General features: G+C 70.3%; 50 protein-coding genes and 1 riboswitch (2 of these 51 only partly in view). Of the genes, 18 read left to right on the forward strand and 32 right to left on the reverse strand.

Features of this window, described 5'->3' with window-relative positions:
* From VF584_05675 to VF584_05695, 5 genes are all read left to right on the forward strand, one after another.
* Positions 1 to 778, forward strand: the 3' end of a protein-coding gene (locus tag VF584_05675; GenBank protein ID HEX8209656.1) for an efflux RND transporter permease subunit. The gene continues 2,582 nt to the left of window position 1, outside the view; the window shows 778 of its 3,360 coding nt (coding positions 2,583-3,360); its start codon lies beyond the left edge, outside the window; its stop codon occupies positions 776 to 778.
* A 339-nt stretch (positions 779 to 1,117) separates the two neighbouring features.
* Entirely contained in the window at positions 1,118 to 1,972 is an 855-nt protein-coding gene (locus VF584_05680; GenBank protein HEX8209657.1) for an ABC transporter permease, read from the forward strand.
* 11 nt (positions 1,973 to 1,983) lie between these two features.
* A complete protein-coding gene (locus tag VF584_05685) occupies positions 1,984 to 2,760 on the forward strand; it encodes an ATP-binding cassette domain-containing protein (protein ID HEX8209658.1) in 777 nt (258 codons plus the stop codon).
* Between the two features lie 71 nt (positions 2,761 to 2,831).
* Positions 2,832 to 3,755 (forward strand): MlaD family protein, encoded by a 924-nt coding sequence (locus tag VF584_05690; GenBank protein HEX8209659.1) that lies wholly within the window; start codon positions 2,832 to 2,834, stop codon positions 3,753 to 3,755.
* 2,343 nt (positions 3,756 to 6,098) lie between these two features.
* A complete protein-coding gene (locus VF584_05695) occupies positions 6,099 to 7,682 on the forward strand; it encodes a S8 family serine peptidase (GenBank protein ID HEX8209660.1) in 1,584 nt (527 codons plus the stop codon).
* A 702-nt stretch (positions 7,683 to 8,384) separates the two neighbouring features.
* Here the strand turns inward: VF584_05695 and VF584_05700 are convergent.
* From VF584_05700 to VF584_05710, 3 genes are all read right to left on the reverse strand, one after another.
* Positions 8,385 to 8,945: a hypothetical protein gene (locus tag VF584_05700; protein ID HEX8209661.1), complete on the reverse strand. Its 561-nt coding sequence runs from the start codon at positions 8,943 to 8,945 to the stop codon at positions 8,385 to 8,387.
* A 110-nt stretch (positions 8,946 to 9,055) separates the two neighbouring features.
* Positions 9,056 to 9,880 (reverse strand): menaquinone biosynthesis protein, encoded by an 825-nt coding sequence (locus tag VF584_05705; GenBank protein ID HEX8209662.1) that lies wholly within the window; start codon positions 9,878 to 9,880, stop codon positions 9,056 to 9,058.
* Between the two features lie 72 nt (positions 9,881 to 9,952).
* Positions 9,953 to 10,597: a cytidylate kinase-like family protein gene (locus tag VF584_05710; protein HEX8209663.1), complete on the reverse strand. Its 645-nt coding sequence runs from the start codon at positions 10,595 to 10,597 to the stop codon at positions 9,953 to 9,955.
* Positions 10,598 to 10,738: 141 nt separating this feature from the next.
* Here VF584_05710 and VF584_05715 point away from each other — a divergent pair, with 141 nt between their 5' ends.
* The 3 genes from VF584_05715 (at position 10,739) to VF584_05725 (ending at position 14,065) form a co-directional block, all read left to right on the forward strand.
* The gene (locus VF584_05715) at positions 10,739 to 11,089 is read left to right on the forward strand and encodes a DUF485 domain-containing protein (protein ID HEX8209664.1); all 351 of its coding nucleotides are present in this window, start codon (positions 10,739 to 10,741) and stop codon (positions 11,087 to 11,089) included.
* On the forward strand, positions 11,086 to 12,717 hold the full coding sequence (locus VF584_05720) for a cation acetate symporter (GenBank protein HEX8209665.1): 1,632 nt from the start codon (positions 11,086 to 11,088) through the stop codon (positions 12,715 to 12,717). The genes VF584_05715 and VF584_05720 overlap by 4 nt, the downstream gene beginning before the upstream one ends.
* Positions 12,718 to 13,168: 451 nt before the next feature.
* Positions 13,169 to 14,065 (forward strand): PRC and DUF2382 domain-containing protein, encoded by an 897-nt coding sequence (locus VF584_05725; protein ID HEX8209666.1) that lies wholly within the window; start codon positions 13,169 to 13,171, stop codon positions 14,063 to 14,065.
* A gap of 61 nt (positions 14,066 to 14,126) precedes the next feature.
* Here VF584_05725 and VF584_05730 read toward each other — a convergent pair whose 3' ends face one another.
* The 15 genes from VF584_05730 to VF584_05800 form a co-directional block, all read right to left on the reverse strand.
* Positions 14,127 to 14,603 carry a nuclear transport factor 2 family protein gene (locus VF584_05730; protein HEX8209667.1) on the reverse strand — a complete coding sequence of 159 codons (477 nt, stop codon included), beginning with the start codon at positions 14,601 to 14,603 and terminating at the stop codon, positions 14,127 to 14,129.
* Positions 14,604 to 14,634: 31 nt separating this feature from the next.
* A complete protein-coding gene (gene xth, locus VF584_05735; GenBank protein ID HEX8209668.1) occupies positions 14,635 to 15,411 on the reverse strand; it encodes an exodeoxyribonuclease III in 777 nt (258 codons plus the stop codon).
* A gap of 163 nt (positions 15,412 to 15,574) precedes the next feature.
* The gene (locus VF584_05740; GenBank protein HEX8209669.1) at positions 15,575 to 16,609 is read right to left on the reverse strand and encodes a hypothetical protein; all 1,035 of its coding nucleotides are present in this window, start codon (positions 16,607 to 16,609) and stop codon (positions 15,575 to 15,577) included.
* 11 nt (positions 16,610 to 16,620) lie between these two features.
* Positions 16,621 to 16,980, reverse strand: a complete 360-nt coding sequence (locus VF584_05745) for a hypothetical protein (protein HEX8209670.1) — start codon at positions 16,978 to 16,980, stop codon at positions 16,621 to 16,623.
* Positions 16,973 to 17,224: a hypothetical protein gene (locus VF584_05750; GenBank protein HEX8209671.1), complete on the reverse strand. Its 252-nt coding sequence runs from the start codon at positions 17,222 to 17,224 to the stop codon at positions 16,973 to 16,975. Before VF584_05750 ends, VF584_05745 begins: the two co-directional genes overlap by 8 nt.
* Positions 17,225 to 17,397: 173 nt before the next feature.
* Positions 17,398 to 19,407: an acetate--CoA ligase gene (acs, locus tag VF584_05755; protein ID HEX8209672.1), complete on the reverse strand. Its 2,010-nt coding sequence runs from the start codon at positions 19,405 to 19,407 to the stop codon at positions 17,398 to 17,400.
* Positions 19,408 to 19,774: 367 nt separating this feature from the next.
* Positions 19,775 to 20,092 carry a hypothetical protein gene (locus tag VF584_05760; protein HEX8209673.1) on the reverse strand — a complete coding sequence of 106 codons (318 nt, stop codon included), beginning with the start codon at positions 20,090 to 20,092 and terminating at the stop codon, positions 19,775 to 19,777.
* The gene (locus tag VF584_05765; GenBank protein HEX8209674.1) at positions 20,092 to 21,876 is read right to left on the reverse strand and encodes a protein kinase; all 1,785 of its coding nucleotides are present in this window, start codon (positions 21,874 to 21,876) and stop codon (positions 20,092 to 20,094) included. Before VF584_05765 ends, VF584_05760 begins: the two co-directional genes overlap by 1 nt.
* Before the next feature lie 117 nt (positions 21,877 to 21,993).
* A complete protein-coding gene (locus VF584_05770; protein ID HEX8209675.1) occupies positions 21,994 to 23,067 on the reverse strand; it encodes an FHA domain-containing protein in 1,074 nt (357 codons plus the stop codon).
* On the reverse strand, positions 23,064 to 24,179 hold the full coding sequence (locus tag VF584_05775; GenBank protein ID HEX8209676.1) for a protein phosphatase 2C domain-containing protein: 1,116 nt from the start codon (positions 24,177 to 24,179) through the stop codon (positions 23,064 to 23,066). The genes VF584_05770 and VF584_05775 overlap by 4 nt, the downstream gene beginning before the upstream one ends.
* 26 nt (positions 24,180 to 24,205) lie before the next feature.
* The gene (locus tag VF584_05780) at positions 24,206 to 25,861 is read right to left on the reverse strand and encodes an FtsW/RodA/SpoVE family cell cycle protein (GenBank protein HEX8209677.1); all 1,656 of its coding nucleotides are present in this window, start codon (positions 25,859 to 25,861) and stop codon (positions 24,206 to 24,208) included.
* Complete coding sequence (locus VF584_05785; GenBank protein ID HEX8209678.1) at positions 25,861 to 27,435, reverse strand: penicillin-binding transpeptidase domain-containing protein; 1,575 nt, start codon at positions 27,433 to 27,435, stop codon at positions 25,861 to 25,863. Before VF584_05785 ends, VF584_05780 begins: the two co-directional genes overlap by 1 nt.
* Before the next feature lie 3 nt (positions 27,436 to 27,438).
* The gene (locus VF584_05790; protein ID HEX8209679.1) at positions 27,439 to 28,173 is read right to left on the reverse strand and encodes an FHA domain-containing protein; all 735 of its coding nucleotides are present in this window, start codon (positions 28,171 to 28,173) and stop codon (positions 27,439 to 27,441) included.
* 199 nt (positions 28,174 to 28,372) lie between these two features.
* The gene (locus VF584_05795) at positions 28,373 to 29,104 is read right to left on the reverse strand and encodes a D-Ala-D-Ala carboxypeptidase family metallohydrolase (GenBank protein ID HEX8209680.1); all 732 of its coding nucleotides are present in this window, start codon (positions 29,102 to 29,104) and stop codon (positions 28,373 to 28,375) included.
* Between the two features lie 201 nt (positions 29,105 to 29,305).
* Positions 29,306 to 30,346 carry a glycosyl hydrolase gene (locus VF584_05800; protein HEX8209681.1) on the reverse strand — a complete coding sequence of 347 codons (1,041 nt, stop codon included), beginning with the start codon at positions 30,344 to 30,346 and terminating at the stop codon, positions 29,306 to 29,308.
* Positions 30,347 to 30,361: 15 nt separating this feature from the next.
* Positions 30,362 to 30,453: riboswitch (cyclic di-GMP riboswitch) on the reverse strand.
* 305 nt (positions 30,454 to 30,758) lie between these two features.
* On the opposite strand from VF584_05800, the gene VF584_05805 reads away from it, so the two are divergent.
* From VF584_05805 to VF584_05820, 4 genes are all read left to right on the forward strand, one after another.
* On the forward strand, positions 30,759 to 31,394 hold the full coding sequence (locus VF584_05805) for a glycogen-binding domain-containing protein (protein HEX8209682.1): 636 nt from the start codon (positions 30,759 to 30,761) through the stop codon (positions 31,392 to 31,394).
* Positions 31,391 to 32,488, forward strand: a complete 1,098-nt coding sequence (locus VF584_05810; protein HEX8209683.1) for a glycogen-binding domain-containing protein — start codon at positions 31,391 to 31,393, stop codon at positions 32,486 to 32,488. The genes VF584_05805 and VF584_05810 overlap by 4 nt, the downstream gene beginning before the upstream one ends.
* An 89-nt stretch (positions 32,489 to 32,577) precedes the next feature.
* The gene (locus tag VF584_05815; GenBank protein HEX8209684.1) at positions 32,578 to 33,222 is read left to right on the forward strand and encodes a hypothetical protein; all 645 of its coding nucleotides are present in this window, start codon (positions 32,578 to 32,580) and stop codon (positions 33,220 to 33,222) included.
* 262 nt (positions 33,223 to 33,484) lie between these two features.
* Positions 33,485 to 34,090 (forward strand): NifU family protein, encoded by a 606-nt coding sequence (locus VF584_05820; GenBank protein HEX8209685.1) that lies wholly within the window; start codon positions 33,485 to 33,487, stop codon positions 34,088 to 34,090.
* A 300-nt stretch (positions 34,091 to 34,390) separates the two neighbouring features.
* Here the strand turns inward: VF584_05820 and VF584_05825 are convergent, their stop codons facing one another.
* Both VF584_05825 and VF584_05830 read right to left on the reverse strand, forming a co-directional pair.
* Positions 34,391 to 35,161: a DUF5715 family protein gene (locus VF584_05825; GenBank protein ID HEX8209686.1), complete on the reverse strand. Its 771-nt coding sequence runs from the start codon at positions 35,159 to 35,161 to the stop codon at positions 34,391 to 34,393.
* Positions 35,162 to 35,379: 218 nt separating this feature from the next.
* On the reverse strand, positions 35,380 to 37,824 hold the full coding sequence (locus VF584_05830; protein HEX8209687.1) for a transglycosylase SLT domain-containing protein: 2,445 nt from the start codon (positions 37,822 to 37,824) through the stop codon (positions 35,380 to 35,382).
* A 276-nt stretch (positions 37,825 to 38,100) separates the two neighbouring features.
* Here VF584_05830 and VF584_05835 point away from each other — a divergent pair, with 276 nt between their 5' ends.
* Both VF584_05835 and VF584_05840 read left to right on the forward strand, forming a co-directional pair.
* Complete coding sequence (locus tag VF584_05835; protein ID HEX8209688.1) at positions 38,101 to 38,421, forward strand: helix-turn-helix transcriptional regulator; 321 nt, start codon at positions 38,101 to 38,103, stop codon at positions 38,419 to 38,421.
* Positions 38,408 to 38,779, forward strand: a complete 372-nt coding sequence (locus tag VF584_05840) for a HipA N-terminal domain-containing protein (GenBank protein HEX8209689.1) — start codon at positions 38,408 to 38,410, stop codon at positions 38,777 to 38,779. The genes VF584_05835 and VF584_05840 overlap by 14 nt, the downstream gene beginning before the upstream one ends.
* A 315-nt stretch (positions 38,780 to 39,094) precedes the next feature.
* On the opposite strand, the gene VF584_05845 is transcribed toward VF584_05840, so the two are convergent.
* The 5 genes from VF584_05845 to VF584_05865 form a co-directional block, all read right to left on the reverse strand.
* A complete protein-coding gene (locus VF584_05845; protein HEX8209690.1) occupies positions 39,095 to 39,355 on the reverse strand; it encodes a hypothetical protein in 261 nt (86 codons plus the stop codon).
* 66 nt (positions 39,356 to 39,421) lie between these two features.
* Positions 39,422 to 40,603 (reverse strand): hypothetical protein, encoded by a 1,182-nt coding sequence (locus tag VF584_05850; protein HEX8209691.1) that lies wholly within the window; start codon positions 40,601 to 40,603, stop codon positions 39,422 to 39,424.
* A 73-nt stretch (positions 40,604 to 40,676) separates the two neighbouring features.
* Positions 40,677 to 41,210, reverse strand: coding sequence for a manganese efflux pump (locus VF584_05855; protein HEX8209692.1), 534 nt, complete (start codon positions 41,208 to 41,210; stop codon positions 40,677 to 40,679).
* A complete protein-coding gene (locus tag VF584_05860) occupies positions 41,210 to 43,030 on the reverse strand; it encodes a PQQ-binding-like beta-propeller repeat protein (protein ID HEX8209693.1) in 1,821 nt (606 codons plus the stop codon). The genes VF584_05855 and VF584_05860 overlap by 1 nt, the downstream gene beginning before the upstream one ends.
* A 38-nt stretch (positions 43,031 to 43,068) precedes the next feature.
* On the reverse strand, positions 43,069 to 44,487 hold the full coding sequence (locus VF584_05865) for a hypothetical protein (protein HEX8209694.1): 1,419 nt from the start codon (positions 44,485 to 44,487) through the stop codon (positions 43,069 to 43,071).
* A 187-nt stretch (positions 44,488 to 44,674) separates the two neighbouring features.
* On the opposite strand from VF584_05865, the gene VF584_05870 reads away from it, so the two are divergent.
* Positions 44,675 to 45,331 (forward strand): VTT domain-containing protein, encoded by a 657-nt coding sequence (locus VF584_05870; GenBank protein ID HEX8209695.1) that lies wholly within the window; start codon positions 44,675 to 44,677, stop codon positions 45,329 to 45,331.
* 36 nt (positions 45,332 to 45,367) lie between these two features.
* Here the strand turns inward: VF584_05870 and VF584_05875 are convergent, their stop codons facing one another.
* From VF584_05875 to VF584_05885, 3 genes are read right to left on the reverse strand one after another with little or no spacing between them, the layout of a single operon-like run.
* Positions 45,368 to 47,938, reverse strand: a complete 2,571-nt coding sequence (locus tag VF584_05875) for a polynucleotide kinase-phosphatase (GenBank protein HEX8209696.1) — start codon at positions 47,936 to 47,938, stop codon at positions 45,368 to 45,370.
* Positions 47,935 to 49,572: a HEAT repeat domain-containing protein gene (locus VF584_05880; protein ID HEX8209697.1), complete on the reverse strand. Its 1,638-nt coding sequence runs from the start codon at positions 49,570 to 49,572 to the stop codon at positions 47,935 to 47,937. The genes VF584_05875 and VF584_05880 overlap by 4 nt, the downstream gene beginning before the upstream one ends.
* Positions 49,573 to 49,590: 18 nt before the next feature.
* The gene (locus tag VF584_05885; GenBank protein HEX8209698.1) at positions 49,591 to 50,973 is read right to left on the reverse strand and encodes a 3' terminal RNA ribose 2'-O-methyltransferase Hen1; all 1,383 of its coding nucleotides are present in this window, start codon (positions 50,971 to 50,973) and stop codon (positions 49,591 to 49,593) included.
* A 521-nt stretch (positions 50,974 to 51,494) separates the two neighbouring features.
* Here VF584_05885 and VF584_05890 point away from each other — a divergent pair.
* Positions 51,495 to 51,917 carry a type II toxin-antitoxin system RelE/ParE family toxin gene (locus VF584_05890; GenBank protein HEX8209699.1) on the forward strand — a complete coding sequence of 141 codons (423 nt, stop codon included), beginning with the start codon at positions 51,495 to 51,497 and terminating at the stop codon, positions 51,915 to 51,917.
* Positions 51,918 to 51,940: 23 nt separating this feature from the next.
* Positions 51,941 to 52,270 (forward strand): helix-turn-helix transcriptional regulator, encoded by a 330-nt coding sequence (locus VF584_05895; GenBank protein HEX8209700.1) that lies wholly within the window; start codon positions 51,941 to 51,943, stop codon positions 52,268 to 52,270.
* A gap of 215 nt (positions 52,271 to 52,485) precedes the next feature.
* On the opposite strand, the gene VF584_05900 is transcribed toward VF584_05895, so the two are convergent.
* Genes VF584_05900 through VF584_05915 form a run of 4 tightly spaced genes read right to left on the reverse strand, consistent with a single transcriptional unit; the run spans position 52,486 to position 55,982 of the window.
* Positions 52,486 to 52,947 (reverse strand): T6SS immunity protein Tdi1 domain-containing protein, encoded by a 462-nt coding sequence (locus VF584_05900; protein ID HEX8209701.1) that lies wholly within the window; start codon positions 52,945 to 52,947, stop codon positions 52,486 to 52,488.
* A gap of 35 nt (positions 52,948 to 52,982) precedes the next feature.
* Positions 52,983 to 53,240, reverse strand: a complete 258-nt coding sequence (locus VF584_05905) for a hypothetical protein (protein HEX8209702.1) — start codon at positions 53,238 to 53,240, stop codon at positions 52,983 to 52,985.
* A 34-nt stretch (positions 53,241 to 53,274) separates the two neighbouring features.
* Positions 53,275 to 54,627: a M14 family zinc carboxypeptidase gene (locus tag VF584_05910; protein HEX8209703.1), complete on the reverse strand. Its 1,353-nt coding sequence runs from the start codon at positions 54,625 to 54,627 to the stop codon at positions 53,275 to 53,277.
* 14 nt (positions 54,628 to 54,641) lie between these two features.
* A complete protein-coding gene (locus tag VF584_05915) occupies positions 54,642 to 55,982 on the reverse strand; it encodes an amidohydrolase (protein ID HEX8209704.1) in 1,341 nt (446 codons plus the stop codon).
* Positions 55,983 to 56,184: 202 nt separating this feature from the next.
* On the opposite strand from VF584_05915, the gene VF584_05920 reads away from it, so the two are divergent.
* Positions 56,185 to 56,512 carry the 5' portion of a helix-turn-helix domain-containing protein gene (locus VF584_05920; protein HEX8209705.1) on the forward strand. Its footprint extends 11 nt past the window's final position, so the window shows 328 of its 339 coding nt (coding positions 1-328); its start codon is at positions 56,185 to 56,187; its stop codon lies off the right edge, out of view.

Here is a 56,512-nt window from a genome sequence, read left to right on the forward strand (position 1 = left end):
CCACCTAGACCGCGAGCGCGTCATCAACGTGGAAGCCAACACGGAGGGCGTCCCGCTCACCGACGTGGTCGCCGGGATCACCGAGCGGCTGGAGAAGGTGAACGTCCCCGTGGGCTACCAGGTGTCGCAGGGTGGGGAGACGGAGGACCAGAACGAGGTGTTCGGGCGCATCTTCTTCGCGCTGGGCGTGGCGGTGATGCTGATGTACCTGATCCTGGTCGTCCAGTTCGGCTCCTTTCTGGACCCGCTCCCCATCATGTTCTCCCTGCCGCTCTCGCTGGTGGGGGTGATGCTGGGGCTGCGCATCACGGGGAACACGCTCAACATCATGAGCATGATCGGCGTGATCCTGCTGATGGGGATCGTGGCCAAGAACGCCATCCTGCTGATCGACTTCGCCATCTGGTCGCAGGAGAAGGGGCTGCCGCGGCGCGAGGCGCTGATCGAGGCCGGCGCCATCCGGCTGCGCCCCATCCTTATGACGACCTTCGCGCTGATCGCGGGGATGATCCCGGTGGCGCTGGGGACGGGCGAGGGCGCGCAGTTCCGCTCGCCGCTGGGGGTGGCCGTCATCGGCGGCACCATCACCTCCACCCTGCTCACCCTGATCGCCATCCCGACGTTCTACGAGATCCTGGACGAGCTGCGCGAGAACACGATGGCGTTCTTTGGGCGCAAGTCCACGCACGCCGCCGGAGCGCACGGCGGCGGGCACGATGCCGGCGAGCGCCCGCGGCGGGTGACGGTGCTGGAGCCGGAGGCGGTGCCGGGGGACTGAGGGGCCCTCACCCCCCGGCCCCCTCTCCCGAAAACAGGAGAGGGTGCCCTCTCGTTCTCGGGAGAGGGGGAGCACAACGCGCCGGCGGCGGGCGGCGGTTCGGGGGATGGCACGGGCAGCCACGTGGGGCGGCCCCACCGGGATCGGTGCGAGGCAAACAGGCAGCGAGGAACGAGCGGGGGTGAGGGCGAGCTAAACGGTTGTTCCCGTTGCGTTTAGGTGTAATCTGTTGTAAATTCGGGGCTTAGCTTCGGCGGGCGTGGAGGGGGGCGGGGCTGGACGGGAAGTGACGATAGCGGCTGGCCTTTTGCGGGCCAGATCCTTATACGGGGAAAGGCGATGCAGGCGGAGAGAGAGGCCACGGAGCACGCCACGCTCCCCGAGGCACGGCAGCGCGCCAGGGTGCGCCCGCTGCGGCCGGTGGAGAAGGGGCTCGGCGGGCTGGGGCGCGGGGCAGAGAACCTGCTCGCCAACCTGGGGAGCATCGGCTCGCTGGTGTGGCAGACGGTCGTGTACCTGTTCACCGGGCGCATCCCGCTGCGCGAGGTGGTGCGGCAGATGTACTGGATGGGCGTGTCGTCGGTGCCCATCGTGCTGGTGACGGGGATGCTGGCCGGCGTGGTGACCTCGCAGCAGGGCGGCTACCAGTTCACCGGCTCCGTGCCGCTGTACGTGCTGGGAAGCATCGTGACCTCGTCGGTGGTGCTGGAGCTGGGGCCCATCATGACGGCCGTGGTGCTCATCGGCCGCGTGGGCGCGCGCATCACCGCCGAGCTGGGGACGATGCAGGTGTCCGAGCAGATCGACGCGCTCCACTCGCTGGGGCGCGACCCGGTGCGCACGCTGGTGTCGCCGCGCATCATCGCGGGCGTCATCGTGGTGCCCTGCCTGGTAGGGCTCGCCAACACTGCCGGCATTCTGAGCGGGATGTTCTCCGCGCAGGCCACCATCGGGCTCAGCCCGGACGCGTTCCTGTACGGCGCGCAGCTCTGGTGGCACAGCTGGGACCTCTTCTACTCGCTCAGCAAGGGCGTGGTCTTCGGCTTCGTGATCCCGCTGATCGCCAGCCACATGGGGCTCACCACCCGCGGCGGCGCCGAGGGCGTGGGGAAGGCCACGACGAGCGCGGTGGTGCTGATGACGCTCGCCGTCCTCTTCCTGGACGCGCTCTTCCCGCCCCTCCTGCTCAATTGATGGAGGGCGCGATGGACGACTCGCCGATGGTGGAGTACCGCGACCTGCACAAGCGCTTCGACCGGCCCATCCTGGCCGGGGTGAACCTGCGGGTGGGGCGCGGGGAGACGATCGCGGTGGTGGGGCACTCCGGCACGGGCAAGAGCGTGCTGCTGAAGACCACCATCGGGCTGATCCACCCCGAGCACGGCGACGTGGTGATCGACGGCGATTCGGTCGTCGGCGCACCCAAGCGCACGCTGGACAAGATCCGCCGCAAGGTGGGGTACGTATTCCAGAACGCCGCCCTGTTCGACTCGATGACGGTGTTCGAGAACGTGTCGCAGGGGCTCAGCGACCGGGAGCAGCGCGAGGCGGGGGAGGAGGAGGTGCTGCGCCGCGTGGTGGACGCGCTGGAGCACGTGAACCTGGACCCCAACGCGGTGCTGGGGAAGATCCCGTCCGAGCTCTCGGGGGGGATGAGGAAGCGGGTGGGGATCGCGCGGGCCATCGTGTCGCGCCCGCAGATCCTGCTGTACGACGAGCCGGTCACGGGGCTCGACCCGGTCAACGCAACGGTGGTCCACCGGCTGATCGCCCGCCTGGCGGGGGAGCTGGGGGTGACCTCCATCATCGTGACGCACGACATCGAGGGGGCGCTCCCCATCTCCGACCGGGTGGCCATGCTGGACCACGGGGAGATTCGCTTCGTGGGCACGCCGGACGAGTTCCGGGCGAGCCGCGATCCGCTGGTGAGGGCGTTCCTGGAGCGCGACGTTCCCGACGCAGACCTGCTTGAGGCAGTATAATGATACAGCGTGCAGATGGCGGGGCCCCGGCGGCCCCGCGCAACCGAATCCCTAGCGAGGACCTCGCCACCGTGAGCGTCGCACGCACTCCCCGCCGCGAAGTGCAGGTTGGCATCTTCGTGCTGGTGGGCATCCTTTCCGTGCTCTTCGCCCTCTTCCTGCTCACCGACCCGGGCACCTTCCGCGGCCGGTACTACGTCTCCACGCTGGTGGAGACGGCGGGCGGGATCCGAAAGGGCGACCCGGTGCAGCTCCGGGGCGTGAACGTCGGGCGCATCCGCTCCTTCGAGATTCAGGACAACGGCGTCCGGGTGCGGATGGAGCTGGAGGGCGAGTACCCCGTGCCGTCCGACTCGCGCGTGTACCTGAGCAGCAACGGGCTGCTGGGCGGCGTCGTCGCCACCATCCTCCCGGGCCGCTCGCCGCAGAAGCTGGCCGACGGCGGCATCCTGCCCTCCACCGACGCGTCCGGCGCCGGCGCCAGCGACATCATGGCGACCGCGACCGCCGTCGGCACGCGGGCGGACACCGTCCTGGGCCGGGCGCAGGCCCTTCTGAGCCAGCAGACGATCGGCGCGGTGCAGACGAGCGCCGTCGAGCTGCAGGCGATGCTGGCGGAGCTCAGCGCGCTTGCCACCGAGCAGCGCCGGGAGCTGCAGGGCGTCTCCGGCTCGCTGCGCCGCTCGGCGGCCGGCGTCGAGGGCGCCGCCACGCGCCCCGAGCTGGCGCGCGCCATCGCCCGCACCGACTCCATCTCGCTGCGGATGGACGCGGCGGCCCGCTCGTTCAACGCCGCGGGCGAGTCGATGGCGAGCATCGCCGGCCGCATTGACCGCGGCGAGGGGACGCTGGGGAAGCTGAGCCGCGACGAGTCGCTCTACAACAACCTCAACGCCGCCGCGCAGAACATCAACACCACCGCCACGCGCTACGGCACCCTGGCGGAGGACATCCAGGCGAACCCGAAGAAGTACATCAACCTGCGGGTGTTTTAACCGCCCCCTCCCCCCGGCCCCCTCCCCCGCCTGCGGGGGCGCAGGGCGGGCGAGGGAGAGAACTCCGCGCGTCTCGCCGGCTTGCGGGCCCTCTCCCCGCTCGTTCCTCGCTGCCCCTCCCCCAAAACGCGGGGGAGGGGCGTTTGCGTGCACCCGTGCCGGTCCTCCGGTTTCGTCTGGCGCACCCATCTCGTGGGGGCTGCGATACATCGCGCCCGTGTCTCGGGCTGCTCCGCCGCCCGTCCCCCTGCACCGATCCGTAGGGGCGCGATTCATCGCGCCCGCCCTCCGCCTGCCTCGACCCCCGCGCCTCCGCAAGGGCAGACCTGCGTGTCTGCCCGCCCTCGCCCCCATCGCGACCACCGCTCTACGCGCGGACGCCGTAGAGGCCGCCCCGCGTGGCTGCGCGTGCCTTCCCCCGCGCCGTCCATGCACCTCCGACGAGAAGTACGCCCCCGCCAAGCCTTGGTGGAGGTGCCGCTGATTCCGGTCCGCGGCATCGGTCTCGCTGCCACGTTCCCGACACGTAAAGCGCGAGACGAAGGAAAGAAGGCCGAAGCCAATGCGAAACAATGCGGGCGGATACCTGCACTGAGTCGCTCACCTTGCGCCCACTTTGTAGCGCCGTTATCGTCCGTACCTCCAAACACGTCAAAATCGCTGCTCTTTCCTCGTTCAACCCTCCGGGACTGTTGGGAGAACGAGGCGCGAGTGCGCGACCGACCCTCAACCGGGGGGTGGGATCCACGAGTCAACAATCAGCTCGCATGATGCACATCTCTCCACTCCGGAAGCTCATTGTTGTGGCTATCACCGCATCTGGAATGCTCGGGTGCCGGAACCCCGCAGAACCCGGAACGGTGGATGAGCCCCTCGTTGCAATTTCGGCCGGGGGCCAGACGAGTTGTGCGGTCAGTGCTTCTGGCGTTGCACTCTGCTGGGGGCGCGGTACAGACGGGCAGCTGGGTAACGGTGCCAGCGTCAACAGTTCTATCCCCGTTCTGGTTCAAGGTGGACGGAAGTTCAAGTCAATTGAGGTGGGTTTTTATCATACATGCGCGCTGACAGCGGCGGGCGAGGCATACTGCTGGGGCGCGACCGGACCGCTCCAGAATTCTGGTCAATTAGGCATCGGAAGCACCACTCGTGGAGCCGACCACCCCGTCCGCGTTGAGACCGGAGTTCGGTTCATATCGCTCGCTGCAGGTCAGGTGCACACGTGCGGCTTGACCATGGAAGGTGCGGTGCACTGCTGGGGGGACAATCGGTGGGGGCAGCTTGGTGACGGCACCACCTCCAGTCGCACGACTCCGGTGCGCACCACTGGCAATCACCGGTTCATAGATCTTGCGGCCGGGGATGCGCATACCTGCGGAGTCACCGATGAGGGACGCGTACTCTGCTGGGGTGACAATTTTTCCTACGCAGTGACTGGCGGCGCACACACCCCAGATGTTTGTGCGGACGGATACGATCTTCGCTGTACCCTGCTTCCCTCTTCCGTAGCAGTCCTGGAGCCTGTGCAGCATGTGCGCGCTGGCGGCGAGACGTGCGCTACGACTGCTTCCAGCGTCACCTATTGCTGGGGAGGCAATATCCAAACCGTGAGACCTGTCCGTCGAACGAGTACCGGTTTGTCCCAGGTAGCGGTCGGCACAGGGCACGGCTGCGGACTCGATTCAGACGCAAGGGTCAACTGTTGGGGCGCGCACAGACTGGGTCAACTCGGCAGCGGCTCCGCGCCGGACGACTACTCCGAGACGCCAGTCGTCGTCGCAAGCGCCTTGCGGTTCAGCGATGTGAGCCTCGGTATGTTCCACACCTGCGGCCTCACCGCGGACGGCGCAGCGTACTGCTGGGGGGCTAACCGTGAAGGCCAGCTCGGCATCGGAAACGACACTGGCCCGGCACTGTGCGGGCTTACTCATCCATGCAGCACCGTTCCGGTCCCGGTCCGGGCCCGAAAGGCTCAAGTCGGTTCATAGGTTCCTTTTGTATCAGGAGCCGGCCTGCGCTTGATTCCCTCATACCTACCGCACCCACACTAATTGCCCTTGCCGTCGCCTTGAACGTCGAGGCTTATCTCGGCCGGCTTCGGGGGAATGCGTGGGACCCTCCACACGCAGACAGTTGAAGAGACGCACCGGGCAGCCGAATCCCGACTGCCGCTATTTTCCCAAAATCCACCTCATTTTATGCTCCTCAGACGACTTGTCGCGGCAGCAGGACTCTTAGGCTCTGGCTGCGTGTGACGACCCGACCGGACTTAGCAAATCAACGAAACCCAAAGCCGGGATGAGCCCTGCGACCATCCAGGGTGTTCCGGTACGCGACAATCGCTGGATGACCATCAGCGATACTGACCTGTGGACGTACATCACCGAGCACGATACGACCGTGATGGTGGGTGTGAAAGCGCCCGGCACAGCGCGTGGAATGTACCGCGCTCAGCGGCTCGTTTCTGATGCGGTATGGCAGAGGGCGGTTCAGACCTTGACGACTGCCCACGGTGGAACTGTCCTCAACGTCGACGAGGTGATTCCAGCAGTCCTCATTCAGGTCTCAAGTGTTGAGCAGCTGCGCAAGCTACGCGCGCATCCATTCATCGACTACATAGAGCCCGCCGTTCTCAATTCGGCCGACCCGATCGCCGCGCCCGCTGCACCCGCCTTCCAACTCGGGCTCCGCCCGAGTGAAAAGCGGCTGAGCTCTAGCAGTAGCAGCAGTTCGGGGGGTGACCCGAACTACGGTGCATACTATCTTAATGGGGATAGTGTCCCGTGGATTTTCAACAAGATGGAGATCGATCAGGCGTGGAGACGGAGCACAGGTGCGGGTGTAGTTATCGGGCTGATCGACTCTGGGATCGACATTTGGCAATATGGGCACCAGCTGTCCAACTTTGCAGCCAAGAGGGTTAACCCTTCGGAGCCCCTCCAAGATACGTTTGGGCACGGCACCCACCAAGCCGGGGTTCTTGCGGCAAAGCGCGATGGGTATCACGTGGTAGGTGTGGCATACGGATCGAGCCCGTTGAGCATCAAGCACAGCGACTTCTACCTGGACGTTAGCACCTGGCGTGTCGCGGCCGCGCTTGATACCGCGGTGAAGTACAACGCGAAAGTGGTTCAGATGGCATTCCGCTGCGAAGACGAGAGTAACGCGGTGTCGGATCGGCTGAGCCTCTACTACTGGTCCCCCTCATATGACGTGCTGTTTACCGCCGCGGTGGGTAGCGCCGGATGGTGGGGTCAGCTTGTTGAAGGAGCGATGTTTCCGGCAGTCCACCCGGACGTGATCGCGGTTTCTGCGATTGACTTCTACACCGATACTCGGTACTCCGGGAGCCACCATAGCGACAAGGTGGAACTCTCTGCTTACCACGGGCAACCCACCGTCGGGGCCATCGGGCTGGGTGAGCCGGAATGGACGACGAGTGCAAACAGCTCGAACGCATCTACTATCGTGGCAGGCGTCGCGGCGCTCGTGAGGTCCAAGTACCCTTCGATGCGCAATTACGAGGTTCGTCAGCGGCTTATAAGTACTGCCCGTGATATCGGCCCCACCGGCCGGGACCCGGACTCGGGGTACGGCCTCGTGATGGCGATGCGCGCTGTCGGGGGGATGTGGAATGCTGAGATTCTCGGCAACACTGTGAGTGGGGGTGGCTACAACGAGCCGGAAACGATGGATCTAACCGCAAACCCGCTCGGTGGGGAGGGTCCGTACTCATACCGCTGGCTCGGGCTGTTCAACGGAGTCACTGCCCGGACGATCCGCGTTACGGTTAGCCAGGGCGATCCGACCCACCACTACTCTGTTGAGGTGACGGATCACTCAGACGGATCCACCAAGATCGCGAGCGTTGCCATCAACCCGCCTCCAGGTAATACAACGTGCAACGATCCAACGGTGCTCGTCTGCTGATAGCATTACTTCTTCGGACCGCGGCTCCGACTTTGGCGATCCTTGGAGCATCGACCTCCATGGCAGCGCAGTCCTCCGTTAGAGAAGTTTCGCTGGGAATGGGGAGCCGGGGCGTGTTCTCCCTCCCGGTGGAGAACGACACCGCGACACCGGTGTCCGTGGGAGCCGCATCGCTCGGGCTCCGGCGGCAAGCCTCGCTCAGCTCAACCCGCGCTCATTACTTACAGGAAGGGGAGCTCGCGAGAAAGGGCACACGCATTCGTGGCAGGACCGCGGGGGCGCTGATCGGAGCAGTTGTATTCGGGGCCGTAGGGCTCGCGGGCGGCTACGCGATCGATAATGCCGAGCGGAGTCAAGGAACGAGAATCGGATCTGCGACTCTCGGTGGTGCCGCAGGAGGAGTTCTCATTGGAGCAGTGCTCGGTGGCGCCGTAGGCTGGCTGTTGGAACGCTAGGGCGGGTCCGCAGCGGTGCGCCGGTGCAGGTGGGTTTCTTGTTCGGCGCTGCTCTTTCAGCTTCGAGGTCGGACGCCGGTTCTGCGAGTGAGCGTGATGGGAGCTTGGACCGCCCCATTCTGCGCACCCGCGGAGCCGGCGTCCGTCTTCTTCTACTTACCTCCGCTGTATCGACGCATCCCCCTCCCCCAGGCAGTTTTGGGGGAGGAGGATGCGTCGCGGAGCGAGGCTGGGGGTGAGGGCCCCCTCAGAACGCGAAGCCGATGTTCACCAGGCGGATGCTCGGGATCACCACCGGGAGGTCGGATTCGTTGTCCACGTCGCCGCCGAGCAGGCGGCGGGCGCCGATGCCGGTGCCGATGAAGAAGCGGCGGTCGCGACCCACCAGCCAGTTGTAGTTCAGCTCCACACCCACGATGAACGCGGACGAGGTCGGGCCGTCATCCTGCTGCGCCTGCGAGTCCACGATGAACTCGTCGAAATCCTCCTCGTCGGTCACCTGGCCGTAGCCCAGCGAGGCGCCGATGGAGAAGCCGGAGAGCGGGCGCGCCTGCGGATAGTAGCGGAACTTGGCCTCGATGGTCGCCAGCGCGTCGTTGTCCGCCGAGAAGTACGCCCCGGCCACACCCGCGGTGGAGGTGCTGCTGATCGCCCGCTCGTACTCGCCGTTGAAGTAGCCGAAGAGGAGGCCCAGCGGATTCGCGGAGATGACCTGCTGGTACGCGGGTACGGTGTCGGTCTGGGCGCGCGCCGGAGCAGCGGAGACCAGGGCGGCGGCTGCTACGGCTGCGATGAATCGTTTCTTCATGGATACGGACCGTGTGTGGAGGAGTGGCGCTGGGAGCGGAGCCGGGAGCGGCTCCGATCGTGTATCTGCAGGCGAATGCGCGAGCGCGGGCGGTTCTGACGGGGTCCTGCCTACACGGCCCAGCGCAGTTCCGGAATCCGCGGGATCTCGCCGATCTCGGCGGCAAGGGCATAGAACGCCCGAAGCCCCTCGATCATGGACGGATCCAGGTCGAACGAAAGATCGCCCCAGTAGCGATCGAGGAACGCGGGCTCGAATCCGAAGTGCGGCCCCCAGCGCGCCGCCAGCTCCGCCCGGTTGCGCGCGCCGTACTCGCGCGAGGCCAGCAGGGTGCGGTGCAGGCGGCGCAGCGCGTTCGGGCTGCCCCCCGCCACCTGCCACACGGCGAAGGCGAAGGGGAGCCCAGTCTGCTGCCACCAAACTTCGCCAAGGTCGAAGCGGAAGGGAAGGGCGGGGTGCAGTCCTCCGCGAAGCGCCACGTCGCCGATGAAGAGCGCCGCGTCCGCGCCGCCGGCGAAGGGGTCGTCGCGCGCCTGGTCGAACCAGTGGAAGGTGGGCTCCACGCCCCACCGGGTGCGCAGCAGCACCTTGAGCAGCACCACCGATGTGGCCGACGCGGTGGGGATCGCCACCCGCGCCCGCTCGAGCGACTCGGGTGGGCGGCGCGCCAGGAAGAGGATGCTCCTCACCGGCCCACGCGACCCGATCACCAGCTGTGGCATGATGCCGTACGCATCCGCGTGCCGCGCGAACTCGATGCTGGACGACGGCGCCACGTCGATCTCGCCGCGATCCAGCATTCCGTTCAGCTCCGAGGGCACCCCCTCCACCACCGAGAGCCCCGCCCCCAGCCCGCCATCCAGGATCCCCGCGTGCACCGGGAAGCAGTTGCTGTACGTGATGTGCCCCAGCCTGAGCCCCCTCTCCTCGTCCATCGTCCCTCCATCCGAAAGAAAAGCATCACACAGAGAGCACGGAGGGAACAGCGAAGGCACAGAGAACTACCTTCAGTTGTTCTTGTCGTCCCCTCTGTGGCTCTGTGTGAGGATGCGGTTGGTGGCCTCCCAGATCAGCTCCGCCGTCCCCTCTACCCCGAAGCGCGCCGTGTCGACGCTGAGGTGGTACAGGGCGGGATCGAGCCAGTCCTGTCCGAAGTGCTCGCGGACGTACGCGCGCCGGTCCGCGTCCGAGCGGCGCACGCGCTCGGTGGCGACGCGCTCGTCGAGGGCGAAGTGCTCCCTCACCCGCGCCACTCGTGCCGCGAACTGGGCGTGGAGGAGCACGTGAAAGGTGTCCGCGTGGCCACGCAGGATGCACTGCGCCCCGTGCCCCACGATGACCGCCGGCTCCTCTGCCGCGGCCTGGGCGACGATGCGCCGCGCCGCCTTCGCCGTCGCCTCGGGCGAGAGCGCGGCGGGGAGGCCGGCGAGCGATTCGGGGAAGCTCTCCGACAGGTAGAGCCCCAGCCGCTCCACGAAGCGCTCCACCCGCTCGGTGTTGGCCTCCACCTGCTCCGGCGCCACCTCCAGCTCCGCGGCGATCCGCTCCACCAGCGCGCGGTCCAGCAGGCGCCAGCCCAGCGCCTCGGCCAGCCGGTTGGCCACCGCCTCGCCGCGGGCGCCGAACTGCCTCGCAATCGTGACCACCGTCATCCCGCGACCCCTCCGCCGAAGGTGCGCGCTGAGAATGCCCCCCGCCGCGTCCCCTTGTCAACGCGCGCGCACCGGCCTAACGTCCCACGACCCATCCCGATTCGCGAAAGAGCCCGCCGTTCCCTACACCCGGGGTCCTCCATGTCCGGTCCGTCCACACCGCCGCCGCCCGACGTGCTCACCGCCGATGCGTGGGCGCGGCTGGAGAGCGACCCCGAGTTCCGCGCGCTGGTGGCCGCCAAGCGGCGCTTCATCCTCCCGGCCACGCTCTTCTTCGTGGTCTACTATTTCGCCCTCCCGGTGCTCGTGGGATACTTCCCCCGGGCGATGGGGCGCGACGTGGTGGGGAACGTGAACATCGCCTACCTCTTTGCGCTGTCGCAGTTCTTCATGGCGTGGATCCTCATGGTGATGTACGTGCGCCGAGCCCGCGCCTTCGACGCGCAGGCCGAGCGGATCGCGTCGCGCGCCCACGCGGGAGGTGCCCGGTGACCACTTCGCTCCTGATGTTCGTGGCCTTCGTGCTTCTGACGCTGGGGATCACCTTCTGGGCATCGCGCCGCACGCAGACCACGGCCGAGTTCTACAGCGCCGGGCGCAGCATCACCGGCTTCCAGAACGGATGGGCCGTGGCGGGCGACTACATGAGCGCCGCCTCGTTCCTGGGAATCGCGGGGCTGATCGCCTTCTACGGCTACGATGGCTTCATGTACTCGGTGGGTTGGCTGGTGGCGTACCTCACCGTGCTGCTGCTGGTGGCGGAGCCGCTCCGCAACACGGGCAAGTTCACCATGGCGGACGTGCTGGCCTTCCGCCTCAAGAGCCCCAAGGTGCGCACCGTCGCGGCGATCTCCACGCTCACCGTCTCGCTCTTCTACATGATCGCGCAGATGGTGGGCGCCGGCTCGCTGGTGAGCCTGCTGATCCCGCAGATCTCGTTCAACCTCGCCATCGTGATGGTGGGCGCGCTGATGCTTGTGTACGTGATCTTCGGTGGGATGCTGGCGACGACGTGGGTGCAGATCGTGAAGGCCGTGCTCCTGATGATGGGTACCATCCTGCTGTCGCTGCTGGTGATGTACCGCTTCAACTTCTCCTTCCTGCAGTTCTTCGACGCGGTCGCCGGGGTGACGGGACAGGTGTGCGCGGAAGGGGCGGTCAAGGACGGCGTCTGCCCCGGCGGCGGTGCGCCGATCACCAAGGACTTCACGCAGCCCGGCCTGTACTACCACGGCAAGTGGGGTCCGCTCTCGCTGATCTCGCTGGGCATCGCGCTGATCTTTGGAACGGCGGGGCTGCCGCACATCCTGGTGCGCTTCTACACGGTGCCCTCGGCCATCGCGGCGCGCACCTCGGTGGTGTGGGCGATGATCCTGATCGGCTCCTTCTACATCATGACCACCTTCCTCGGTTTCGGCGCGGCGACGCTGGTGGGGAAGGCGAACATCGGGCTGATGAAGGAAGGTAAGATCGTCCCCAACCAGAACCTCGCCGCGCCGCTGCTGGCGCAGGAGGTGGGGGGCGAGATCTTTTTGTCGTTCGTGGCGGCGATCGCCTTCGCCACGATCCTGGCCGTGGTGGCGGGGCTGACCATCGCGTCCTCGTCCGCATTCGCGCACGACATCTGGTTCAGCGTGGTGAAGCGCGGCGAGGGGCACGACGAAAAGGAGCAGGTGCGCGTGGCCCGCATCGCCGCCGCGCTGATCGGCGTCCTGTCGATCGGGATGGCGATCGCGCTGCGGTCGTTGAACGTGGCGTTCCTGGTGGGCCTGGCCTTCGCCGTGGCGGCCAGCGCCAACGTCCCCGCCATCCTGCTGACGCTGTACTGGCGGCGCTTCAACACCACGGGGATGGTGACGGGGATGCTGGTGGGGCTGATCTCGTCGGTGGTCCTGATCGTCCTGAGCCCCGCCGTCATGGGCGTGGACCCGCCGACCGCGGCGAGCCGCCACCTGATCCAGGCCGCCGCCATCTTTCCGCTGGACAACCCGGCAGTGGTCTCGGTGCCGCTGGGCTTCCTGGCCGCGATCCTGGGTTCGCTGCTGTCGCGCGATCCGGTATCGGAGGCAGCGTACAGCGAGCTGAACGTGCGGGCGAATACGGGGTTGGGGGCGGTGTAGGGGGCCCCCTCCCCCCCGACCCCCTCCCCCGCCCGCGGGGGCGCAGGGCGGGCGAGGGGGAGAATTCAATGTGCCGCTGCCGGCATCGCAGGCCCTCTCCCTGCTCGCGCTTGCGTGCATCCGTGCCGGTCCTCCGGTTCGCCCTGCCGCACCGATCCGTAGGGGCTGCGATTCATCGCGCCCGCCCTTTGCCTTCCTCGACCGACGCCCACCGCACCGTAACCGGTAGGGGCAGACCTGCGTGTCTGCCCACCCTCGCCCCCACCTCCACCACCGCCCATCTGGCCGACATCCGTAGGGGCGCCCCGCGTGGCTGCCCGTGCTCTCCCCCGCGCCTACCCCCGCCCCCGGGCCCGCATCCCGGAATGCCGCTTGCACTCCCCCGCCCGCACTCCGGGGGCGCGCTCCGCGCCGGCCGGACGGAACATGCCCTGGCTGGCGGGGAGGAACGATGGACGTATCGATGGATGACCTTGTGTCGCTGGGCGAGCTGGGGGCGGGCGCGGACCTGGGGCTGATCGGCCGCCCCGTCTTCGCGGGCGACGGCACCCTGCTGGGCAACGTGGCGGACGTGCTGGGCGACGCCCGCGGCGAGGGGCCGCGCTTCATCGCCGTCGCGCTGGAGGCTTCGGTTGCACGCATCCCGGGTGGGAAACGCGTGTTCGTGCCCTATGGCAGCGCCCGCGTGGACGATGGACGGCGTGTGCACCTGGACGGCGTCACGGGCGAGAGCGCCGCAACCCTCCCCACCACGCCCACGAACACCCCGCTCCCCTTCCGGGACCCCGATGCCACCGTGCTGGACCACGCCCGGGCCGCCGACTCGCTCGCGAACTCCGGCATCGTGGCTCAAGCGGCGGCCCAGGTGCACGGCGGGATCGGTACGGGCACGAGCGGGCTCACCGGCACCGCGCCCGCGGGCACGGGGACGCACGGGCTGGCCGCGGGTGCGCCGGCGCGCGAGCTTGCGGGGAGCGAGGAGCGGGTCGTGCTCTCCGAGGAGGAGCTGGTGGTGGGGAAGCGCGAGGTGCCGGTCGGCGAGGTGGTGGTGCAGAAGCACATCGAGGAGCAGGTCATCCGCCAGACCATCCCCGTGACGCGCGAGAAGGTGGAGGTGGAGCGCCGCCCCCTGCCCCCTGGCGCCGGGCTGGAGCCGCGCACCGAGGGCGACATCATGTACATCCCTCTCGTAGAGGAGGAGCTGGTCGTCACCAAGCGCCTCGTCGCCCGCGAGGAGCTCGTGATCCGCAAGACGCGCGTGATCGAGGAGCAGGTGATCGAAGAGACCGTGCGCCGCGAGCGCGCGGAGGTAATCGGGCCGGACGGCACGCGCGACGTCATCTCCTAGCGCGCCGTATGCGGCACACCCGAAGCGGGGCGGCTCCTGGCCTGGAGCGCCCCGCTTCGCGTCAGGTCCCCGACGACTCGCGCATGTAGCGGGCGAGCTGACGGTTGGCGGTCGCGCGGACGCGGTTGCGCAGCAGCGGGCTCCAGCCCAGCAGCAGCCCCACGGGTCCGAGCGCCCTGCGCGACCAGCGCCAGAAGGAGAAGCTGTCTTCGTGGCGCACGATCAGCCCTTCGCGGAAGACGAAGCGCGCGTCGATCTGGTTGTAAACCCTGCGGCCGGTCTGCGTAAAGGTGTAGATCGCCGCCCACTGCGCGCTCCCCTCCACATCGTCCGCGCGCACGCTGGAGCACTGGATATCGAGATCCGCCGCGCGTGCACAGAGCATGCGCCACATGGCGGCGGCGCGGGCCACGTCCAGCTCGCCGAACGCGGGGTCGCTGAAGGTGGCCTCGGGATGGTAGCACGCCTGCATGCCGTCGGCGTCGCGCGCCTGGAAGCAGGTGTAGAACCGGTGGATCAGCGCTTCGTTGGGATGCATGGGCCACGGTCCGGGTGGAGGTGTGGGGCCGTCAATCGTCCGCGATCTCGATCCACGTCGGCACGTGGTCGCTGGACTTCTCCCACCCTCGAACCTCGCGGTCGATGCCCACCGCGGTCAGGCGCGGGGCCAGCGCGGGGCTCAGCAGCAGGTGGTCGATGCGCAGCCCCGCGTCGCGGCCGAACGCGTTGCGAAAGTAATCATAGAACGTGTAGATGCGCTGGTCAGGGTGCATCGTTCGGACGGCGTCGGTCCACCCCGCCTCGACCAGGCGCCGGAACGCATCCCGCACCTCCGGCTGAAAGAGCGCGTCCTCTACCCAGCGCTCGGGCTTGTAGGCATCCAGATCGGTCGGGATCACGTTGTAGTCCCCGGCGAGTACCACCGGGCCGCCTTCGTCGAGGAGCTCGGCGGCCCGCTTCGCCAGCCGGTCCAGCCAGCGCAGCTTGTAGTCGAACTTCGGCCCGGGGCGCGGGTTGCCGTTGGGCAGGTAGAGGCACCCGATGCGAATGCCCCGTACGGTCGCCTCGATGTAGCGGCTCTGCTCGTCCTCCGGCTCTCCGGCAAGGCCGCGGCGCACCTCCTCCGGCTCGCCGCCGCGCACCAGGATCGCCACCCCGTTCCACCCCTTCTGCCCGTGCCACGCCGCGCCGTAGCCAGCCGCCCGGATCGCCTCTTCCGGGATCTTCTCGGCAGGCGCCTTCAGCTCCTGCAGGCACGCCACATCCGGCTTCATCTCCTCCAGCCAGCGCAGCAGGATTGGCAGCCGCGCGTTGATGCCGTTGACGTTGTACGTGGCGATCTTCATCGGGACGGGTGTTGGGGACGCGCCAGGATCGCGCGGTGAGTACGCGGGGAACGTGCCCGCGTCCACATCGTGCCAAATGGAAAGGGGAGCGGGCAGGTAAAGCCGCTCCCCTTGGACACTCACGTCATCAGCGATAATCCCGTCCGCGCCGGAGCAGCCTCCTTCAGCGCAGGCTTGCGAAGCGTGACTTGCTCGTCATCCCCCAGCGCAGGTTGGCGATCACCACGGAGCGGGCGTCCTTCTCCAACTCGTGATAGCGTGTTCCCAAGCCGGTGGCGATCCACAGGTCTTCGCTGATCCGGAATTCGATGCCTCCGGACCAGAGCGCCGTCGTCTCCGAGGTGAGGGATGAGTGCTCCCCGACCAGTTCAGCGAAGCCATTGAAGGTGGCGCTCCCGCCTACCAGCCGCGCGCCGTACGTGATCCGCGTGGACGCCACCGTGTCGGTGCCGAAGGTGCGACGGCCGCCGGTCAGCTGCCCGATGATCTGCGCCCTGGTTCCGATAGGGTTTGCAGCCACGGCCCAGAACTGTGCGCCCAGTCCGTCCGTTTCCGACAGGCTCGACTGCTCAAGCCGAGTACCTCCCGCGACTCCGATCGCCACGCGGCGCGCGTTCCAGTGCGCCTTCGTCCAGGTGCCGTACGCTTCGCTCGTAACCGAGTCCGCGCAGGCAGCGATCGCCTTCTCGTTCTCATCGTCCGGCTTGTTTGGGTCGATGGCGGTGCACTTGCGCAGCTGCGCCCCCAGCTCCGTCGTGAACGTCTGATTCAGGAGCGGATCGCCCTGATCCAGCAGCGTCAGACGCAGTCCCACCGCAAGGTCGGTCGACGCGCTGTCCGCCGCCGCGCGCACGGTGCCGAGGGAGAGCTGCGCGTTCGCCGCGACGAAGTTTGGCCATTTGCGGTATTCGGGAAGCGTGAGGTTGAACCCGGGGACCACGCCGATGGGCGTCGCCTCCAGCGCAAACCCCTGCTGCACCTTCCCCTCGTCGTTGATGCCGTTGATCAGGCTCGCGCCGAAATCGCGCGTTGCACCCGGGCGCGTGACCTTGGTGGGGCTGGCGTTGAGGAAGATGAAGGCGGGGCTCTCCGGGACCGCCGTGATGAACTCGGGCGCGCTGGAAGGCTGTTGTGCCCGCGCGGGATAAAGGAGCGTGAGCGATGCCGCAACCGCGCCGAGAATGCCGCGCATTTTCATGTCCGCTCTCCTCAGGCCAGGACGAAGGTGAGTATCCGCGCGCCGCCACCACCGCCCAACGTCTGGCCCGTTACGGTGACGGCTCCGCCGACGACCATCTTTCCGCCCTGCGCAAAGGTTACGAGTACGCGGTAGTTCTTCATCTTCCCGCCCACGGCGAAGGCGGCTTTCACGAGCGTCCCCGATGGCACCGGCCCCAGCTGCACGTGATCGGGAACCGCGTCGCCGGTGTCGCCCTCCGCGAACTGCGTGAAGTCGGCTGCGCCCGGCTGCTTGTGCCACATGCGGTAGGCGAAGACGTGCGGCGTCTGGCCGACGATGTTGATGTCGAAGGGCTTGGTCGGGTCGTTGGAGATCTGGGCGTCAGCCATGGCGCGCTTTACGGGTGGAGGTGGCTTCGTCGGGATGCTGGGGAAGGGCGGCGTACAGTGCGGCGCGGTCTTCGGCGGCCCCGCCGGGAGAGCGCTTCGCGGTGGCGCGTGCTACGCCTCCGGCGTCGGGAAGCGCCTTCCGCAGCTCGGCGATGATGCCGCTATGCGGCTCACCGTCCGGGTGGGTGGGGAGGTGTTTGCGCGCGTCCCGCACGAGTTTTCTCCCCTCGGTGTTTTGTTGCATGAAGCTCGGGGTTGGGGTTCGAGGCGGGGTATGATGTAGCGGCTCTCTAGAATATGGATGGACACACCGGCTGGATTTCAGCCGGTGTGTCCAATATGACGGCGGCGCCTACATCACGTCCCCGAAGTGCGCTCTACAGCGCGTATGACGGGGGCACCGCTCCCCCGGAGTGTTCAACCCTCCTTCGCCTCGTACTCCCCCTTGAGCCGCTGCACCACGTTCGGATCGGCGAGCGTGGTCGTGTCCCCCAGCGCCCGCCCCTCGGCGATGTCCTTGAGAAGGCGGCGCATGATCTTGCCGGAGCGGGTCTTGGGGAGGTCGCCGGCGAAGAGGATGGCGTCGGGGCGGGCGATGGCGCCGATCTTACGGACGACGTGCTCGCTCAGTTCCTTCTTGAGCGCCTCGGTGGGCTCCTGGCCCTCCTTGAGGGTGACGAACGCCGCCACCGCCTGGCCCTTGAGCTCGTGCGCCTTGCCGACGACGGCGGCCTCGGCCACGGAGGGGTGGTCCACGAGCGCGGACTCCACCTCCATGGTGCCGATGCGGTGGCCGGCCACGTTCAGCACGTCATCGATGCGGCCGATCACCCAGAAGTAGCCGCGCTCGTCGCGCTTGGCCCCGTCGCCGGGGAAGTAGACGCCCTCGCCGGGCTGCGAGCCGTCGACGGTCTTGCCCGCCCACTTGCTCCAGTACGTCTCGCGGAAGCGCTCCGGGTCGCCCCAGATGCCGCGCAGCATGGAGGGCCACGGGTCGCGGATGGCCAGGAAGCCGCCCCCCGTGCCGATGCACTCGCCGTTCAGCGACAGGATGTCCGCGCGGATGCCGGGGAACGGGGTGGTGGCCGAGCCCGGCACCGTGTGCGTGACGCCGGGGAGCGGGGCGATCATGATGGCGCCCGTCTCCGTCTGCCACCACGTGTCCACGATGGGGCAGCGCTCCCCGCCGATGAACCTGTAGTACCAGATCCACGCCTCGGGGTTGATCGGCTCGCCCACGGTGCCCAGCAGCCGCAGCGAGGTGAGGTCGTGCTGCGCGGGGAAGTCCGTCCCCCACTTCATGAAGGCGCGGATCGCGGTGGGCGCCGTGTAGAGGATGGTGACGCGGTAGTCCTCCACGATCTTCCACATGCGCGCGCGGTCCGGCCAGTCGGGGGCGCCCTCGTACATGACGACGGTGGCCCCGGCGGCGAGCGGCCCGTAGACCACGTACGAGTGCCCCGTCACCCATCCCACGTCCGCGGTGCACCAGTAGACGTCGTCGTCCTTGAGGTCGAAGACCCACTTCGTGGTGGCGCACACCTGCGTCATGTAGCCGCCGGTGGTGTGCATGATCCCTTTGGGCTTCCCCGTGGTGCCCGAGGTGTACAGGATGTAGAGGAGGTCCTCCGCGTCCATCTCCTCGGCCGGGCATTCGGGCTCCGCCGCGTCCACCACATCGTGCCACCACACGTCGCGGCCATCCTTCATCGCCGCCTCGCCCACGGAGTCTCCACTCGCGCCGTGGCGGCGGACGACGAGGACGTGCTCGATGGTGGGGCACCCGCCCTCCTCCTCCACTGCCTGGTCCGCGGCGCGCTTGAGGGCCACCACCCCGCCGCGCCGGTAGCCGCCGTCGGCCGTGATCAGCACCTTCGCCTCGGCGTCGCGGATGCGGTCGCGCAGGCTCTCGGCCGAGAAGCCGCCGAAGACCACCGAGTGCGCCGCCCCGATCCGCGCGCACGCCAGCATGGCGATGGCCGCCTCGGGAATCATGGGGAGGTAGATGGCCACGCGGTCGCCGCGCTTCACCCCGAGCCCCTTGAGCGCGTTGGCGGCGCGGCCCACCTCGCGATGGAGCTCCTCGTACGTGTAGCCGCGGCGGTCGCCCGGCTCGCCCTCCCAGAGGAGCGCCTGCTTGGTGCGGTTGGGGCCATCGAGGTGACGGTCGAGGCAGTTGTACGACGCGTTCAGGGTGCCGCCCCCGAACCACCGTGCCTCGGGCGGATTCCACTCGAGCACCGTGTCCCAGCGGCGGAACCAGTGGAGCTGCTCGGCCCACCCGGCCCAGAACGCCTGCGGGTCCGCCGCGGCGCGCGCGTACACCTCGGCGTCCGAAACGAGCGCCTGGCGCGCGAACTCCGGCGGCGGCGGAAAGACGCGGTCTTCCTGGAGGAGGGAGTCGAGCTTGATCTCCGGCGTGGACATGCGGCGGATCTCCGGCGGTTGAATTGGGCGTGGATCGCTGGGCTGTTCCATCTCTGCGGATGCTATGCCAGCGCGCGCGGGGCCCGCAAGAGCAGGCCGGCGTTGGAGCATCCTGTATCGTGCGGAACGCGGCGGTCCAGGCGGCGCGGGGGAGGGCAGACACGCAGGTCTGCCCTACGGGTGTTGGTCCCGGACGCAGAGTTCCAGGTGGGGGAGAGGGCGGGCGCGATGAATCGCAGCCCCTACCGGACGCGTGCGACAGGCCGTACCGGAGAACCGGCACGGGTGCGTGCGGGCGCCCCCTCCCCCAGGTAGTTATTGGGGGAGGGGCAGCGAGGTGACGAGCGGGGGCGGGGGCCCGCGGCCCCTACGGCACCACCTCCCACGCCACGCCCGCGTAGCGCGTCCCGGCGAAGCGCGCGCGCAGGCCGCGCAGGGCGGCGGTGCGCGCCTCCGCCTCTGTGTCGGCGGCGTGCGTGACGGTGCCGCGCACGCGGTAGCGGACAGAGAACTCCTCTACGATGCGCGCGCGGTCGTCCGTGCGGGCGACCTCCAGTACGTCCGCCGCGCAGCCGGGCCAGGCCTCCTCCAGCTCCTTCTCCACCTGGTGCTCCGCGTCCGCCATGCCGTAGGCGGGGAGCGCCACCCGGCCGTCGCCGCGCACCGTCACCCGCCACTCCGCCATCAGCCCTGCATGCGGATGGTGTCGCGCGGGGCGGTGCTCGTGTCCGGCGGCGCCGGGGTGGGGGCCGGGACGGTGGTGCTGTCGAAGGTCTGCGGCGGCGGCGGGGTCGCCTGCAGCGCCTGCGTCAGTGCCTGGAGCCGCTGCTGCGCCTGAGTCTGCGCGGGGCGGTCGGGGGTGAGCTGGATGAAGCGCTCCAGCGACTGCACCGCGCCCGTCGTGTCGCCGCGCGCCAGGAGGGCGTCGGCCATGTGGCTGTGCAGCAGGTCGTACTGCGGGTTGATGCGGATCGCCTCCACCAGCACCCGCTCCGCCTCCTCGGCGCGCCCCAGGTTCAGCAGCGCAAAGGCGTACCCGTCGCGGTAGCCGGCGTTGTTGGGATCGGCCTCGGAGGCGCGGCGAAAGAAGTCGGCGGCGGCGCCGAAGTTCTGCGCCTGCAGCGCGCGGCGCCCCTCCATGCTCAGCGCCAGCGCGTCGGTGGAGTCCATCGAGTCCGTGCCCGCGCTGTCCGCCCGGGCGGAGTCCGAGAGGGTGGAGAGCGGGGGCTCGCCGGATTCGTCCCGGTTCATCTGCTGGTAGGCGAAGACGCCGCCGCCCAGCGCCACTACCACCGCGCCGACCGCGAACGCCTTCCCCGCTCCGCTCCGCTCCGGCTCCACCATGCGGCGCGGCGGGATCACCGGCTGCGGCGGGCGCATGGGCTGCGGCGCGTACGGCTGCGGCGGCGTGTAGGGCGGCGGCGGCCCGGCCGCGGGATGCATCGGCGGCGCGAGCACGGTGCGGTCCTCGTCTCCCGCACCGGCCAGGACGGTGCGGTCGTCGCCGTACACGCGGTCCGGCGCCGGCGGCGTGACCACCGCGCCGGCGGGGACGCGCGCGGCGGCGGTCTCTTCCGGCAGGCGGCGGATCACGGCGTCCAGGGCGTCGGCGAAGGCGCCCGCGTTCTCGAAGCGCGCCGCGGGCTCGTGCGCCAGGGCGCGCTGCACCAGCCCCTCCACCTCTCCGGGGACGGCCGGGTTGCGCGCGCGGAGCGAGGGGATCGGCACCTCCATCCCCACCGACATGCGGTTGCGGTCAGCGTCGCTGAAGGGCCGCTGGCCGGCGAGGAGCTGGAAGGCGAGCGCGCCCAGGCTGAACACGTCCGACGCCGGGGTCAGCCGCGCCTCGCCGCGAAGCTGCTCGGGCGAGGCGTACGCGGGGGAGAGCGGCGCCCGCCCGTCCTGCGTGAGGCCGCTGGAGGTGTCCTCCTCCTCGGTAACGGCCTTGGCGATGCCGAAGTCGAGCACCCTCACCTGCAGCTCGCGCGCGTCGTCGCCCTGCGCCAGGAAGACGTTGCCCGGCTTCACGTCGCGGTGGATGAGCCCCGCGCGGTGCCCCACCGCCACCCCGCGCGACGCCTCGCGCAGGATGCGCAGCGACACACCCATCGGGGGCGGACCCGTGCGGGCGAGCCGCGACGCGAGGTCCTCGCCGCGCAGCAGCTCCATCACGATGAAGTCCATACCCAGCGTGGGATCGGTGCCGTAGTCGTACACCGGCACCACGTTGGGGTGGTGCGGAAGGCGCGCGGCGGAGGCGGCCTCGTGGCGGAAGCGGGCGCGCATCCGCTCGCGGGCGGCCTCGTCGCTCCCCGCCGACGCGGTGATGACCTTGACGGCCACCGCGCGCCCCAGCCGCTCGTCGGTCGACCTGTACACGGCGCCCATCCCGCCGCGCCCGATCACGTCCTCGATCCGGTAGCGGTCGGCGAGGGTGCGGCCGCGGAGGAGTGCTTCTATGCCTGACATGTATGCCTGAGCTCGATGATAGGGATCAGGGAATAGGGAATAGGGAATAGTTTGAACGACGCTTTCGCCGCTGCCTCACCTATTCCCCATTCCCCAGTCCCCATTCCCCGCTGTTCCTCATCCGAACCGCGTCGCCTCCGGATCCTCCGGCCCGGCGTCGCCGTCGGGAGCGGCCACGGCCGCGGCGCGCACCCGCAGGATGGGGCCGTTCTCGCCGATCCGCATCCGCGCGTCGGCCGGCACCCAGCGCGTGTGGCGCTCCGGCACATCCTCCAGGCGGTACGGGCCCTTGAGGTTGGCGCCCGCGATCTCGGCGTCCTCCACGTGCAGTGCGTTCAGCCCAAGGTTGGCCACCTGGAACCCCGGTGCGCCGTCGCGCGGCGCCCAGCGCAGCACCAGGTGGCGGCGGCTCACCTGCGGCGCCCCGCTCAGCATCAGGTCGCTCTGGAGCTGCGGATTGTCCGTGTGGCGCCCCACCGTCACCTCGGCGGCGGTGACCGGGAAGCGCTCGGCGTCGGCGCCGTCCGCGTCCTCCACCACCAGCTCCCACTTCGTCGCGTCCCACCCCGGCGCGTCCCTGGCGGCGGGGGCGATCCCCTCCATCCGCGTGGCATCCGGGTCGTCGAACACGGGCGCGGGGGCCGGAGCCGGGGCCGGCGCGGGTTTCGGCGCGGGCGGCGGTGCGACGGTGCGCGGCGGGGGCACGGCGATCGTCTCGCCGCGCGCCTCGATGGGGGCCACGGGCGGGGCGAACGGCGCGGCGGCGACGGTGCCCAGCGAGGCGGCGGGTGGCGGCGTGGCGCCGCTCTCCGTGAGGCCCGGACGGTCCGCGGGGCCGCCGGGGGCCTCCTTGGAGATGCGGAAGAGCGGCGCGCCGGGGTCGCCTGCCTCGTGCAGCCGCACGCGGTACGGGCGGTCGTACAGCGAGCCATGGCGCATGCACGAGTCGGTCAGCTCCCCCTCCAGCTGCTCGGCCACGGGGCTCAGCGAGTGCGCGGCATCCGGGCGCAGCGTCACCACCAGCACCGTCTCCGGCAGCAGGCGGGCGTAGCGGTCCGGCAGGGAGCGCGCGTTGTCGCGGTCGATCAGGTCGCCCAGCGCCAGCTTGATCTCGGGCACCGCCTCGCGGAGGAGCTGGTCGAGGAGCGGCTCTTCGTGCGGAACCGGGGAGTGCGATGTGGCGTCGGTCATGGGCGGCTGTTGGCGGGCGCGGGCGGACCGGCCGGCGCCGGAGCTTGCACGTTCGGGGTCTGCACGGCCGGGGTCACGGGCGCCCCCGCTGAATCGGCGGCGCCGAGCGAGTCGGCCGGGACGGTGACCGGCGGCGCGGCGTTCTGCTGGCTGAGGGTCTGCACGCGCTGGATGCTGTCGTCGGCGGTCTTGCGGGCGCTCATCGCGGTCATCAGCGCGTAGGCGCCCAGGGCCAGCGCCACCAGCGCCAGCACCAGGGCGATCCCCGCCAGCGGCGAGTTGCGGGTTCGGGTCACGGAGTCCGGCGGGTTGAAGGGTCCGCGCGCGGTCGCCGCGGGGCGCGGGCTTTCCTGGGTCAGCGAGTCGTCCACCGCGCCGCCGTCCGGCAGCACGCGCACGGCGACGGCGGTGTAGTTGTCGTCCGGGCCGCGCTCCTCCACCTTGCGCGCGATCGCCTCGCACGCCGTGGAGGCGTCGCCCACCACCATCGCCTCGCCCAGCTCGTCCAGGCGCATCGCCTTGGTGATGCCGTCGGAGACGAGGAGGTACGTCCACCCCGCCCGCACGGGAACCCAGGTGGCGTCCGCCTCGGCGCCGCGGCCCACGGCGCGCTGCAGCTTGTTGGCGCCCGGCGAGTCCGGGATCTCGTCCAGCGCGATCTCCCCCGCCTCCCAGCGCGCGTACGCGGGGGTGTGGTCGCGCGTCTCCAGCCGCACCGTGCCGTCCGGCGAGCGCGAGATCAGGCGCACGTCGCCCGCGTTGGCGCACACCCATCCCAGCCCGTGGCTGCGGTCGCGCGTGAGCGAGGCGATGGCGATGGCGCAACCCATTCCCGCGCGGTCGTCCGGCGCCTCCTGCGCGGCGCGGGCGACCGCTTCGTCGGCGGCGCGCACGGCGTAGCGGGCGGCGTCCAGCGAGTGGATGGGCCCGCGGCCGGTGATGGCCTGCAGCGCCGTGTCGGCCGCCATCCGCCCGGCGCGCTCGCCGCCCATCCCGTCCGCCACCGCCACCAGCCCGCTGCCGGCGAAGGCGTCCACGGAAAAGGCGTCCTGGTTCTCGGTGCGCGGGCCCTGCGCGCTGATGCCGGCCACGTCGAAGACGAGGCCGTGCATCTTCACGAGTCCTGTGGCGTGGGCGCTCATACGATGCGGACCCCCGTCGCGGCGGTCTCGCCGCTCTCCATGGGGGTGGCGAGTGCGTGCTCCAGGCGCTCCTCCTCGGTTCGGCGGTGGCTGAGACCCGCGATGATCCCCACGCTGATGGACGCCGCCAGCAGCTTGGAGCCGCCGTGCGCCGCAAAGGCCGCCACCACGCCGGTAAGCGGGATCACCCGCACCCCGCCCAGCGTGGCCAGCCAGAAGGGGATGCCGATGAGCAGCGCCAGCCCCGTGGCCAGCGTGCGCTCGAACGCCCCGGGCTCGCGGACGGCCACCCCCAGCATCTGCATGATGAAATACGTGTAGACGAGCACCAGCGCCACCGACCCCGCCAGCCCCCAGTGCGCCGCGATGGTGGTGATGTAGCCGTCGTCGGCCGCGTTGGGCGCCGTCTCAGGGTGGCCGCGACCGGCGCCCTCGCCCAGCAGGCCGCCTTCCAGGATGTTGGCGTCGAACAGCTTGATCTGGAAGTTGGCGCGCTCGCCCCACCGCTGCGCCTGCTGCGCGGGGAGCGACTCCAGGTCCTGGTACGGCTGGTACGCCAGGTTCAGGCGCTGGATGGAGCGCGGGTCCGTGCTGAACGCCGCGAACACCAGCAGCGCCCACACGCCCAGCATCAGCCCCGCCCACCACCCGCGCCGCGTGCCCACCAGCAGCATCGCCGCCATGCTCCCCGCCGTCACCACGGACAGGCCCAGCTCGTGGATCAGCAGGAAGGGGATGAGCGGGATGGCGCCGAACAGCAGCAGCCGCCCCACGCGCTGGGGCCGGAACGCCTGCCCGATCTGCCCCAGGTTGTACGCGTCGTCCGCCACCGTGGCCGCCCACACGCCTATGAAGAGCGGCAGCAGCAACTCCCACGGCGTGGTGCCGAACACCTTGCCCGTGCTGCGCGCGCCCGGCGCGAAGGCCAGCCCGAAGAAGAGGACCATCGCCGGAGCGAAGATCCACAATCGCCGGTCGCGGAACCAGCGCAGCAGCCACCCCCGCCGCGACATCAGGAACCCCGCCAGCAGCGCCAGCGGCGCCAGGAAGACGGGTGCGTACGTAAGGAGCCGCGGGATCAGCGCGCCGCGCGCCTGCCCCTTCATCGCCTGCGTGAACGGGTCGGGGAGCGGCGGCGCCGGGCCCTGGAAGACGGCCGCCTTGCGCTCTTCGCTGTACGCCCGCTCGATGGTGGAGAGGCGGCTGCGGGTGGCCTTGAGGTCGTTCGCCTCCGCCTTGCGCCCCGCCGGCGCCTGGTACGCCGGATCGGTGAAGGTCTGGAAGATGGAGGGGCGCACCATGCAGAAGATCAGCACGGGGAGCACCACCACCGGCCAGCTTCCCCGGTAGCCGATCCTGCGCAGCACGACGAGGAGGAGGAGCCACGCCACCAGCCCCACCATGTCGCGCACAAAGGTGGCCCCGGCCCCCACCGAGGTGCCGTGCGCAGGCCACACGTCCATGGCGATGGAGATGTGCGCCAGCACGTAGAACACCACGCCCACCACCAGCCCCCACCAGAGGAGCCCCGGAATCAGCCGCCCGCTCCGCTCGGCGGAGGGGATGTTGTGCGACTTGAGCTGTACCGCCACGCCGATGGGCCCGCGCGGCTGCGGGCTGGAGGAGCGGCGGAAGAGATCCCTGAGCGCCATCAGTCCCTCCCGCGCGCGGCCATGCGCGGCTGCCGGATGGCTCCCTGGCCGTCCTCGCGCGTCGCCATCCAGCTCGTCATGGCGGCGGCGACCCCGGCCGGCGCGCGCCCGCCCTGCCCGGCCTGCTGCAGGTACACGACGATGGTGTATCGCGCTCGCCCGTCAGGCCCGTGCATCAGCCCGGCGAACCACCCGTCCGGCCGCTGTCCGCGGCGGATGTCCACCGTCCCCGTCTTCCCCCCCAGGTCCCAGGTGAGGCGGTCCATGGCCGCCTTCACGCTCACCGCGGTGCCGCTGTCCACCACCTGGAGCATCGCGCGCTGCAGCTTCATGGAGGTGGCGGGCTTCATCACCGCCGCGCCCTCGGGAACGTCGTTCAGGCGGTCCTGCTCGATGGTGGGCTGCAGCATCACGCCGTTGTTGCCGATCGCCTGGATGAAGCGCGACACGGCGATCGGCGTCACGTCCACCGGCCCCTGCCCGATCGCCATCTGCGCCCAGTCGAACGGGTTGAACTTCTTGCGAAAGAGGACGCGGTTGGGCGGCGGCGTCATGCGCTTCGTCCAGCGCTCCGACGCGCTGTTCCAGAACTGCCCCGGCGCCTCCTCCGGCGCGTCGCCCGAGTACGGGATGAAGCCGAAGCGGCGGTAGGCGTCCGCGAACGCCTCCTCTCCCAGCTGCTGCCTCATCTGGAACGCCATCGCGATCGCCTGCGTGTTGCACGAGACCACGAGCATCTTGCGCGGGATCTCGATGGGCGGGTACTCGTGGCTCTCGAAGTTGCGGACCTTGCGGTTTCCCACCTGGATGAACGCGGGGCACGCCATGTACCGGTCGCCCATCCCGGCGTCCCACCAGAGCGCGGAAAGGGCCAGCTTGAAGACGGAGCCCGGGAGCGTGTAGCGCTTGATCCCCAGCGGCGCCTGCTCGGCCGTCCCGGTGGAGGTGTACGCGACCACGGCGCCGGTCTTCACGTCCTGCATCACCACCACCCCCGGGAACCCCGACTGCTTCAGCAGCCCGTACGCCTGGCGCGTGGCGTCGGCGCACAGGGTGAGCTGCATGTCCTCGCCGGCCGCGTGCAGCTCCGTGCGCTCGCGGAAGTTCTTGGGCGCCCGCAGCCGCTCGGCGAAGAGGCGCTCGATGGTGTAGTCGCGCTTGTCCGCGTCCTCGCCGCCGCCCAGCAGGTTGGCGCCCGCCTCGCCCAGCGGATAGACGCGCTGCACCTCGCCGTCGCGCATCCCGTAGCGGGCCAGCGCGTTGGCGTCCTTGCCGGTGCAGTCCAGGATCCACCCCTTCAGGTCACCGCGGTTCATCTCCGACGCGCGCGGGTCGCCGAAGCGGGAGTAGCGCTCGCGCCCCTCCTCGATCTGCTCGCGGTTCGCCAGGATGAGCGCGTGGCCGGCCGTGTACACCCCCGCCAGCAGCAGCATGCCGAAGGCGAGGAAAACGGCCCACCGCTCCCGCTTCTCGCGCACCGCCGTGTAGCTCCAGCGCAGGATCGCCACGAAGGCGCCCACGCCGAAGAGGAGGTAGAGGGCGCGCAGCCCCAGGTTCAGGATGGTGTCCAGCATGGCTCAGCCCTGCGCCAGGCGGAGCACCGTGTTCCCCATGCGGATGGTGTCTCCCGGATTCAACGGATGCTCCTGGTGAGGCGGCAGGGGAGTGTCGTTCACAAAGGTGCGGTTCTTGGAGTCCAGGTCCGTAACGGTCACCTGCCCGCCGCGCACGGCGAAGCGGGCGTGGCGGCCGCTCATGTAGCGGTCGCCGAGGGCGAACACCCCCGCCTCCGCCTTGCGCCCCACCACCACCTCGCCCTGCAGGGGGATCGGGTCGCGCACCGTCTCGGACGCCACCACCTGCAGCACGGCCCCGCTTCCGCCGCCTCCTCCGTACGCCGGCTGCGGCGCGCCGAACGGCTGCGCGGCGGTGGCGGGGACCATGGCCCGGTCCGGCCCGCGGGGTGCGGCGGGGCGTGGAGGAGGCGGCTCCTCCTTGGGCTGCTCCAGACCCAGCGGCTTCACGAAGGCGAACTCGCGCTTGGTGTCCAGCAGCACCAGCTCCACACGGAGCCCGGCGCGCGCGATGCCGTTGTCCTGCGCCCACTGGGCGGAGAAGCGGCGCAGGTGGTCGGCCTCGTCGCGGGCCCACATCGCCTCGCCCATCCCCGCGGGCACCAGGTCGGTGGACACGTACACGCGCAGGTCGGGCGCGGTGCGGCGGTCCGCGTAGCGCCTGAGGGCTTCGCGCACGCCATCCTCCAGCTGCTGCCGGAGGGTGGGGCGGAGGATCTTTCTGAAAGCGTTGAGCATGGACGGGTCCGAGGTCGGGTTTCAGCCACCCGGGCGCTCGCAATGTCCGGGCCGGGGGGTTGGGAAGAGCGAGCGCGCACCCGAACCCGGTGGTTCCGGGGTTCACGCGGACGACAGCGGGGCTTCCAAAAGGGCGGAGGCACGGGGACTCAGTCGTCTCCCGTGCCTCCGTCTTCGCCGCTTTGTATGGGGCGGTACTTCAACCGCTCCAGTCCACGTCCACACCCCGGGTGTCCAGATGAACGAAGTTGCTGGCGACGTAGATGCCGACGCCCCCCCGAAAGGTGAAGGTCTTTCCCGTGTGCGGGTTCTGGAACTGCCGGCCCCGGAAGCTCTTGAGGAGCGCCGCCCACTCCTTTGGCCTTCCGGAGGAGCAGGTGAAGTCGACGGCCCGAAAGGCCTTGTGCATCGACTTCGATGCACCCCCGACAGCGGCGTTGTACTGCGGCGACCGATAGGTGCTGAGCAGCGAGACGGGCTTGCCTAGTTGCGCACGGAAGGCATCCAGCACCGCCAGCGTCTCCACGATGTTGTCCCACAGCTCCTTGGGGGGGACGGAGTTCTTCACCCCGTTGCGGACTCGGCTCCAGTACGGCGTGAACTCGCTGCCCCGGAAGTGCTGGAACCCGAGACCGTCGATGAACGTCTCCAGGACCCCGGCGGAAGCAGCCGGAGCCGTCGCGGTCGTGAGCGACTCCAGGAACGGCCCCCCAATGGTTGCCGCCGCGGAGCTCAGCGCCTCCTTGAGCATCCCGGCCGACGCGGCGTTCCCCTCGGAACCGTCCTCTTCTTCCCCCTCGGTGCCTTCGCGGCCCTCGAGCTGCTCGAGCCGCTCGGCCATGAGGAGCCGTTCTATCCGGACCAGCCGCTCGAGGATCTCGTCGAGCGCACCTTCGCCTGTGGGGCCAGGAGTCGCGTTGAAAGTGTCCATCCGGATCTCCGAGGTTCAGGTGGGGCAGTGCCGCCGATTCCGAAGGGGTGGAGCGGATCGACCGGAAAAAGTGTCTCTACACACGATTAGGCAGCAGGGGGGCCCCGGTCAAGAATTTCGGTTTCGGGATGCTCCACGACGAAAGAACGGCCCCGGCGTAGTGCCTGGGGCCGTTCTATGTTTCGGTCTACGTTCAATGCCTTAGCGGAACGACGTACGCACGTTCGGGTCGCGCATGACGGTGCGGAAGGCGTCCAGCGAGGAGCGGCTGGAGTCGATCCTCCAGTCGGCTTCCTTGCGGGTGTGGAACCAGATGGCCCCCACCACGTTCGGGTGGCGGCGCAGCGTGGCGAACGCTTCCCTGATCCACGCGCCCTTGTCGTATCCGCGCGCCTCCTGCGTGGCGAACTCCCCGATGATGATCGGCTTGCGCGGAAAGCGGCGCTCCAGGTCCGTGAGGATGTTGTCCGAGTCGCGGCCGGTGAACACCGTGGCGAACGTCTGGTACGCGCCGCCCCACACGCTGGGCCCGTTGTAGCCGTGCGGCCCCAGGTAGTCCACGTACGCGTCGCCCGGGTAGTAGTGGCCGTACCAGTTCCAGTGGCTCGGCCCCACCGAACCCAGCGCCAGCGGGTTCCCCACGTTGGGGCTGAACACCCACTTCACGTTGCGCGCACCTTCGCGGCGGAAGATCGTCACCATGCGGCGGAAGGCGGCGGCGTACTTGGCCGGCGCGGCCTGGTTGCCGTTGTAGACGCCCTGCCAGGCGAAGTCCCAGCGTCCATTCATCTCCCACCCCGGCGAGACCATCACCGTGCCGCGCACCCCCGCCAGCCCGCGCGCCATGCGCACCAGCTGCGCATCCGCCCGGCCGGAGTTGATGGCGTCCAGCAGCCCGTGCCGCGGCGCGCCGGCGAAGCGCAGGTCGAGCGCCAGGTACGGCGTGGAGCCCGCCGCCGAGGTGCGGCGCACGAGCTGCCCCGCCCAGCCGCCGCCGGAGAAGTCGACGTCCATGTTGTGGAAGGTCTTCACGAGCGCCGGACGCTTCCCCACCATCTGCGCGAAGCGGCCGATGCCGGACTCTACGCGCTCGGTGCGGCTGTCCGCTTCGCCCAGGTACGCGCCGATGTAGAACGGCCGGTTGAACAGGCCGCTGGTCGCGTCGTCCGCGGCGCGCGCGAGGCGCGGGAATGCAATGATGGAGAGAACGGCCAGAGCGGCCGCACGGGTGCGGAGATGCATGGGATTTGCTTCCTCTTCGGCAGCTCGACAGGCGTGGCGGGTGGGAACCCGCGTTAGCCTCGAAGCTTTGCGTCCCCGTCTTTCGAACGGGTTTGCCGTTGTCGGAGGTGCCCGGCCGGGAGGCCGCGCAGGCACGGTGGAGTGGGTTTCCGTGCGCAACGTAACTATGTGCGAACTCAACCGGTTAGTCAAGTCGCAAGCTGCTACGGATGGGCGGAGCAGACGAACACGATTCGGAGGTCGTCGGCCCGTACCGCGGGCCCGATGCATGCGTGCACAGGCCCGTGAACCCGGAGCGCGCCAACGGGTATGTATTAGCAGGGGATCTCCCGGCGAGATCCGAAGTGACCGGCGGGGCACGGAGCGCGTCTATCCGGCGAAGGTACGGCCCCGCCAGCACCAGAAGCATCCCATGAGCAACCGCATCCACGCCTGCCTCGACGGCGAAATCCCCGCCGAGGACCTTTCGCCCGCCGAACGCGCCCGTCTCGCCGAGATGGAGCGCATCCTCGGCGCGGCCTCGCAGCACCTGCGCGCCGTCGCGGCGCCGGAGCTGGCCGGGCGCGTGATGGCGGCGCTCCCCGGGCACGCGCCGCGCCGGCCCGGGCTCGTGGAGCGCGCGCTGGGATGGCTCTGGCAGCCGCGCCCGGTGCGTCTCGTCTTCCGCCCCGCCTACGGGCTGGCGGGGGCGCTCGCCGCCGTCACCGCCGTCGCCATCCTTCCGGATGCGCCGGGCGTGGAAGAGGCGCCCGCCGCGCTGGCCGCCGCCGCGCCGCCGGTGTACGTCCAGTTCCGGCTGGAGGCGAACGGGGCGCGGCAGGTGGCGCTGGCCGGCACCTTCACGGGGTGGCAGCCCGCCGTGCAGCTCCGCCAGACGAAGCCGGGCGAGTGGTCCGCCGTGGTGCCGCTGCACCCGGGCGTGCACGACTACGCCTTCGTGGTCGATGGACAGCGCTGGGTGGCGGATCCGCACGCCCCGCAGGTGGACGACTCCTTCGGCGGCACGAACAGCCGGATCTCCCTCCCGCCGGTCGTCCAGAGCTCTTGAGACGGGCGCTGCCGGCCCTCGCGGCCTGCGTGCTCGCCACCCCGCTCGCGTCACAGGGGTGGAGCGCCGAGGCGACGGTGGGGCGTGCCGCGTACGACCCCGTCGCGGCCCGGGTGAGCAGCACCTCGGCCTCTCTGGCGCTGCGCTACGACACGCCGCACCGCTGGCTGTATGCCTCCGCCGGTGCCGCGCTGGACGGCGCGGGGCCCGGATGGGCGGCCACGGGGCTGGGCGGCTTCCTGGGCGTGTCGCGGCGCCGGGGGCTCACCCTGGGCGCAACCGTGGCCGGGCACGCCTACGGCTACGTCGATGCGGACGTGGCGCCCACGGGCGGCGGCGGCACCGTGGAAGTGCTCCCCACCGCCATCGTGCAGCACGGACCGGTTCGCGCCCAGCTTTCGGCCGGCTTCGTGGGCGTGGCCGACGGCTTCTCTGGGCTGTACAGCGAGCGGCGCGGCTTCCTGGACACCCACGCGGGCGTGGCGTGGACTCCGTCCCAGGGGGTGGAGCTCTCGGCCGGCGCGCGCTACCTGCACGGCGATGGGCGGCAGCTTCCCTACGCGGGCGGCGGGGCGCAGGTGGAGCGCGAGTGGGGCGGCGCGTGGGCGTACGCGGGCGCGTGGCTGGACCCGGACTACCCGAAGCCCCCCACCGCGGCCGGCATCGGCGCGAGCCTGCGGCTGGCGGGGCGCACCGAGCTGTCGGGCGCCTTTCGACAGGAGCCGGCGGACCCGCTATACAGCAGCATCCCGCGGCGGAGCTGGAGCTTGAGCGTGCGGCGCGGCTTCGGCCGGCGTCCCGCCTCTGCCCGGCCCGCCGCGCCGCTCCCGGTGGTGGGTGGCGACGGCGTCACCTTTCGCCTCCCCCGCGCGGAGGGCGACACCCTCGCTCCCGCCGTGCTCGGCGACTTCACCGGCTGGCAGCCCGTCCCCATGGCCGCCGACGGGAAGTTCTGGATCGTCACCGTGCGCATCCCACGCGGCGTCCATCATTACGGCTTCCGCAAGGCGGATGGAACCTTTCTGGTGCCGCCGGGGCTGCCGCTGGTGAGCGACGGGATGGGGGGGAGCTCGGCCGTGCTGGTGGTGGGTTGATGCAGACCGCGTCCGTTTGTGACGTAGCACACACATAGGTCGTCAGACCTGTGTTACGGTAATTCTCAAGCACCTGGGAGTCGCAGGAGATGAAACAAGTTTTCCTCGCCACGCTGCTGCTGACGCTCCTCGCCCCCGCGGGGGCCGTGGCGCAGCCGGGGCCGGAGCAGAGGATCGAAGCCGCCCGCCGCCGCGCCGCCGAGCTGCAGATTCCGGTGGCGCTGCTGGACAGCAAGGTCGTGGAGGGGCGTGCCAAGGGGATCCCCGAGGCTCGCATCGCGGGCGCCGTGGAGCACCGCCTGGAGCTGCTGGCGCGTGCGCGGCAGGCGATGGGCGCGCGCGGCGTGGCGCCCACGGACCTGTCGATGGGCGCCGACGCGCTGGAGGCCGGCGTCACGCCGGAGGTGCTGAACACGCTCTCCGCGCAGGCTCCCGCGCCGCAGCGGGCGATGGCCATCGCCGTGCTCAGCCAGCTGGTGCGTGCCGGCGAGGCGAGCGAGCGGGCGCTGGCGCGGGTGAGGGCCGCCATGAGCCGCGGCCCCGATGCCCTGCGCGAGCTTCCCGGCGAGGCAGCCGCGGCGCGGTCGGGCCAGCAGGAGCCCGCCAGCGGCCGCGCGCCCAACGCGAATCCCGGCGAGCGCGGCAAGCGCGGCGACGCGGGTCCTCCCGCATCCGTCCCCGCCCCCGGTGAAGGCCGCGGGCGCGGTCGTGGCAGGGAGAACGTCAAGAGCTGAGCTCTTTCAGGTTTCCGGAATTCGGCGCGCCGCCCCTGGCATGGGGGCGGCGCGTCTTTTTACGGCGGCCTCACACAGAGACACAGAGGCAACTGAAAGAACATCGAGGTTTCTTCGCGGCTTTCTGTATCCCTCCGCGTTCCCTGTGTGATGCACATTCGACTTGGCACTCCACACCCGCTACCTTGGGGCGTAATCGAACCGGGATGTGTGCGGGGGGTATCCACCCGTGACGATCCCACCCCGCTGAGGAAGCACACTGATGATTCAGTTGACGGATAACGCGCGTGCCAAGGTCCAGTCCCTCGTCGATGCCGAAGTGGTGCGCGATCCCGCGCTCCGCATCGCCCTCGCGCGCGGCGCGGACGCCCCGCGCAGCCCTCTGGACCGCCCGTACGAGATCACCCTCGTGGAGCGCGAGGACAAGGAGCGCACGGAGATCGCCATCAACCTCGATGGCATCCGCGTCCTGCTGAACCTGGACACCTCCACCCTGCTCGGCGGCGCCACCATCCGGTGGAGCGACGAGGACGGCTTCACCGTGGAGACGCCGGAGTCGAAGCGCCGCCCCGAGCCGGTGGTCTCGGATTCCAGCGCCTGGGCGGACAGCCCCCTGGCGGAGCGGATCCAGCGCGTCCTGGAGGAGTCCATCAACCCCCGCATCGCCTCGCACGGCGGCGCCGTGGAGATGGTCGACCTCGCTGACGACGTCCTCTACGTGCGGATGAGCGGCGGCTGCCAGGGATGCGCCGCGTCCGCCGCGACCCTCCGCCAGGGCGTCGAGCGCATGGTCCGCGAAGAGGTCCCGGAGATCCGCGAGATCGTGGACCTGACGGACCATACGGCGGGGGCGAATCCGTACTTTTGAGGGGAATGGGGAATGGGGAATGGGGAATGGGGAATGGGGAGGCCGGCATTCTGTCATCCTGAGTGACGCGCCTCTCCGTCCCGGCCCGTGCTCCACGGCCTGGCGCGGAGCGAAGGATCTACTCTGTGTGCCGAGAGGCCGGCGTGACAGGCACACCCCTCGGCTCGCCGGCTAGATCCTTGGGTCGCCGCAGGAGGTCGGAGAGTGTGGCGGAGGTCGATGGGGCGGCTCTCTCAGGATGACAGGAAAAAGCCGCGCGACGGATTCCGTCGCGCGGCGTTTTTCTGCCCAACCCGGGGTTCAGCGGGTGGGGATGGCGAGCGTTTGGCCGGGCTTCACGCGGGTGCCGCTGAGGTCGTTGGCCGCGCGCAGGCGCTCCACGCTCGTGCCGTGGCGCCGGGCGATCGACCAGAGCGAGTCGCCGTTGCGCACGCGGTAGGTGGCGCGGGCGGCGGCGGGGCGCTCCGACCGCGCCGGCGCCTTGCTCGCCGCGGGCTTCGACTCGCCGCCGATGTAGCGCCGGTACGGGGCGGGGAAGACGGCGACGTGGAAGTGCGGGGGCCGGCGCTCCTCGGTCGCCTCGGCCACGCCCTGCGACTCGAGGTACAGGAGCCGCTGCCGCAGCCACGTCCGGCACCGCGAGCGCGGCGGGATGCGGATGTCGATCGCCATCCCCGCGGGGTGCACCGACTTGTCCACCGAGTTGAAGAGGCGGAACGACGACGGCCGCATCGCGCTGGTGATCACCAGCTTCTCGCCGCACACGTCGCGGTACTGCTCCGCCAGCCGCTGCACGAATGTGCGCGTGGTGGCGAGCGCGTACGGGTAGGTGACGCCGGCCACGCGGTAGTTCGAGTTCCCGCTGAGGCGCACCAGCTCCCCATCCGCCGCGGCCGCGCGCACACCGCGCGGAGTGCGGTAGAAGGGAAGCGCATGGCTGCGCGCCTGCCTGTACATGCGCTCCACACTGGACGGGGAGCCGCGCAGCGTCTGGGCTTCACCCGCCTCGGGGGCGAGTACGCCGAGCCCGCCGGCAAGGGCCAGCGCAGCGAGAATGGATCGGGATTGCATGGGCTTGCGGGGGACGGACGGGGAAGGAATCAGCGCGGACGGTGCGCGCCGCCAACAACTCTACATCGCACAGCCGCTCCTGGCAACACTTTACCCCACTTTCGCCTCGAGAGATCCCAACGTCATCTATACAGATGCCTCACACGGAGACGCGGAGCCACAGAGAAACCCTTCTCTGTTCTTGCCGGACCTCTCTGTGTCTCTGTGTGAAATTGCCGTCAGTCGCCTGAAACGAGGCCTGGATCGCGCTCCCCGCCGTACAGCCTGCGGTACACGGCCGCGTTCCGAAGCACCACCTTCACGTACTCGCGCGTCTCCGGAAAGGGAATCCGGTCGCGGAAGGCGTCCACGTCGCGCCCGTACCCCAGCTCGCTCTTCCAGCGATCCGCGTTGCGCGGGCCGGCGTTGTAGGCGGCGAGCGCCAGGTCGCGCTTCCCGCGGTAGTGGCGAAGCTGGTCGCGCAGGTAGGTCGCCGACATCCGCGCGTTGATCTCGGGCACGGTCAGCAGGCGCTCCTCGAACTCCTTCACCCCCGCCGAGCGGGCCAGCCACTTCCCCGTTACCGGCATGATCTGCCCCAGCCCGGTGGCGCCAACCCGCGAGCTCGCCCGCGGGTCAAAGGATGATTCCTGGCGCACCAGCGCGGCCAGCAGGTACGGGTCCACCCTGGCGCGCTCGGCGGCGTCCGCCATCGCGGCGCGGTACGGGAAGGGGAAGACCACGCGCAGCAGCCGCGCATCCCACCGCCCGCCGCGCTCGGCCAGCAGCCTCCGCCCGATGTTGATCCCTTCCACCGCGTGCCCCCGGTCGCGCACCCCTTCGGCCACCAGCAGCGTGGCGGTTGGGCGGCGCTCCAGCCTGCGGAGCTGCGCGGCGAGCTCCTCCTTCCAGGGACCGTCCAGCCCGGCGCGCTCCAGCTCGTCCAGCCGGCGCAGCGCCGTGGCGGCCTCGGCCGGGTCGGAAGCGAGCCCCGTCCACGGAAGCGGATCGCGCAGGGCGTCGGCCAGAACGTCCGTCCCCAGCCGGTCGGCGGCGCGTACGGCGTGGTACGATACGGGATCGGCGGAGAGGGCGATGCGGTACAGCGCCGCGGCCCGGTCGCCGCGGCCGGCGCGCTCGTGATACACGCCGGCGGCGTACGCCACCTCCGACGTCTCCGAGCCCGTGGGGTAGCGCGTGGCGTACTCCTCCCACAGGACGGCGGCCAGCGCGGGGTCGCGGTTTTTGAGCGCGCGGTCGCCCGCGCGGTAGAGCGCCTCGCGCGCGAACGGCCCCACGCGCACCGCCGCGCCGCGCCGGTAGTTGGCGATGGACAGCTCGCGCGTGCTCGACGCATCGCCCAGGAAGAACCACGCCCCCGCCGCCGCCGCCGTCCCGGGGAAGCGCTCCGCCACCTTTTTCAGCGCGGCGATTCCGTCGTCGCTCTTTCCGGCGCGCAGCAGGGCGCGCGCGGCGAGGAGCTCCGCGTCCGCGGCGTGCTCCGGCCCCACGCGCGCGGCCGCATCCACCAGCGCGGCGCGGGCGGGCTCCGCATCGCCCGCTTCCAGCAGTAGCCGCCCCGTGCGCAGCCGGAGGAGCGGATCGTCCGGCGCGCCCGCCTTCAGCGCGGCCCGGAGCGCCTTCGCCGCCAGCCCCGGCCGCCCGTAGGCCTCGTAGGCGTCTGCGCGAGCGAGCTCTTCGTCGACCGTGCGGCCGTTCACGAGGCGCCCCAGCGTAGCCGCGGCATCGATGCGCATGGCGGCTTCCACCCGCGCATCGGCGGCGGCGCGGCGCAACGGTTCACGTGCCTCCGCCCCTCTGCGCGCTCGCTCCAGCACTCCGGCGCGCGCGATCTCCAGACCCGCCGCGGCCGTGGGATCGAACTGCGCGGCCGTTGCAGCCGCACGCGCCAGCCGCTCCGCCGCCGCGTCGATGGCGCCGCGTCCCGCCAGCACGTTCGCCTCGGCATGGGCCTGGCGCACCAGGGCGGCGGCGCCGGCACTGCTCTCGGGGGCGGGCGCGGCGGCGGCGACGGCGTGCCCCGCCTCCACGGCGAGTGCGCGATACCAGTCCGCCGCGCTCCCCTGTGCCTCCGCGGCGCGGGCGAAGGCGGCGCCCGCCTCCGTCTTCCGCCCCTGGCGCAGGAGCACGCGGCCCAGACGCGCGTACGCCACACCGCGCTCGGCCGGCGCGGCGGCGCGGGCGTAGCGGCGGTACGCGTCGGCGGCGCGCGGCCAGTTCCCTCCCGCCTCCTCGGCGCGGCCCAGCAATAAGAACCCTTCGGCGCCGCCCTCGCGCGCCATCCACTCGCGCCCGCGCAGAAGCTCGCGCACCTCCGGCCACCCGTTCCACCCCGCTGCGGCGCGCGCGGCCAGCAGCACCACCGCCGGCGGCGCATCCGACCCCTTGGCGACGTGCGGCTGCAATCCCGTCCAAGCGGCCCACGGGCGCCCGTCCGCGAGGGCGGAGCGCGCCAGTGTCACCGCCGCCAGCATCTCGGCGCGCGTCAGCCCCCGCAGCGGGTCCACGTCGAACGCCGAGGGGACGAGCGTCAGGTCCCGCAGCTCGCGGCGGACGTTCTCCTCCCCCCACGACGTGCCGATGGCCAGCCCCATCACCACCCCGGCGATGGCCGCCGCGGCGCTGAACGATCCGGAGAGTCGGGTGCGCTGAGTGTAATGCATCCTGCGGAAGCCGAGGTGTGCGGGTCCGGCGGCGCCGGCGTAACCCCATCCACCGCGCACGAACCGTTCCCGATGTGGTTTCGGGACAGGGAGTTACCCGTTTCGATCGGCGTGGTGGAGGGGGTTAGACCCCGGCTGTCTACTGGGGTTCCGCCGCTGAATACCGGGCGCGCTCAGGGGTGACTCACGAATTCAGCCATCAGCGCAGTTCCTTGATTTATTGCGAAGTGACATAATGGTAGCAGAAGAACGTCCCAAACCAGCTTAGCGGCTTGCATGATACCACTTAGCGTTCAGAGCCCTCGGGAGATTGCCCTCGCGCTTGCGCGGCGCGTAAAGGCGCTTCGCCTCGATCACGGCTGGACCCAGGAGGAAGCCGCGGACCGCGCGGGGCTCGCTCTGGCGACCTACCGCCAGTTCGAGCGAACCGGGCAGATCTCGCTCGAGCGTCTGCTGCGGCTGGCGGTGGTTCTGGATGCACTCGCAGGCTTCGATCACCTCTTCGTCCGCCCCCCGGCGCGGTCCCTGGCCGAACTGGAGAAGCTGGCGGAGCGGCAGACACGCAAGCGGGGGAGGCGGCGCGATGCGAAGACTTGAAGTACGCCTTGGCAGGGGAGACGAGCAGATCGTCGTCGGCGCCCTGGCTGAACAGGAGAGCCGCGTCTACTTCGAGTACGATGCGGGGTTTCTCGGCTCCGCTCTCCTCATCTCGCCCTTCAAGCTGCCCCTGCGCGCCGACCTGTTGGAGCACACCGAACGGGACTTCGCCGCGGTGTTCGGAGTGTTCAACGATTCCCTGCCGGACGGCTGGGGACTCCTGCTCATGGACCGGGAGTTCAGGGAAGCGCGGATTCGATCCCAGAGCGCTGACTCCGCTCGACCGCCTCGCCTACATCGGGACGCGCGGGATGGGCGCGCTCACCTACCATCCTCCCACGGCTGCCGAGGAGGATGAACAGGGGCTCGCGATCGACCTCGCCGCACTGGCCCGCCAGGCGGAGCGGGTGCTGGAAGGGAGCGCGGAGGAGATTCTGCCGGCTCTGCGCATCGCCGGGGGATCCGCGGCGGTCGCACGGGATCATCCAGGAGGTTCACGGCGCGGTGCAGCAGTGGCCGCGTTTTGCGAGCGAGGCCGGCCTATCGGCGGAGACGGCGCGCCAGATCCAGAAAGTAATCACCGGGCCAACCACGGGGCGCTGAAATGCGTGCGCGCGCCGAGCCTCGGCGCGCGTACGCCCCCGCAGCTCGCGCAGGACGTTCTCCTCCGCCGTCAGCCCGCCGCCACGGGGCGGGCCTGGGGGCAGCCGTGCGCGACCCATGCGTTGAAGGTGTCGATGTCGGGCTGGGACAGTGGCGGAAAAGGCAGCGGCGGCATGTCCACGCCGATGCGTGACGCGATGATGGAGGCATTCGCCCGGACGTCTTCGTAGCTGCCCAGGTTGAAGCGCCACATCATCTGCGCCGTGAAGGGCTCGAAGATGCCCGCGATGTCCTCCCATCCGGGGACGGGCGTGCTGGTGCTCTCTGGCATACGACCTCACCGGGTTACACGGGTTAAGGGGAGCGGCTCGCCCCCGGAATGGTACTATGCTCCGGACTACTCCGGCCGGAAGCGCCAAACGGCGCCGGAGCCGGCCCGCGCGTGCACCCCGCGGGGCCGCATCTCGAACTCGCCGAAGTCCAGCACCCACGCCTCGCCCGTGCCCGGGTGCCAGCGTACGTCGATGGGGCGGCTGGCCGGCGGGGCGCCGGGCACCGGGTGCGCGGTCCACGACTCCGTGTCGATGCGCACCAGCGAGCGGCCGCTGCGCGGGCCGTCGGGGGCGGTCATGGGCAGCTCGTCGCCGAACAGCGCCACCAGCAGGTGCCCCGGCCACGCGCTCCCCGCCGGCGCCACGCCGAACTTGCACGCCGCGGAGTGGACGGGCAGCTCCATCAGGGGCCGCTCCGGGGGCGGAAGCTCCGCGTGGTTGGCCAGCAGGAACACCGGCGGGGGGCCGCGCCGGGGCACGAAGCGCGGGTCCGTCACGGGCACGCCGCCCACGAAGTCGGGCCATCCGTACCATGCCCCCGCCTTCACCTCGTACACCAGCTCCGGCACGCCGGCGATGGGGCGGCTCCCCCGGTCGTCCGAGCCCTGGTCGGTGGCGATCAGCCTGCCGTCGGGGAGAAAGCCCAGCCCGAACGCGTTGCGAATCCCCCACGCCACCCGCTCCAGCCCCGATCCGTCTGGCCGGCAGCGAAGGATGGCGGCGGTGCAGGGGAGGCCGGCGGGTACGCGCTGGCCGGCGCGGGTCGCGGTGCCGAACGGCGCGAAAGCCCCGGTGACGGCCCGCGCACCGGGGCCCTCCAGCGGGTCGGCGCTCTCGGCGTTGTGGCCGGTGAGCTCCACCTCCAACCCGGGGACGTCGTGCGGATGGGGGAGCTGCTTGAGCCAGGCCAGGTCGTAGGCGTCCAGCCCCACGATCCCCAGGTTGGTCATGGCGCCCTGCCCCCAGTACAGCCACCCGTCGGGCCCCACCGCAACCGTGTTCGTGTGGTAGTTGCCGCGGCCGGGAAGCCCGTCGACCACCGTGGTGCGCTCCCCGTCCGGCGCCAGCCGGCTGATGCGGCCGGGGAAGCCGCCCTCGGAGAGATAGAAGCCGCCGTCGTGCCACACCAGCCCGTTGACCGGCGGGCGCAGGCCGGCCGCGACCACCTCCGCGCGCCCGTCCTTCCCCAGCCGCAGCACGCGCCCGCCGGGCGGGGCGCCCGCGAACGGGAGGCCGCTCTCCGCCACGTACGCCCGCCCCGGTCGTCGAAAGCCAGGCTGGTGGGAAAGTGAAGCCCCGCCGCCACGGGACGGCAGGCGCTCACGCCCCGCGCCCCGCCAGCGAGATGAGCGCCAGCGCCACCAGGAAGGCGCCGCTCCACACCTCGGGGCGGCTGGGGACGAAGCGGCGCAGCCACCCGCCGGCAAAGATCCCCGCCACGCACATGGATGCGCTGATCGCCCCCACCACCAGCGCCGAGGCGAGCACCGGGTACCCCGCGCTCCCCAGCCCCACCCCCGCGAAAAGGTTGTCCAGGCTCAGAGTGAGCGGCAGCCCCAACATCCAGCGGCCCTCCACCACGCGGGCGGCGTCGCCGTCGCGCAGCGCCCGCAGCAGAATGGCCGCGCCGCACAGCAGCAGCGCCACCGGGCCCACGGCCTCCAGGCCGGGAACGGCGCGGCGCAGCGCCCCGCCGCAGGCCAGGCCCAGCAGCGGCATCAGCGCCTCGCACGCGGCGAAGGCGCCGGCCAGCGCCAGCCGCCGCCGCGGGCGCACGCGGGCGAGGCCCAGCGCGGCGGAGACCTGCAGGTTGTCCAGCCCGCTGAGCACGCCGAAGACGGCCACCTGGAGCATCAAGACGCACCCCCGCCCGGCTTCAGGCGGTAGATGCGCAGCAGCCCGCCATCGCGCCCCTGCACCAGGGCACCCGCCACCACGTAATTCTGCCACACCGCGGGCCCCATGCAGTAGCCGTAGCCGCCGTTGATCCCCAGCGTCTGCATCCCCATGTCGTCGCTCCACAGCTTCCGGCCGGTGGCGGCGTGGAAGGCGTAGAGCGAGACGTTGTGGGTGCCCACGAACACCACGTCGTTGGCGATGGCCGGCGAGCCCACCGAGGCCTCGCCCGGGTTCTGGTACATGGCCGCGCCCGCCCCCTCCGCCCCGTACCGCATTACAGTGACGGGGCCGGTGTTGAGCTGAAAGGTGTACGGCTCCAGCGGCCAGGCGTCTTCCAGCGTGTCCCACTTCACGGCCCGCATGAACGGCGTGCTCTGGTAGTCGATGCCGGGCGAGGCGTTGTGGTAGTTGGGGCCGCCCATCCCCACGAAGACGATGCCGTTCACCGGGTCCACCGCCGGGGCGCCGAACACGCCGGAGTAGTTCTCGCCCGGGTTGCCGTCCGAGTCGCAGTTGGGCGTCGTGGAGGGGTTCACCAGGTTCCCGTTCAGCGGGTGCGGGTCCACCGAGGGGATGCGCCGGCCACTGGTGTCGTACGGCAGCAGCTGCCGGCTGCGGATGAGCTGCAGGGTGGCCGCGTCCAGCAGGAAGAGCGAGCCGTTCTTGCAGGCCACGGCCACCACCTGCTTTCCGTTCTGGGTAAAGAGGGCCGCCGAGCCGCCGAAGTCGATGTCCGTGTCCGACGGGCGGTAGCTGGTGTCCTGCGTGGGGAGGAACTGCGCCTTCAGCGCGCCCGTGGCCGCGTCCAAAATCAGCACGGAGTAGCTGTACTTGGGTGCGGAGGCCACGGGCGGCACCAGCACGCACCCCGGCTCCGCGTGCGGGTCGGTCCACGGGGGCGGCGGGGCCGGGAGGCCGTTGTCGCAGTTGGCGGGGTTCCCGGTGGTGACGTACAGCAGACCGCCGCTGAACGCGATGCCGCTCCACACCGAGGCGCCGCGCGGCTGCGTGTAGGTGGCCGTCTGGGGAATGGCCGTGTAGCCGGGCGGCAGCGGCGTGCCGGCGGGCTGCACGGTGAGCGCGGGGATCTCGTTGGGCTGGTTGTCGCGCCCGTCCGCGAGCTGGTTGGTGCAGAAGATCCACCGCACCCGCCCCGTGTCCGCGGCCAGGGCGTAGACGAAGCCGAAGAGCTGCGGGTTCTCGCCCTCGCCCATCCCCACGTACACGGTGTCGCCCGCCACCACCGGCGACGACCACCCCGCGGCCGGCGGGTAGCTGGAAGGGTCGTGCGGCGGAAAGTCGTTGGTGACCGGCTGGTTCTGGGCTGGGTCGGCCTGCCGGAGGTTGGTCTTCCACACCAGCTCGGCGAGGTTGTCCTGGCGCACGCAGTACATCCACCCGTCGAACGCCACGAAGTACACGTTGCCGTTCACCACCGCGGGCGTGCACCCCATTCCCGTGAAGCCGTGCGAGTCGCGCTGGTCCAGTACGGTGGTCCAGGTGAAGCTGTCCGGCGCCACCTGCCCCGTGGCCAGCTCCACGCGGTAGAGCCCGCCGCCGTTGGAGCCCGGGACCTTGTGGTTGTTGGCGACGCCCACGTACGCGTAGCCGTCCGTCACCGCCGGCACGGAAAGGACGGGCCCGTCCAGCTGCACCGTGAACGCCGTCTCCAGGGTGGCGGCGTTGGAGCTGTCGATGGGCGTGTCGGTGACGTAGCCGCCGTGGGCGGGCCCGCCCTGGTACATCCACCAGCCCTGAGGGGTGTCGCTCGCCATCGGTTCGGTCTCCGCGGTTGTGGGTGTGGGGCCCGGCCTCACTGGTGGGGGCGCCGCGCCAGGCCCCACGAGAAGTCGCGCTTCCCCGCCTGGTAGTGGCAGCTCATGCACGAGTTGCCGCCCGCCGCGGCGGCGTCGCCGCGCGTCTGGAAGTACGTTTCCATGCTGGTGTTGACCGCTCCCCACACGGGGAACGCCGCCCCCGCGTCGCGCGGGTACACGCCGCCGCTGTCGGGAAGCACGAACTGCCGGGGCATGGACGGCCACTGCGTGATCACCAGCTGGTAGTTGGCCCACACGGTGTTGCCCAGGTAGCTCTGGTAGATGCGGTTGATGTCCTGCGTGGACGCGCCGGCGGGGGTGGAGGGGATGTCGTTGACCCGGGTCACCTGCACAGGGCGGGCGCCGGTCTGGACGGCCACGGTGTCTGGCCGGTACGACCAGCCGTTCACCGCCCGGGGCGTGTCCAGCCCGTTGTTGTACGAGTACGGCTTGCGCGACCCGGTGCCCGGGACGTTGTTCACGTGCTCGAAGCTGCTCCAGACCCACTGCGGAAAGCCCACCTGCTTCTGCGCAATGTGGAGGCCCACCAGCCCCATGAGCGTGGGCGTGCACTGGCCCGTGGAGTCGGCGAGGACCAGGGCGCGCACGTGGTAGTACCGGGTGCTGTCGTCGCGTGGGGTGAGGGGCCGCCACGACGCCTTGACCATGATGGAGCCCACGTGGCCGCTGCTGTCGCTGGCCGGCATCGACACGTCGACCCCCGCCAGGTTGCGGGCCAGGTAGAACCACAGCCTGGAGTTGCCGTCCGGTCCGCGCATGGTGTCGTACTGCGCGCGGTTGTAGCGCACCTCGTAGCGCGAGTACCCGCCCGCCTGGTCGATGAGCGGAAAGGAGAACGACTGGGCGGCGTCGTTGAAGAGCGAGTTGCCCTTGCTGTTCATGGTGAACGCCTTCTGCCCGGGCTGCAGCCCCGGGCAGGGCGGGTGCGCGGCGCCCCAGTCGTCAAAGGGCGTGGGCCTCGCCTCGCGCTGGCCGAACAGCTCCCAGCTCTCCTTGTAGCTGCTCCACGTGAGCAGCGCGCCGTTGGACGCGTTCAGGAACACGGACGAGTCGCCGGGTGCCTGCGGGTTGCCGCGGCCCTGGCTGCTGGCGGGCCAGTTGAGCGCGATGAACGACTGCCAGGAGAAGACGTCGAACCAGGGCCTCGACTGCTCGGGCGTGTGGGCGGAGTCCGGCCGCGGCGGAACCAGCGTGGGGACGGTGCCCGAGAGGTACGGCGCGGGAAGCCCGGCGGGGAGCGGCGGAACCGGCCCGGTGTGCACGCCGGCCGCCGCGGGTGTGGCCGCCTCGTCCGGAGCCGGAGGCCTGCCGCCGGTGTCGCCGCACGAGGCCAGGGCCAGCGTGAGCAGCGCGGGTGCGGCCCCGCGCGCGATGCGGAAGTGGACCGTGTCCATGGATCTCGGCTCCGGGGCGGGGGCGGAAAACGCGGCTGGCTGGCGCCCGGCCGCCGGGAGCCGATGCGCGGGGAGCATGGCGGGATGGCGGGCGAAGGCACCTGGCGCCAATATACGCCGGCTAGCAGGCAGGTGGAAGAAAAAAATCCGGCGGTTTCCAGACGGCAACGATTCCGGAGGCTGAAGTGTGAGGCGCTACTGGCTGCTGGTGGGTGGGTTCCTGGCGTTCTTCCTGGCGGTTTTCGCGGCGGCCGTGGCGCTGGGCCTGCCTGTGGAGGACGCGCGTCCCTGGATGGGGCGCGGCGGCGCGGGCGCGGCGGCGGCCGGCGTGGCGCTGCTGGTGGCCGACGTGGCGCTCCCCGTGCCCAGCAGCGGGGTGATGCTGGCGCACGGCGTTCTGTTCGGAGTGTGGACGGGGGCCGCCCTGTCGCTGGCCGGGTCCATGGGGGCCGCCGCGGTGGCGTTCGCGCTGGGGCGCGCGGGGAACGAGTGGATCCGCCGCCTGGTGACGCCCGCCGAGCACGAGCGCGCGGGCCGGTTGCTGGCGCGCTGGGGCGTGCTGGCCATCGTGGCGTCGCGCCCCGTGCCGATGCTGGCCGAGACGCTCATGATCCTGGCCGGCGCCTCGCCGATGCCCTGGGGGCGCGCGATGCTGGCGGCGTTCGTGGGCACCCTTCCCGCGGCGCTGGCCTACGCCGCCGTGGGAGCCACCGCGGCCTCGCTCCCGGCCGGGGCCGCCGTGTTCGCCGCGGCCATGCTGGTGGCCGGCGCCCTGTGGTGGGCGGGCCGGCGCGCGGGCGCGCATCCCGGGATACCCCGCCGCACCGGGTCCGCCGCCGAGTAGCTCCCGCCGCCCGTTTACGCCGGCCTTATGTGGCCGCTACAACCGCGGGTCCACCGGCTCGCTCTCCAGCGCCAGCACGGCGAAGACGCATTCGTGGACGCGGCGCAGGGGCTCGCCGCGGGCGAAGCGCTCCAGGCCCTCGATACCCAGCGCGAACTCCCGGAGTGCGAGCGAGCGCTTGTGCGAGAGGCCGCGCTGGCGCAGGCGCTCCAGGTTGGCCGGCTCAGTGTACTCGGGGCCGTAGATGATGCGCAGGTACTCGCGGCCGCGGCACTTCACGGCCGGCTGCACGATGCCGCGGCGCCCCTTGGCGATGAAGTCCAGCGGCTTCACCACCATACCCTCGCCGCCGCGCTCCGTGTGCTCCTCCCACCAGCGCACCGCGTCGTCCTGCGCCTCGGGATCGGTGATGTCGACGACTCGGTGGGTGGTCGCGAGCAGCACCTCCGGGTCCGCCGCGCAGATGCGGGCGATGGTCTCCATGTGCCAGGCGTGGTCGCGGCCCGTGTGCACCGCGCCCTCGCTGGCGAGCAGGTGGAAGGGGGCCAGCTTGAGGTCCGTGACCGCGGCCACGTCCCAGCAGTAGCGCCGGTACGCGTCCACGTACTTCGTGGCCAGCGCCTCCCGCTCGCGGTAGTGCGCCAGCAGCTCCGCCGCCTGCCCGCGCTCCGCCGCCCGGGCGAGCGCGGGGACGGCCTCGGCGAAGGCGGAGCGCGCCGCCGAACCGACCGCCGCGTACTGGACGCGCAGAAGCTCCTGCGCCTTCGCGGACCAGGGCATCAGCTCCGCGTCCAGGCACACCCAGTCCGTCTTTAGCTCGTCCCAGATCCCCGCCGCGCCGATCGCCACCTGCAGGCGCGCCACGAGCTCGGCCTCCAGCGCCGTGTCCGCGAAGAAGCGGCGGCCGGTGCGGGTGTACACGATGCCCACGCCCTCGTCCACCACACCGAAGCGGCGGCGCGCGGCGTCCTCGTCGCGGCACACCACGGCGACGGCGCGCGAGCCCATGTGCTTCTCCTCGACTACGACGCGCGGCACGCCCTCGTGGCGATAGTAGCCGAACGCCTCCGCCGGGTGCTCCAGCAGCCCCGGCTCCTTCGACGTCTCCGAGGGCGACATCGTGGGCGGCAGGTACAGCAGCCACTTGGGATTGGCGGCGAAGCGGCTCATCACTTCCAGCGCCGCGGAGGCGTTCTCCTCGCGCACGGTCACGTTGCCGCGCAGGCGCGTGGTGATGATGCGCTTTCCCGTCACGTCCTCGATGTCCAGCACGTCGTCCAGCCGGTGCTGCTCGGAGAGGCGCGGCGCGAGCTGCTCCTCGGGGAGGAAGGGGCGCACCGGCTCCGACCACACGCGCGCCGCCGGCACCGACACGATCTCGCGCTCGGGGTAGCGGAGCGCGCTCAGCCGCCCGCCGAAGACGCAGCCCGTGTCGATGTTGATCGTGTTGTTCAGCCACTGCGGCTCGGGTACTGGCGTGTGGCCGTAGACCATGGTGGCCGCGCCCCGGTACTCCGCGGCCCAGTTGAAGCGCACCGGCAGCCCGAACTCGTCCGTCTCGCCCGTGGTCTCGCCGTAGAGCGCGAACTCGCGCACGGCTCCGGAGCCGCGGCCCTGGTACGCCTCCTTCATTCCCGCGTGGGCCACCACCAGCCGCCCCTCGTCCAGCAAGTAATGGCTCACCAGCCCGTCCAGGAACGCCGCCGCGCGTTCCCGGAACTCCGACGGCTCGCGCTCCAGCTGTTCCAGCGACTCGGCCAGGCCGTGCTTGAGCTGCACGTTCTTGCCGCGCAGCGCCTTCACCAGCTTGACGTCGTGGTTGCCGGGAACGCAGAGCGCCGTGCCGGCCTCCACCATCCCCATCACTAGGCGCAGCACGCCGGGGGTGTTCGGCCCGCGGTCCACCAGGTCGCCCAGGAACACGGCCTTGCGGCCCTCGGGCGGACGCACCGCGTACCCGGGCGCGCCGTCCACGCCGGCGACCAGGTCCACCGTGTAGCCCAGCTCCTTGAGGAGCAGCACCAGCTCCTCGCGGCAGCCGTGCACGTCGCCGATGACATCGAAGGGGCCGTGCTCGTGCTTGCGGTTGTTCCACAGCGGCTCGCGCACGAGCTCCGCGGCCGCGACCTGCTCGGGCGTGTCGAGCACGATGACGTGCCGGAACCCCTCGCGCCCCAGCCCGCGCAGCGAGCGCCGCAGCTGATCCTTTTGGCTGCGGATGACGTGCGGACCGAATGCGCGGTCGGTGCGCTCGCGGTTGCGCTCCCGGCAGAGCTGCTCCGGGAGGTTGAAGACGATGGCGACGGGGATCACGTGGTGCTCGCGCGCCAGCGCCACCAGCGGCTTGCGCGCCTCCGGCTGCACGTTGGTCGCATCCACCACCACGAGGTTCCCCCGCCGCAGCCGCTTGGCCGCGACGTAGTGCAGCACGTCGAACGCATCGTTCGTCGCCGACTGGTCGTTCTCGTCGTTCGATACGAGCCCACGGCAATGGTCCGACGACAGCACCTCGAAGGGGCCGAAGTGCGTGCGCGCAAAGGTGGACTTGCCCGCCCCCGACGGACCGACCAGCACCACCAGCGAAAGCTCGGGAATCTTGATCTTCATGCGTAGCCTTTCATCAGGAAGCGCAGCATCCGCTCGCGCTCCGTATCCAGTACCGCGCCTTCTTCGAGCGCGCGGGCCATGTGTTCCAACTGGTCCCTGGTGGGCTGCACCTGCACGCGGTTGAATCGCGCGATCCACCGCGCCACCAGCTGCCGCGCCATCGCGGCGAGCCGTTCATCCGCGAGCCGGCACGCGCGGATCATCCACCCGATGCTGTTCCATTTGCCGGTGGCGGCCAGAAGGAGGAGGGCGTTCCGCCGCACGTGCGCTTCCGGGCCGCCGGCAACGAGGCTCCAGAGCTTTTCCTCTCCAACGCGCGCCGCGCGGGGGGCCAGCGCCAGCCTCGCCGCCTTGGAAACGCCCGGGCTGTCATCCTCCAGCGCCTGCACGAAGACGGACATGTACGCCTCCGGATCGAGGCGGGACAGCGCCGTCACCGCCGCCCTGCGAACACCCGGAGCGGTGTGCGACAGAAACGCTTCGACTCGCGCCGCGTCAGCTTCGCTCCCGGTCTCCGCCAGGCCGAAGAGGGCGGGTCGCAGCCGGCTGCCGCGTGGATCCTCCAGTGCGGACAGGTAGAAATCCCGGAACTCGCCAGCGCCTCGTGCCTTGAGATCGAGGCGGGCCGTCTGGCGCAGCGCGGGGCTGGAGTCGAGCAGTGCATCGCGCAGAACGGACTCCGCCGCGTCCGGGAAGTGCCGCACCCACAGCCCAAGCGCCTCTCGGCGGACAGGCATGAACGGATCGCGGCCCACCTGCCTGAGAATCTCCCGCAGATCATTTGTATCGAGCACCACCCCCGCCGCCCGAATCGCCCGCAGCCGGATCATCGCGTCCTCATCGCGGACGCCCATGCGGATGATCTCCGGCCCGTCCTCCCCCGGCGTGTCCAGGAGCAACCGGTAGCAGCTCCGCCGGAGCCACCGATCGCCCCTTGCCAGGCCCGCGCGCAGGGCCGGTCGCCCCGCGGGGCTGGTGAGGAGCCCGTGTACCCGCCCGACCAGCACCTCGTGGTCCGCGCGTCCGCAACGCTCCAGCCGCTCTACGAGCCAGAGGCTGCGGACGAAGTGCGGGGCGTAAGCGGCGACGAGCCGCGCCTGGACCTCCTCGTAGGCCGCATCCCGGACCGGCTCGACCCAGTCGTTGAGGCGGATCAGGAGGTAAGGCAGCTCCCCGCCGCCGCTACTCGTCGCCAGCTCCCGAACCGCCGCCTCACGCACGTACCCGCGGGCGTGGAAGCTCGCGAGTCCGAGCACCGGGATTCCATGCGCGCGGAGCAGGGGAACGTCGGCTGGCTCGATGTCGCTGGACCGCTCCCGCGGCTGTGTAGCCCACCAGTACCGGTGCCGCATCACCTCGTCGAGTGCCAGCAGCTCTCGCGGGTCCAGGGCTGTGAGGTACTCGTTGATCGCCGCCGCTGACTCCTTCGCCAGGCCCGGCTCGCGCGAAAGCACCAGCCGCACCACGGCCGGGAGGTCGCGAGGGTCGCGGCGCGCTGCGAAGTAGTCCAGCAGGCGGCGCTGGCGGTTCGCTGTTGAATCGTCCAGCTCGCGGCGGTGAGCAGGCTTCGTTTCGAAGAAGCGCGCCCACGCCGCACGCAGCCGGTTCAGAGGGCCTGTCGAGCTGGGTTCCATCGCATGTCCCCTCGGTGATCAACCACGCGTGAACACGCCCATCTGCGTCGGCGAGCCGAGAGCGGGGTCATCGGGGCCAACGGGTAGGAAGCGCACCGTGTAGCCGAAGCGCTCCGCAATTCCGCCCGCCCACTCGCGGAACTCCGCGCGCGTCCACTCGAAGCGGTGGTCCTTGTGGCGAAAGGCGCCGGCGGGGAGCGTCTCCCACATGGCGTTGTAGTCCCGGTTGGGGGTCGTCATCACCACCGTCCCAGGACGCGCGAACTCAAAGAGCACGCGCTCGAACGCCCGCAGCCGCGGCGGGTCCAGGTGCTCGATCACCTCCACCACCGCCGCCGCGTCGAACTCCGCGATGCGAGGGTCGCGGTACATCAGCGAGCCGTGGATCAGCCGGACGCGCTCGCGCTGCTTCGGCGGCATGCTCTCCAGCCGCAGACGGTCGCGCGCGGTCTCCAGCGTACGCACCGCGACGTCCATCCCCAGGATCTCGGTGAACTGGCGGTCGTCCAGCAGCATGCGCAGCAGCCGCCCCTCGCCGCAGCCGAGGTCCACCACGCGCGCCGCCCCGCTCGCCCGAAGCGCGGCCGCCACCGCGCCCAGCCGCTGCTGGTTGAGGCCGATCCGCTCCTCCGTGATCACCTCGGGTGCCTCCGCCGCCGGCGCCTCCGGCTCGGGCTCTTCATCATCCACGAGCCGCGACAGGGCTTCGCGCGCCAGGCTGTGGCGGTGCCGCAGATAGCGGCGGGCGATCATGTCGCGCTCCGGGTGGCCCGCCAGCCAGCCCTCGCCCTGGCGCAGCAGCTTCTCCACTTCGTCGTCGCCGACCCAGTAGTGCTTGGCGTCGTCCAGCACGGGCACCAGCACGTACAGGTGGCGAAGCAGATCGGCGAGCCGTGCCGTGCCCCGCAGCGTGACGGTGTGGTAGCGGCTCTCGCCCCAGGCCGGGAACGTCTCGTCGAGCGGATGCCGCTCCACCTCCAGCGCGTAGCCGAGCGGCTCGAACAAGCGCCGCAGCATCTCCTCGCCGCCGCGGCAGGGGACGACGGCGATGCGCGCCTCCAGCGGGATCGGCGTCGCCGCGAGTTCCGGCCGGTCCTTGCTCTTCCCCGACAGCGCGCTCCCGAACACCTGCGCGATCGCCACGCTGAGGAATGACGACGCGACGTACGGCCGGTCGTTCACGTACTGCTGGTCCGCGCCCGCCGCCCCGCCGCGCACCAGCCCCACCGGATCGACGTCGAGCAGCACCGCCGCCGTGCACCGCTCCTCCGAGACCTCCGGGTAGAAGACGTGCGCCTGCCCGAATGAGAGCGGAAAGCTCTGCGCGCGTGCCGGGTTCTTGTAAAGCAGATACCCCAGGTCCGTGGCCGGCCGGTGCGTGGTTGTGATCGTCAGCAGCATGGGTCCCGCGTTGGTTTGTCGGGTGAAGATGTGCGTTGTCGGGCCATAAAAACGCCCCGCCTCAGTTGCTACGAGGCAGGGCGTTGGGAGTCTTGCTCCCCCCGGTTCCGCGTGCCAAAGGGCTACGCCGGAACGATCCTCGTGCATGTCATCCACAGAATGGCACTGATGCGGAACGCGCACGCTCCGGCTCTTGGGGGCGGGGTAAATCGCGGTGTCCTGACAGACGTTCCAAGTATCAGCACCACGTCCTCCCCGCATCCGAAGCAAAGGTCCAGAAACGACGAAAAGAGCCGCATTCCTCTTGCCTTCCGTTAGGATGGCACGGCAGGTGGCGTGCAGACGCACGCTCAACCGCCAGAGGGACGCGACTCCCGAAGCAGGACTTTGTCAGATCACGAACTCGTTGTCAAGCTCCTGCGGGTGAGGCGATTCCCCTGACCGTGCAATTAGTGCTTGACTGAGTATATCGTTTCTAGTATATCTCCAGGCCGGCACAGCCACGCTGAACCTTTCTTCATATGAGGCCGACGAATCGCAAGCAACTTTTCTGGGCGGGTTCGTCGAAGAAGGACGACATGGCGTCCCCTCCCGAAGTGCAGGACGATCTGGGGTACGCTCTCGATTCGGTGCAGGCCGGAGTGAGGGTGATTCCTTCGGCAACGCCCCTAACTGAGGGAAAGCTGAAGGGACTCGGAATATTGGAACTGGCTGACGATCACGACACCGATACGTATCGAGCGGTTTACACCACGAAGATCGGCGACGTGGTCTATGTGCTGCATGCTTTCAAGAAGAAATCGAAAAGCGGAATCGCGATTCCGAAATCAGACATGGATCTGATCCTTGATCGATACAGGGCGGCGAAGAAGCATTATATAGAAGAGGTGGCGGCTAAAATGCGACGCACACCTTCTGAGAACCCGCTAATGAAGAAGCGCTGATGCCCCGACAGGAGAACGACGTAATGCCGGAAACGAGCGTGGATTTCGAGAAGAGCAGCGGCAACGTCTGGACAGACGCAGGGCGTGTTGACGCCACCGAGGCACAAGCACGAGCGGAGTTGCTCCGCCAGATCACCAGCATCATCCAGCATCGGCATCTTACGCAAGCGGACGCCGCGAAAATCCTCGGCACGACCCAGCCTACGATTTCCGATCTGATGCGCGGAAAGCTCTCGAAGTTCAGCTTCGAACGGCTCTTCCACTTCCTCATGCTCCTGGGGCGCGACGTTAAGATCGTCGTTCGTCCGAAGCCGCGCTCTCGCAAGGCGGGCGCGTTGAGCGTCACTGGGTGAGGCCCGCCTGATCAACTGCCAGCATCACGGGAGTCTCTCCGGGGGGGCGGTCGAGAATCCACGCGAGATCCACGCGATAGAGGAATCAACTGTCGGCCTGGTGACCCCTGGCAGCCTCATCGCCGGCGTTCACCGCCATCATCAATCCAAGGGCTTGCAGCGCCTTAAAGGATGAGGCGCTTATCGACGACATAGGAATTGGCGAAGGTTATAAACTACAACGAGCGAAGCTCCACCTGTGTTCCGTCGGGCATGGTGGCGATCTGTTCGCAGATCGGTCCCCAGCCGTCCAGGTGATCGTAAAGGGAGCGGACACGGAAGTTGGACGGCTCGAATTCGCCTCCGAGCGCGGGGAGCATGACGTAGCTGAAGCACTCGGCCGGGCCGCGCGTCAGGCCCTGCGCTTCGATCGCGTCCACGAGTCCCGGGCCGAACCAGTAGTTCCGCTGCGCCTCATCTTCCCAGGCGTCAGCCAGCGCGGACCGGCTGGGTGCAGCGGGAGTCAACTCGATGCTTCCGACATCGAGCCAGTGCACCGCGCCTCCCGCGTCTTCCAGGAACAGGTCCCCGAGGGCGGTGCCGAACAGGATCGTGCACGAGGCCGGCACCAGCCAACGCCAGTGCCGCAGTAGCCGCACATGATCGAGATCGTCAGTGGTGATGCCGTACCGGTTCATCAGAGTGGGATCGTTCAGCTACGCATGGTGTTCAGTCACGGCTCTGGAAGCGGCGCCGCCTCTTCGGGAGTCGCGGCTGGCAAGGTCGTGTTGGTGTCGGCGGGCGTCATGGCCGCGGCGGTGGTGTCTGGAGTCGTCGGCGTCGGGGTTTGGGCGGCGGGCACGGCCGTCGACGGGCCGGCGGGTTCGCTCTCGACTCCGCTCTTCCCGGTGGTCTGCGGAGCCTCCTTCGGATCGGAGCTGCACGCGGCGAGGATGCACAGGAGGGCGAGCAGGGCGGCGGGCTTAGGCATGGTATCCCTTGGCTTGAGGATCGGCGCGGGTCCGTTACGGGACCGGGGGTGGAGTTCTGCGGGACGTGTCCGCCTCCATCCTCCACACCACCTCGCTGGCGGCATCGCGGCCGCGGCGGAGCACGAACGATGCGGGGCGGTCCACCGTCAGTGCCGGACGGCCGGGGACGTCCGGCGCGAGCGCCTCGGGGCCCGGGTGCAGGAAGAGACCCGTCGCGTCGATGGTGTCGCGGGCGGCGGACTCAGCCAGGTCGCCGACCTCCACGATGCGCCCGCCTCGGCGCGCCAGCGGATCGGCGAAGTTGATCGTCACGTCGGCGCGGTAGGGCTCCAGCCCGGGCACCACCACCGTTGAGCCGCGCACGAGCAGGTCGTTGACGGACCTGCCGTTCTCGGGCAGCTCCTCGTAGCGCGCGGGGTCGGCGGCGGCGTACGCCTCGGTGGCGATGGCGTCGAGCGCGGTCAGGAGCGCCACGAAGTTCACCCTGCGCAGGTACTGCTTCTCGGGATCGTTCCGCCAGCCGCCCGACTCGATGAGCACCGTGCTCGTCCCCCAGCTCTGCATCAGGTCGCCGAAGGCGCGCGGGTTGAAGGTGTCGTCGTAGCGCGCGACGTGGCCGGCGACCAGCGGCTCGGCGGCCATGCGCACCACCGCGGCCACGCGCTTCGCCCGCATGCGCACGGCGTTGTCCTCGCGCGACGGGGAGAACGGCGGCGCGAGCAGCGCGATGGCCGCCAGCCGGTCGCTCGTGCCGACACGGGCGCGGATGTCCTGGTCGTGCAGGTTGAAGCCGAAGTGGGGGCGGAACCGCTCGTGCACCGCGCGCAGGAGCCGCCCTTCGGGAGTGGCCTGCGCCCGCGCGTCACGGTTGATGTCGATCCCCATCGCGTTGCGCCGCTGGAAGCGCTCGGCTCCGTCCGGGTTGAGCATGGGGACGGCCTCGATGGTCAGCCGCTCCGCCAGGCGCCGTGCACGCGGATCGTCCGGCGCTTCGGCGAGGAAGCGGAAGAGGTCCGCGAGCGCCATCGTGGCGGTGGACTCGTTGCCGTGCATCTGCGACCAGAGCAGGACGCGCGTGGGGCCCGCGCCGTAGCGCACGCGGTAGATCGGGCGCCCCTCGGCCGAGCGGCCGGCCTCATCGCGCTCCGGACCGCCCGCCGCATCGACCAGCGGGCCCAGCGCGGTCCACAGCTCCCGGTGCGTGAACTCGCGCGTGCCGATTGCGCCCACCCGGTAGCGCTCGTGCAGCCGCGTGAGCTCGCCCGTGTCCGCGCCCGCGCGGAACCCGCCTGTGACCGCCTGCCGCCGCGCGCACGCAAAGAGCGAGAGCGGCACCAGGACGACGGCGAGCGCACGCGCGGACGCGGCCCCGCGCGTCGAGCTCAAGAATCTCATCGTGGTCAGCGGCGGGTGGCCGGGCGGGCCAGGTAGTCCACCGCCAGCTGCGTCATGGCGCGCACGCCCACGGGGAGCGCGCCCTCGTCCGCGAAGAAGAAGGGCGAGTGGTTCGGCGCAACCTTGGAAAGGTCCTGTCCGGCGGGGACCACTCCCAGGAAGACGAAGAGCCCCGGCACCCGCGCCTGGAACTCGGAGAAGTCCTCCGCGCCCATGGTGGGCGGCACCAGCTGCACGCGCTCCGCGCCGCCGACGCGCTGGAGCGTGGGGAGCATCCGCTCGGTGAGGGCGGGATCGTTGAAGGTGAGCGGCGCCACGCCCTTGTCGATCACCACCTGCGCGGTGGCGCCGGCGCTCTGCGCGATCATCTCGGCGGTGCGGCGGATGCGGTCGTGCACGTCGGTCTGCATGTCCTTGTCGAGCGTGCGGATGGTGCCCACCATCACCACCGAGTCGGGGATGATGTTGCCGCGCACCCCGCCGTTGATGCTCCCGATGGTCACCACGATCGGCGCGGTGGTCAGGTTGGTCTGGCGGCTGGCGATGGTCTGCAGCCCCTGGACGATCTGCGCGCTGATGACGATGGGGTCCACGCCGCTCCACGGCACCGCGCCGTGCGTCTGCCGGCCGCGCACGATGATGCGCAGGTTGTCCGCGGCGGCCATGGCGCCGCGCGGGCGGTACGAGATGGTGCCCACCGGCGCCGGGATGACGCCCACGTGCAGCCCGAAGATGGCCTCTGGCTTCGGGTTCTCCAGCACGCCCTCCTTCACCATCATCTTCGCGCCGCCCTCCTCGCCGGCGGGCGGACCCTCCTCGGCGGGCTGGAAGATGAACTTTACCGTGCCCGGGAGCTGCGCGCGCATTCCGGCCAGCACCTCCGCGGCGCCCATCAGGATGGCGACGTGGTTGTCGTGCCCGCAGGCGTGCATCACCCCCACCTGCTGCCCGTTGTATTCCGCCCTCGCCTTCGACGCAAAGGGGAGGTCCACCTGCTCCGTGACCGGCAGCGCGTCCATGTCCGCCCGCAGCGCCACCACGGGCCCCGGCCGGCCGCCCTTGAGCACCCCCACGACGCCGGTGTGCGCTACACCCGTCTGCACCTCCATCCCCAGGCCGCGCAGGTGCTCGGCGACGAGGCGGGCGGTGCGCACCTCACGGTTCCCCAGCTCCGGGTTCTGGTGGATGTCGCGCCGCCACGCCACCACCTTGGGCGTCACCGCATCCACACGCCGCTGGATGTCGGCATCCGCGGGCCCGCCCTGCGCCGCGGCGGGGAGCGGTGCCAGCGCGAGCGCACCCAGCAGCCAGGCGGCGCGGGCGGGGGAACTCTGGATACTGCGCATCGGAAAGCTCCTGGTCACGATCTGGGGGCGGTGCGGGCGAGTTGGGGAGAAGATAACGCGCGAAGCCGCGTACGGCATGCGGTACATCGGCCACGGCCGGGTCGAATAGATACGACTGAGCACCGAACGACGCGCACGGCGATTGAGAGCAACATATAACTGGCTCCGTTGCATACAACGCAAAAGTATTTAACGTACCATCATGCCTAGAACGACTCCGCCGATGCCGCTCCCCGTGAAGCGGGCGCTGCGCAAGCTCGGCAACGACCTGCGCGCCGCCCGGCTGCGCCGCCGTATCCCCACCGCCGTCATGGCGGAGCGTGTGATGGTCAGCCGTCCCACGCTCCTGCGCATGGAGCAGGGAGACCCCTCGGTGTCGATGGGGATCTACGCGACCGCGCTCTTCGTCCTCGGGCTGCACGAACCGCTCGGCTCGCTCGCCGACATCAGCCGCGACCCGGTGGGGCAGGGGCTGGAAGAGGCGGCGCTCCCTTCGCGGATTTACAGCACGCCCCGCAAGCGCACATCGA

It is taken from the genome of Longimicrobium sp., assembly GCA_036389135.1.
Classification (GTDB): Bacteria; Gemmatimonadota; Gemmatimonadetes; order Longimicrobiales; family Longimicrobiaceae; genus Longimicrobium.

Coding starts and splice junctions, on each gene's coding strand:
- VF584_05680 (HEX8209657.1), top strand. CDS start 1,118: ATGCAGGCGGAGAGAGAGGCCACGGAGCACGCCACGCTCCCCGAGGCA.
- VF584_05685 (HEX8209658.1), top strand. CDS start 1,984: ATGGACGACTCGCCGATGGTGGAGTACCGCGACCTGCACAAGCGCTTC.
- VF584_05695 (HEX8209660.1), top strand. CDS start 6,099: ATGACCATCAGCGATACTGACCTGTGGACGTACATCACCGAGCACGAT.
- VF584_05700 (HEX8209661.1), bottom strand. CDS start 8,945: ATGAAGAAACGATTCATCGCAGCCGTAGCAGCCGCCGCCCTGGTCTCC.
- VF584_05705 (HEX8209662.1), bottom strand. CDS start 9,880: ATGGACGAGGAGAGGGGGCTCAGGCTGGGGCACATCACGTACAGCAAC.
- VF584_05710 (HEX8209663.1), bottom strand. CDS start 10,597: ATGACGGTGGTCACGATTGCGAGGCAGTTCGGCGCCCGCGGCGAGGCG.
- VF584_05715 (HEX8209664.1), top strand. CDS start 10,739: ATGTCCGGTCCGTCCACACCGCCGCCGCCCGACGTGCTCACCGCCGAT.
- VF584_05725 (HEX8209666.1), top strand. CDS start 13,169: ATGGACGTATCGATGGATGACCTTGTGTCGCTGGGCGAGCTGGGGGCG.
- VF584_05730 (HEX8209667.1), bottom strand. CDS start 14,603: ATGCATCCCAACGAAGCGCTGATCCACCGGTTCTACACCTGCTTCCAG.
- xth (HEX8209668.1), bottom strand. CDS start 15,411: ATGAAGATCGCCACGTACAACGTCAACGGCATCAACGCGCGGCTGCCA.
- VF584_05740 (HEX8209669.1), bottom strand. CDS start 16,609: ATGAAAATGCGCGGCATTCTCGGCGCGGTTGCGGCATCGCTCACGCTC.
- VF584_05745 (HEX8209670.1), bottom strand. CDS start 16,980: ATGGCTGACGCCCAGATCTCCAACGACCCGACCAAGCCCTTCGACATC.
- VF584_05750 (HEX8209671.1), bottom strand. CDS start 17,224: ATGCAACAAAACACCGAGGGGAGAAAACTCGTGCGGGACGCGCGCAAA.
- acs (HEX8209672.1), bottom strand. CDS start 19,407: ATGTCCACGCCGGAGATCAAGCTCGACTCCCTCCTCCAGGAAGACCGC.
- VF584_05760 (HEX8209673.1), bottom strand. CDS start 20,092: ATGGCGGAGTGGCGGGTGACGGTGCGCGGCGACGGCCGGGTGGCGCTC.
- VF584_05765 (HEX8209674.1), bottom strand. CDS start 21,876: ATGTCAGGCATAGAAGCACTCCTCCGCGGCCGCACCCTCGCCGACCGC.
- VF584_05770 (HEX8209675.1), bottom strand. CDS start 23,067: ATGACCGACGCCACATCGCACTCCCCGGTTCCGCACGAAGAGCCGCTC.
- VF584_05775 (HEX8209676.1), bottom strand. CDS start 24,179: ATGCACGGCCTCGTCTTCGACGTGGCCGGCATCAGCGCGCAGGGCCCG.
- VF584_05780 (HEX8209677.1), bottom strand. CDS start 25,861: ATGGCGCTCAGGGATCTCTTCCGCCGCTCCTCCAGCCCGCAGCCGCGC.
- VF584_05785 (HEX8209678.1), bottom strand. CDS start 27,435: ATGCTGGACACCATCCTGAACCTGGGGCTGCGCGCCCTCTACCTCCTC.
- VF584_05790 (HEX8209679.1), bottom strand. CDS start 28,173: ATGCTCAACGCTTTCAGAAAGATCCTCCGCCCCACCCTCCGGCAGCAG.
- VF584_05795 (HEX8209680.1), bottom strand. CDS start 29,104: ATGGACACTTTCAACGCGACTCCTGGCCCCACAGGCGAAGGTGCGCTC.
- VF584_05800 (HEX8209681.1), bottom strand. CDS start 30,346: ATGCATCTCCGCACCCGTGCGGCCGCTCTGGCCGTTCTCTCCATCATT.
- VF584_05805 (HEX8209682.1), top strand. CDS start 30,759: ATGAGCAACCGCATCCACGCCTGCCTCGACGGCGAAATCCCCGCCGAG.
- VF584_05815 (HEX8209684.1), top strand. CDS start 32,578: ATGAAACAAGTTTTCCTCGCCACGCTGCTGCTGACGCTCCTCGCCCCC.
- VF584_05820 (HEX8209685.1), top strand. CDS start 33,485: ATGATTCAGTTGACGGATAACGCGCGTGCCAAGGTCCAGTCCCTCGTC.
- VF584_05825 (HEX8209686.1), bottom strand. CDS start 35,161: ATGCAATCCCGATCCATTCTCGCTGCGCTGGCCCTTGCCGGCGGGCTC.
- VF584_05830 (HEX8209687.1), bottom strand. CDS start 37,824: ATGCATTACACTCAGCGCACCCGACTCTCCGGATCGTTCAGCGCCGCG.
- VF584_05835 (HEX8209688.1), top strand. CDS start 38,101: ATGATACCACTTAGCGTTCAGAGCCCTCGGGAGATTGCCCTCGCGCTT.
- VF584_05840 (HEX8209689.1), top strand. CDS start 38,408: ATGCGAAGACTTGAAGTACGCCTTGGCAGGGGAGACGAGCAGATCGTC.
- VF584_05845 (HEX8209690.1), bottom strand. CDS start 39,355: ATGCCAGAGAGCACCAGCACGCCCGTCCCCGGATGGGAGGACATCGCG.
- VF584_05855 (HEX8209692.1), bottom strand. CDS start 41,210: ATGCTCCAGGTGGCCGTCTTCGGCGTGCTCAGCGGGCTGGACAACCTG.
- VF584_05860 (HEX8209693.1), bottom strand. CDS start 43,030: ATGGCGAGCGACACCCCTCAGGGCTGGTGGATGTACCAGGGCGGGCCC.
- VF584_05865 (HEX8209694.1), bottom strand. CDS start 44,487: ATGGACACGGTCCACTTCCGCATCGCGCGCGGGGCCGCACCCGCGCTG.
- VF584_05875 (HEX8209696.1), bottom strand. CDS start 47,938: ATGAAGATCAAGATTCCCGAGCTTTCGCTGGTGGTGCTGGTCGGTCCG.
- VF584_05880 (HEX8209697.1), bottom strand. CDS start 49,572: ATGGAACCCAGCTCGACAGGCCCTCTGAACCGGCTGCGTGCGGCGTGG.
- VF584_05885 (HEX8209698.1), bottom strand. CDS start 50,973: ATGCTGCTGACGATCACAACCACGCACCGGCCGGCCACGGACCTGGGG.
- VF584_05890 (HEX8209699.1), top strand. CDS start 51,495: ATGAGGCCGACGAATCGCAAGCAACTTTTCTGGGCGGGTTCGTCGAAG.
- VF584_05895 (HEX8209700.1), top strand. CDS start 51,941: ATGCCGGAAACGAGCGTGGATTTCGAGAAGAGCAGCGGCAACGTCTGG.
- VF584_05900 (HEX8209701.1), bottom strand. CDS start 52,947: ATGAACCGGTACGGCATCACCACTGACGATCTCGATCATGTGCGGCTA.
- VF584_05905 (HEX8209702.1), bottom strand. CDS start 53,240: ATGCCTAAGCCCGCCGCCCTGCTCGCCCTCCTGTGCATCCTCGCCGCG.
- VF584_05915 (HEX8209704.1), bottom strand. CDS start 55,982: ATGCGCAGTATCCAGAGTTCCCCCGCCCGCGCCGCCTGGCTGCTGGGT.